This window comes from Nostoc sp. CHAB 5836, from assembly GCF_020829445.1.
In the GTDB taxonomy this organism is placed as follows: Bacteria; Cyanobacteriota; Cyanobacteriia; order Cyanobacteriales; family Nostocaceae; genus Nostoc.
On the sequence record NZ_JAIVFV010000048.1, the window covers coordinates 1 to 43,635 of the forward strand.

Below are 43,635 nucleotides of genomic sequence, written 5' to 3' on the forward strand. Positions count from 1 at the left end.
TGAAAATTCTTTGAATACACAGTTTAGTGGTTGGGATATAACAATTGAATCCCTCAAGATAAAAGTAGAGGATTACCGGAGACATTCTGAATTTGCTAAAATTAAGGTTGCAAATGTAAAAAAGTCTGTAGAACAGCAAAAAGAGATACTAATAAAGGGTTTTGTCCAGGGAGTTAGTATATTTGCTTGCGAAGCAAAAGATAAAATTCAAAATGAAATTGATCACATTGCTCGCTCTAGGGTAGGCAAATCCACAGAACACAATATTAAACAGTTTGATAACTTACAAAGTCGCGTACATCAATATGTTGACTGGTTTGCTATTGCTGGAGAAATAGGTGGAACAGTATTAGAGTTTATTCCTGGGATAGGCAAAGTTTTAGGAAAAGGACTTAAAACAGTACTGAAAACAAGCAACTCTTTGCTAGACAGTATGAAGAAATCTGTTCCCGACTCATTGAATATTCCTGATTCTGAGTATCAAGATTCCTTCAACATATCAGACTCATATATCATTAGAGTAAAAACTAGAGATGAAGCTCAAATGATTGGCACTACTATCAATGAATTTTGCGCTCCTCATATTCAAAGTTGGTGGTTAGACACTCAAGATAAACTAGTTAGGGATGGCACCAAAATAAGAGAAGCTTTAGTTGAGAAAATACAAGAAGATATTCAACAGATATCAAATGAACTTTCTCTATATCTTGGGAAATCTTTGAACGTTCAGATAAATATAAATGATATTCAGTTTCCTAGCTTTGATTTTCGAGGAATAGATGCAGAAATTCAATACCAGCAAGAGGTGTTTACTCGCACACGAAAAGAAGCAAAAAAAGACAGTAGTTGCTGCAACTCGAATGAAGTCTATTATGTGATGTTTCATACCAAGAACAGCAAGATTTTTACGAAATTGACTTACGCGAAACAACAAAACAAATTAAGCAGAAGATAGATGAGCAGGTCTTAAAAAATCAACAACTTTTACAACGAGTCATTGAAAAACAAATTGAGGAAGATTTTAGAAGTGCAGAACAGCAAATCAATGACTTTATTAAAATGTTTGAAGATGATTTTGACCGCTTACTGAAAGAACGGAATACGAAAGAAGCGGAGGCTGAACAAATTCGTGAAATCCTTAATCTTCAGAAAGAAAAACTTACTAAGTATCTGTTTGAATTAACCGCTATTCGAGCATCTTTGGATAGTTGGAAGCCATCGCAAAGAATTAGATAGGCGATTAGACCACTTCCTCAACCCAGACAGGCTGAAAAAGCGATCGCCTTACCTCATTAACCCACGCAGGTGGGTTTCGTTTGTATAGCCCCAGAATTCTATTCTGAGGGCATTTTATTTGTTACTATTCTGGCAATTTAGCAAAAGCCTCCTCAACTAACTCCTTTGCCTTAGCATCCAAACGCAACCAATCCACTTCACCTAATTCATCAATTAAACTAGTATCAATATCAGCAGCTTCCCTCTCTGGGGTGTATTCAATAAAACACACTTGATAACACAGTTCCCACAAATCGATACTCGCTTCTTGCTGTTGACGCTGCAAACGTAGATGATATCCTGGATGGGGCATCGGCAGACGAGCCAGAGTTCCTCTGATTTCATCGGCTTCTTCGGGCGTTGCAGTTTCCATTGCTTGCAATAGCTCAGTCACCAATGCTTTGATTTCATCAGTAGTGCTAGGCGGCCAAATCAAGACATCGTGGTAAGTTCCCGTCCAGGAAGATTCATCAAGCTGCTTGCGGATATTGTCGATAACACGAATGAAAGCTGGTTGCATGAGGATTTCAGCTTGCTGCCATGCAACTGAGTTGGTTATTTTAGGTGGCATTGGTAATAAACAGGGGCACTAAAAGAAAAATAAACAGTCTGCGTTTATTAAAAAGCTGCGTTTTTAATCTAAATCTTTTCTCAAGATAGCGGATTTCATTGAAGAAAATTTGGAGATATTTATTACCAGCTGGAAAATTAGGTAATAACTCTGGGGAGGCAATATGATCGGCAAGCTACTAGACCATCGTTACCAAGTAATTCGAGTCCTCGCAATGGGAGGATTTGGTCAAACCTACATTGCCCAAGATACTAGGCGACCAGGAAATCCCATCTGCGTTGTCAAGCACCTCAAACCCGGAACTGACCCCAGAGTTTTTGATACTGCTAAACGCCTGTTCAACAGCGAAGCCGAAACCTTAGAAAAACTGGGCAACCATGACCAAATACCCAGGCTGCTAGCGTACTTTGATGAAAACCAAGAATTTTATCTAGTACAAGAATATATTGAAGGACGTACTCTAACTGAGGAACTTATACCTGGTAAGCGCTGGAGTGAAAGCCAAGTAATTCAACTGTTGCAAGAAGTTCTGGAAATTCTCGATTTTGTGCATCGTCAAGGCGTGATTCACCGCGATATCAAACCGGATAATATCATTCGTCGCACCTCAGATAATAAGCTAGTTTTAGTAGATTTTGGGGCAGTAAAGCAACTGCGTACACAAATGGTGGCAGTGGGCGGACAAGCCTCTGCCACGGTAGTTATTGGCACTCCTGGCTATATGCCCACAGAACAAGGGCAAGGTAAACCCCGTCCCAACAGCGATATCTATTCCCTTGGCATCATTGCCATTCAAGCATTAACAGGATTACAGCCAACAGAATTGCAAGAAGACCCAGCAACGGGGGAAATCATCTGGCGTCATTCAGTAACCGTGAATCATCAATTGGCGGCAGTATTGTCTAAGATGGTGCGTTATCACTTCAAAGACCGCTACCAAAACGCCACGGAAGCACTGCAAGCGTGTAAAGACGCGATTAATCCTGTACCAGCAGTTTCCACATCTCAAGAATTCACCAAATCCCGACCTCAAGTATCTCGGTTGCAAACAGTTGCAGTTGCACCAGCAAATCCTGTCCCCGCTAGACCTGCGCCTAAAGACTCTAGCAAATCCGACCCCTGGCCGATATTAATTGGCATATTATTGGCGGGTGGTACGGCTGCCTTGGTAGCAAATGTATATCCAAATGTGAAAAATTTAGCTTTTAATATTACAGGTAACGATACCGCCTTAGCAAACAAATGCTCGGCTATTGTTGTCGGCAATTCTAATATACGTTCTGAACCTAGTTCAATAAATTCTGATAATATTTTGCAAACAGTTGCAGATAACACCAATTTTGAAGTTACTGGCAAGGGAACAAAACGAGGTTGGATAGAAGTTAAACTTAAATCTGGTAAATTGGCTTGGGCACACTCAGATGTGATAACCAATAATCAAGAATGGGGTTCTTGCCTACGTGAAAAGGGCATTGCAACTAAGATTGTAGATGATGATACCCTGATTGCAACTCGACCAATTCCTAAGTTAAAACCAAAATCTAGGAATGTAGCAACTCCATTACCAGAAAAGTCTGAGGGGTCAACTTCCGATGCCGATAAATTAGCTCAATTACAGCCTAGTGATAACAGTGCCAACATTATAGAACAAGCAAAACAGAAGTATGAATCAGGAGATATAATTGGAGCGATCGCGCTTTTGAAGTCGATTCCGGAAAGTGCTGCTTCTGGTATCCAAGAGACGGGCAAAATGATTGCCCAGTGGCAGGAAGATTGGGCTAAGGCGGAGGCGTTATCTAATGAGATCAATAAAGCAATAGATGATGGGAAATGGGATAAAGTTTTAGATTATAGAAACCATCCAGAAAAATTGCCTAATACTAAATACTGGCGAAATAAAATAGAACCATTATTTAAACAAGCAGCCGAAAATCTCGCAAAACAGGCACTAACTAAAATAGAAAATCAAGGTAATCAGAAAAATACTCAACAAAAATTTCCCGATACTAACCAACCTGCCACTACAAAAAGTCCTAATGCTACAGAAACTCCGAAATCAGGTTTGTAGTATCAAGGTTGATTAACCATGCTGTTTAAGCATCTATTGATAATGAATAATAGATAATTTTATTACCTTTATTTATTACCAATAGACACGAAGAGAAAGAAACAAGTCAATTTTGTTAACGAACCGCAATCGCGTAGCGTCTCCCCCTGGGAGAAGACCGCAAACGCGAGTGCGTCTGGTAAGAGTTGGACGCAAAGGAAGAGAAGAGAGAAGGAAGAAATGCTTAACTGAACTGTATTGCATTATGCAAAGTATTAAAATTTCCCAAAAAACTCATCCCAGCTTCAAGATTGACAATTCTCCTAATCCCTCTGAACTTCAAACGACTGTTTTTGAATGATTAATAATTTATGTAAAAGCAAAGCATCTAGGTGAGAATTTAACAGTGCTACCCTGTATACTTTTCACCTAAATGCTTTTGTCCAACATTTTTTACTTACACTTACTCGCATTTGTAGTAATTGCTATTTTTACTAACAAATATTTGCGATTAAGCAAGTCGGTGAAAATAAATCAAACTATGTGACAAAACGTAAATAGGCTTGAAACCCTTACCAATGACGAATGACTAAGGACAAATGACAGCCATCACCAGTTATCTTTAATTGCGCCGACCTACTTACTGCATTTCGTCGTATTCTTGGGCTTCAACTCGTCTTGCTTCCATCCGCGAAGCAGGCAAAAACTCAGCGCGACGGACTGGAACCAAGGGCGGTGTATTTCCTTGGTAGGGGTGAATCACTTGTACAGTACGGGCTGGACGCTGCCGTGGTGAGAATAAAGCCAATACCCCAGCGACGACAACACCACCACCAATAGTGAGAGTTGCGCCTCCCACAGCCCAAACTACAGGTGAAGACCACCAAGGATTTTGCGGCTGAAGTGCTGCCACTTTTTGTTGGTTATTCTGCTGGGCTAATTGCCACTGCTGCTGAGTGTTGAAATTTTGGACTTGGCCTTGAAGTTGTTGATTTTGCAACTTCAGTTGTTCATTGTCGTTTTTTAAACGCTCCAGCTGCATCTGGGTATTCAGCTTCTCCATCTCCAGACGCTGGTCAGTATTGGGAGCAGTGGGCGGCTGAACCTGACCGGGATACATTGGTTGCCCATAGGGGCCGTAAGGGTACATTGGTGGCTGTATTCCCGGCGCTACTACTGTCCCTGGCATTTGCGGAGCAACAGCGAAGTTAGGTTGTAGGGGGGTATTTGTTCCTTTGAGCAATACGAGAGCTGCCAGCCCAGCTACGGCGACTCCGCCGATAAACGCCATACTCTCACTCATCGCCTTTGCTCCTCAATTGCGACGTAACTATAATCATTTCTGACTGACTCACTCTCACACTCATAAATTATGCCTACTTGATTTCACATAATACTCAAACTATAAGCGACTATATCAGCTAGTTTTTTTACATGATCAGATCTAATGTTAATATTCAAGACCATAATGGTCAAATTGTCTAGCAAGGAAGAATTAAAAACCTGCGTTGTTAAACTTTTTTAATCTACTTTATCGGTGGAATCAAGAGAAGTATTTGTGCTGGTGTTGGTGGTCTTGATGGCTGCTTTGAGACTTTGGCAAAATTGAGCGATCGCCAAAAGTCCCTGGTCTGGTGTACCTTGAGCTAACTGTTTCACAAAAGCGCTGCCCACAATCACTCCATCTGCGCCCCACTCCCTTACCTGATGGGCTTGTGCAGCTTCAGAGATCCCAAAGCCTACAGCGATGGGTTTATCAGTAACACCACGAATTTGTTTGAGTAAATCAGACACTCGGATTTCGAGTTGCGATCGCACCCCTGTCACCCCAGTGACGCTGACTAAATAAATAAATCCTTGAGAAGAACGAGCGATCGCTTCTATTCGTTCTGCCGAACTGGTGGGAGCAACCAGCAAAATTACATCAATTCCCATCTTACTAGCTGCTTGGAGCAAGTCTGCTGCTTCCTCTAAGGGGAAGTCAGGGATTACCAATCCTGCGACCCCAGCCGCAGCAATTTGCCGAAGAAATTTTTCAATCCCCCGGTGCAAAATTGAGTTGTAATAGATTAACAGAACTAGTCGAAGTATTGGTCATTAGTCTTAGGCAAGTTACAAAGGACAAATGACAAAGGACTACTGACCAATGATCACTTTACACCTGGGATTGCTCTTCTTGTTCTATTTGGGCTTGAATTCGTGCTAGTTCTTCGGGAGTAAGCTCATCTAACCGCTTTTGCAGAAAGTCTTGCTCATACTGTTCCCGTTGTTGGTGGTAGGTCATTTTTTGTCCCACCGCCCGGAAAAAATAGGTGGCTAACCAGCCAACTAACCCACTGATTAGTAAGACTTGGCTCCATATCCCAGCTTGCTGATTATCCAAACCGACTAGCTGCAATCCTACATATGCCAAGCCGCCGGCAATAAAAACACCCAAGCCAATTCCAATAGCGTCAATCCGTCGCATGAGAGTTATGACCTACCAATCTCTGTGAACTACCCCGCCCTAAGCTGACTTTTCACGTCATGTGGAAAAGCTAACGATTAACCACCTTCCCCTAGTCGGGAAGGGGGAAAATTCAAAGTGTCTCTCCTTAAAGGAAGAGAGAAATAGAAGACAGGTTTTCCAGATACCGTGAAAAGTCAGGCCCTAAGACGGACGTAGCTCTCCCAATTCATCGGGAATAGCCAAGAGAACTTTGTAGTACTAGAAAGTCTGACATTCCCTCCTCTTGTCAGGAGTCCTGGTTGCCAAGACCCAAATTTTATTCTTGCAACATATACCTATTAGCTTGGTTTTCGCTTATGGCATTGATGGTCAAGACTTCAGTATCCTACCAGAAAAACAAGCGGGATTCGTCATACATCTGGAACTGATTTTTTACTTATGTTTTAAATCAATTCCAGATGTAATCCTCAACAAGAGCTATTCATCCCCAAGAGTATGAGTACATTGAGGGTGGGGACTCCCGCGACACGTTAAACTTCAATTTGTCGCCGTTGGGGTCGAAAATTTAGAAACGGCGACAGAACCAATAAACCCGGAAAGAAGAAAAACACCAAAAAGTACATAAAAGTACGCTCGATGGAGGTAGCTACATACCAACGCTGTTTCAGGTAAAGCAAGACAGCGATCGGGATTACCAAAAGGTAAGCTCCAGCCAAAATCACATACAGCAGGGCGACGATCATAAACTTTCAAGTCTTAAGCATCTGTTTTCCATCATAGGCTGAAGAGCCAAACTGAGGAAAGTAAGTCATGACGCTTTCAAAATAACTACGCCAGAATTCCTCCTTTATGTCCAAATTGATTGATAAAAGGAGATATTATGCTACGATAATAAATCCACTAGCAAACAAAGCTCTAGTCAGACAAGATCGAAAACTCAGCCAAATTGATTACGAGAAAACCAAGAAAATTTTCAACGATGGAAAACAATCGGACAATTTGGAAAAAATATTTTCGATCTAGTTGGACAAAAGACACAATTAATGGTGGAATAGATGAGGAGGTATTTGCTGCCTCCAAAAAACAACTAGTTATACTAGTTGCCAAAGACCAATGGGGGTGTGGCGGAATGGTAGACGCTACGGACTTAGATAACTGAGCCTTGAAGGAGAAATCCCTCAAGTGGAAGCTCTCAAACTCAGGGAAACCTAAATCTGGTGACAGACATGGCAATCCTGAGCCAAGCCCAAAAATTTGAGATTTGCGATTTGAGATTTACGATTAGTCTTCAATTCAAAATCCCAAATTAAGGGAAGGTGCAGAGACCCGACGGGAGCTACCCTAACGTTAAGTCGAGGGTAAAGGGAGAGTCCAATTCTCAAAATCTGATCTGGCTATTGTCATCAGGTAGCAGTGAAAACTGCGGGAGAATGAAAATCCGTTGACCGTAAAAGGTCGTGTGGGTTCAAGTCCCTCCACCCCCACTAAACATCTAAAATGCCGAAAGGCTTCCATAGAAACTATGGGCGAGTTCTATATAGCTCGTAAGAATATGTAGCGGTTCTCAATTCAGTAAAGTACAAGAACCCCACCCCCAACCCCCTCCCCGCAAGCAAAGAGGGGGGTTTCGATGTACCTCATGTGATTAGGAAACGCTATACGGGATGGGGGAAACTCCAGGGCTATTTCATTCTCATCTAGCCCGCCTCAGAATGAATTCTGAGTCTAACAGCGAAAGTCGTCTCAAGACGACTGAGAAAAGGTTATAAGTAGAGCGACGCAAATAAAGCTAACTGGCTAAGGCTGTCATTTGTCATTTGTCCTTCGTCATTTATAAGGGTTTAAGGCAATACGGTTGGGTTAAGGCTAAAACTCTGAGTAAAAGTCAGTTTTTTTAACGTAGACGCAACTCTTAGAGACGCTACGCGAACGGCTTGCCGCAGGCTACCGCAAACGCGAGTGCGTCTCCCCCTGGGAGAAGGACGCTTTCGCGCAGCGTCTCGTAAGAGTTGGACGCAAAGAGAAGAAAGAAATGCTTAACTGAACTGTATTGGGGTTTAAGGTGTGTTTACGTTTCGTAATATAGTTTGGTTTATTCTTGCCGACTTACTTAGTTCGTTAAAACGTACTTTAGCTATGAGCCTGGAACTTCAGTTTTGGGTGGTTTATGTCTAGAATGAAATAGCCCTGGGGGAAACTCAGTCACAAAGCGTGCTGAGAGAGAAGCAACTCGTGGGATTTTAAGAGGCTTGCAGGCTAGCTAACGCGGTCAATCGTGGTAAAATTTGGTTGTGAGTGCCAACAACAAACATCTACGTGTTAGCGCCATTGCAAGATGCTATGACTATTCTTAACATTGGTTCACCCCTAATTGCGATCGCAGGACAAACGCGCCAAGCTGCAAGGAAGCTAGCGATTCTCTCCACGGAGGCAAAAAATCAAGCCCTTGTTGCGATCGCCCAAGCTTTAGAATCGGCTAGAGATGAAATTTTACAAGCAAACGTCGCTGATTGTGAAGCAGCAACTTCGGTGGGAATTTCTCAACCGCTTTATAAGCGCTTGCAGTTGGATGAACATAAATTAAGAGATGCGATCGCTGGGGTGCAAGATGTCGGTAAGCTAGCTGATCCGATCGGGAGAGTACAGATTCACCGCGAACTTGACACTGGCTTAATTCTCAAGCGGATTACTTGTCCTTTAGGTGTTTTGGGGATTATTTTTGAAGCCCGTCCAGAGGCGGCGATTCAAATTGTTTCTTTGGCGATCAAATCGGGTAACGGTGTAATCCTCAAAGGCGGGAAAGAAGCGGTGCGTTCTTGCGAAGCGATCGTTAAGGCAATTAAGCAAGGATTATCTCAAACTGCTGTTAACCCCGATGCGGTACAGTTGCTGACAACTAGAGAAGAAACTCTAGAGCTTTTGAAGTTAGATAAATATGTAGATTTAATTATTCCTAGAGGTTCTAATTCCTTTGTGCGCTTTGTGCAAGAAAATACACGGATCCCTGTATTAGGTCACGCTGATGGGATTTGTCATCTTTATATAGATAAAGCGGCAGATATTTCTAAAGCAGTTCCGATTACAGTAGATGCAAAAGCCCAATATCCTGCTGTTTGTAATGCAATTGAAACTTTGCTAGTTCACGCCTCTATTGCTACAGAGTTTTTACCAAAAGTTGCTGAGGCTTTGCAAGAACGCCATGTAGAATTAAGAGGTGATAAACGCACCTGGGAAATTTTACCGAATATCAAAACTGCAACAGAAATAGACTGGGAAACAGAATACAGCGATTTGATTTTGTCGATCAAGATTGTAGATTCTATAGAAGATGCGATCGCACATATTAACGAATATGGTTCTCGTCATACTGACGCTATTATTACTGAAGATTTAGCATCTGTCGAAACTTTTTTTGGATTGGTAAATTCAGCCAATATATTCCACAATTGTTCTACCAGATTTGCTGATGGTTTCCGCTATGGTTTCGGTGCAGAAGTAGGAATTAGTACACAACAAATGCCTCCTCGTGGCCCTGTAGGTTTAGAGGGGTTAGTGACGTACAAATATCAAATGACTGGTGATGGTCATATAGTTGCTACTTATACTGGGGCTAATGCTAAAGCTTTGACTCATCGAGATTTTATATAAACAGCCTTATATTTGAAAAATCTACCTCAATACTGCGCAGGTTTTGGCAAAAAAATAAAAAATCTGTAGGTTGGGTTGAGGAACGAAACCCAACCGAAGAGCGGGGTTTGTTGGGTTTCGCAAAGGCTCAACCCAACCTACAAATATTAAAAACCTACGCAGTATTGAAATCTACCTTATATACCAATACACTTGGGTTAAGCATTTCTTCCCTCTCTTTCTCTCTTCTCTCTGTGTTCTCTGCGCCTCTGTGGTTCGTTAAAGAAAAAGAGTTTTAGCCTTAAGTGAACCGTATTGCCTTATATACTAAGGTTTACTATAGGAATCCGATTTGATTTTGGAACAAAATATAGATATCAGCCAAATTAGTTTTCTTTGAACTTTCATGCAGTTTGAATGGGATGACGCAAAGAATCTCGAAAACATCTGCAAACATAAAATTGACTTTGCCGATGTTCCTAAAATGTTTGATAGTACGATGCTAATTGAGCTAGATAACCGTTTTGATTATGGTGAAGAACGCTCGCGAGGTATCGGTTTTCTCGGTAACGGCGTAGCGGTGGTCATCTGGATAGAACGGCAAAATGATATCATCCGAATTATTTCAGCACGAAGGGCAAATCGATATGAGCGCCAACGATTTGAACAATATCTCACATACTAATTGGGAAGCATTAGAATCGATGTCAGATGACGACATTGATTATTCTGATATTCCGCCGTTAAACGATGAGTTTTTCGAGAAAGCAATGTTGAGATTACCAGCAACTCAAGCACGGAACTTAATTCAGATTGATCCAGATGTGATAGCTTGGTTTCAATCCCAAAGTGTCGAATACAAAACACTGATCAATTCTGTCTTGCGTCAACACATCCAAAATAGTGGTAACAAATGAGTAAAATCATTTTTAATTTAGCGAGTTTCAAAGATTCTTTATCTGACCAATAATACCAGGGCTATTTCATTCTCATCTAGCCCGCCTCAGAATTAATTCTGAGTCTAATAGCGAAAGTCGTCTCAAGACGACTGAGAAAAGGTTATAGTCCAATACCCTTGGGTTAAGGCTAAAACTCTCAGTAAAAGTCAGTGTTTTTAACGTAGACGCATTCCAATACGGTTCAGTTAAGCCCAAAAAATAAAAATGTGTAGGTTGGGTTGAGGAACGAAACCCAACCTACAACGGGCGTTTGTTGGGTAACACTAAAGTTCAACCCAACCTACAATTATCCTTAACTGAACCGTATTGAGACGCATTCGCGCAGCGTCTCGTAGAGAAGCGGCTTGCCGCAGGCTACCACAAACGCGAGTGCGTCTCGTAAGAGTTGGACGCAAAGAGAAGAAAGAAATACTTAACCCAACTGTATTGGGTTGTAGTCCGTTAAAACGGACTTTAGCTATGAGCCAGGAACTTCAGTTCCGGGTGGTTTATGTCTAAAATGAAATAGCCCTGCCAATAATACAGCCCTTTTGTTCAAGACTTAAATTGCTCATTTTCTCTAATGAAGGGTTGGGAAGAGGTTTATTTTCTAGCACGAACAAAGAAGGTTGTGGTATCTTCCCAAACTCCTTCAACAGTTGCTAGCTTCTCAATTTCGGCGTGGTATGCAACTTGTAACTGATCTAATTGTTCCTGTGATAGTTTTGGTAACAGGGGATTGCCTTTAAAACTTAAATTAATTGTCTTCTGGGATAATTTTTCATTACTAAAATTGCGATATCGTCCACGCGGTTCAATTTTGATATCGATATCCTGAAAACCTGCCTGTTGTAACAAACCCTCGCACCTTTCTGTAGTACCAAGGGATGCAAGAATATGTGGTGGCGATATGCCTAAGACTCCAGCGCATATATTAACATAAACAGATGCCATATAAGCAGTTTCGGGAGGGCAAGTAAACGCTACGAATCCCCCTGGTTTGAGAAAACGATACCACTTTTGTAAGCTGCCAAGGATATCGGTAAGCAGTACAATTGCTGAACAGCAAAAAATGACATCAAAATTACCATCACTAAAGTTTATATATTCTGCATCACCCTCAATTAATTCGATGTTTTGTAATTTTGTTGCTGCAACTTTTTGTCTGGCTTGATATAGCATTCCAGGAGTCATATCTATACCAATAACATAGCCTGTTGAACCAACTTTTAAAGCGGCGGGAATCGCAACTAAACCCGTTCCAGTTGCAATATCAAGGATTTTTTGTCCTGGCTGGAGTGGTACGGATTCAAGTAGGAGACTTGCTTCTAGGGGATGTTGAGTACCTTCTTCATGATCATAGGCAGTTCTAGCATCGTAAAATTGAATTACTTGCTGTTTGTAAGCATTCATAAATCCTCTCTTTAAACTAACGCTTTCAATAACGCCTGAAGTTTCAGCTGCACCTCTGCAAACTCCTTATCAGGATCAGATCCAGCCACGATACCAGCACCAGCATACAATCTCGCGCGATCGCCATCAATCAATGCTGAACGAATTCCGACAATAAACTCGCAGTTCCCCTGAGAATCTATCCAACCCAGAGGCGCAGCATACAAACCTCTCTCAAAGCTTTCGTAACGCCGAATTTCGGCACAGGCTACATCTCTTGCTGCACCAGCAACGGCTGGTGTAGGATGCAATTGGGCGACAATCTTTAATGGATGTATGTTAGCTGGAACTATAGCACTGATTGGTGTCCATAAATGTTGGATATTCGATAATTGTCGCAGCCGTGGTGCTAATATTTGGGGTAATAAACCTAGCTGGCATAGGCGTTGTGTAATGAAATCAAGCACCAGTGAATGTTCGTGCTTTTCTTTTTCACTATTAAGCAAGCGATTGGCATTAGCTGCATCTTCAGCAGGGGTTTTACCTCGTGGTGCAGAACCAGCTAAAGCATCAGTGATTAACTGTTGATTATTAATACTAATTAATCTTTCTGGACTGGCACCAATAAAGTTTTGTCCTTTGCCATTACTTGTTGAAAAAATATAACAATTAGGATGTATCCGTCTAAGATTATTTAAGGATTTAACTAAATCAAAGTGGTTGCTTGATTTGACATCTAATATATCTGCTAGGACAATCTTGCTTAAATGACTAGACCTAATTTTTTCCAAAACAGATACTACTGAACGTTTAAACCCAGTAGCATTCGTGACAGATTTATTGTATAACTTTGCTGGAAAACAATCAATATTAGCAGAGTAATATTTTAAAGATTGGATAAATTCAATTTTATTTTGCACATTCTCCAACAACCTTTGAACACTTACACTTTCATTGATAATTATATTTGTTACTAATATGCAACGCTGATTTTTAACAGCTACTTGCCAACGGGGAAGAAAGATGGTAGCAGACGGAAATGGATAATCTACTTGGGCATTTTTATCAAAAAAGCTGAAATAACAAAAAAAGTGAGGCCCAGAAAAACCTTGGCTAGTGTTACCAAAATTAATTATATTTTTTAGACAAGATTTGATAAAATGTTCGCCTTGAGTAAAACGATCTACACCATCAATTTGTAACTTTGCCACAGCATCAATTGCCGCGATCGCTTCTCCTTTGCCTTTGTCCTCAAAGTAAAAATTTATTTCATTTGCTTGTGTAAGTTGATCTAATACAAGTAAAGGGTCAACTAAATCGATCTCCTGAGAGATACTGACAATTTGCCTGCAATTATTTTTGACGCACTTTTCTTGCACTGCTACCAAAAATTGATATAAATCTTTGTGTACAAAGAGGTTGCTACGACATGGTGAAACTGTCATGGATCTATAGTAAATTTTTTTTAAGTTAACTTCCTAAAGTGTAATTAATCGTGGTCGTATTTCTACAGGTAACATATTAAGTTGTCATTTCACCAGCGTAGGATTTGCCTTGTTCGTGGTGTTCCTAGACCCTGACAAGACAGTTGCAGCCGGAGGCTGCAACGTCAGGGTAGAGTATTAACAACACAAGGTGAACAATCCACAGTCAAACTAGTAGTTGTTTTTAGCTGATGAATATCTAGCGTCTCTTTCAATCAAAAAATCTCAAGTGAGAGTAATATTCCGGCAATTTAATTAATCACGACTGATGACAACCAAGCAGATTTTATATCCCAACACTAAGTTATGGATGGCAGCGATTAAACCGCCAATGTACAGCGTTGCCATTATGCCCATTTGGGTAGGAACAGCAGTAGCATTTGCCGAAACTAAAATTTTTAATGGTGCAGTATTTTCTACTTTTGTCGCTGCGGCAATCTTAATTCTCGCCTGGGAAAATATCAGTAATGATGTCTTTGATTCCGAAACAGGTATTGATCAAAATAAGCACCATTCTCTGGTGAACTTAACAGACAATAAGCCATTAATATTTTGGATAGGAAATTTGTGTTTAGGTTTGGGGTTGCTGGGCATACTAGCGATCGCTTTTTGGCAACAAGACCTAACTGTGATCGCCATAATTCTGCTGTGCTGTGGTTTGGGCTATATGTACCAAGGGCCTCCCTTTCGCTTAGGATATCAGGGTTTAGGCGAGATTCTTTGCTTTTTTGCCTTTGGCCCCTTAGCAGTGGAGGCAGCCTACTACAGCCAAACCCAAACTTGGTCAATGACAAGTTTAGCAGCCTCAGTCATTGTTGGGATTGCCACAACCTTAATTTTGTTTTGCTCACACTTTCACCAAGTTAAGGATGACATAGCCGCAGGCAAGCGATCGCCTATCGTCCGTCTAGGAACAGCAAAAAGTGCCCAACTCCTAGGTTGGTTTACTGGTAGCATTTATACCCTCACCTTGCTGTTTGTGCTATGGGGAATTTCTCCACCTTGGACATTACTGAGTTGGGTGAGTTTACCCTTTGCCTTCAAATTATGTCGCCACGTCCAAGAAAACCACAATCAGCCAGACAAAGTTAGTAACTGTAAATTCATCGCCGTAGCGGTGCATTTCTGGGCTTGCTTGTTGTTTGGACTGGGATTTATGATTTAGTTGGGCATTGGCCATTAGGCATGACAGCAGAGGGAGAGTGACTAATGACTAATGACTACAGATTAGAATTTCGTCCTTATCAGCGAAGATTTGTGCGTAGATACGCAGTGGCTTGTCGTCAGACACCGCTTACAACCAGTCACGGTAATTGGGATATTCGTGAAGGTATTATCCTCCGTCTCACCGACGAAAATCTTAAAGTCGGCTGGGGAGAAATCGCCCCCATTAGCTGGTTTGGTTCCGAAACCCTAGAACAAGCCTTAGATTTTTGTCGCCAACTTCCAGAAAAAATCACAGAGGAGATAATTTTCTCCATCCCAGATGAGTTACCTGCTTGTCAATTTGGCTTTGAGTCAGCGTGGGAGTGGGGAATGGGGAGTGGGGGAGGTGGGGGAGATGAGGGAGATGAGGGAGATGAGGGAGATGAGGGAGATGAGGGAGATGAGGGAGATAATTTTATAACTCCAAACTCCTCACTCCTCACTCCAAACTCCTCACTCCTCACTCCTGACTCCTCACTCCTGACTCCAAACTCCTCACTCCTGACTCCAAACTCCTCACTCCTGACTCCTGACTCCTCACTCCTGACTCCTCACTCCTCACTCCTGACTCCAAACTCCTCACTCCCAACTCCAAACTCCTCACTCCCAACTCCTAACTCCTCACTCCAAACTCCAAACTCCTCACTCCCAACTCCTAACTCACTCTTCTACAGTGCCTTATTATCAGCTGGGGAAGCGGCTTTAAATCAATGGGAAACGCTGTGGGAGCAGGGATATCACACGTTTAAGTGGAAAATAGGTGTGTATGCGATCGCTGATGAACTAGAAATTTTTGAGTCACTGATACACACTTTACCAGCTTTTACCAAACTTCGATTAGATGCCAACTGTGGACTTAACTATGAAGAAGCTAACTTATGGCTGCGAACTTGCGACAATTTCAAGGCAAATAAAGAACTAGATATAGAAATTGAATTTATCGAACAACCGCTACCCGTAGAGCAATTTCAGGAGATGTTGGAATTGAGTCGGAGTTACGAAACTGCGATCGCTTTAGATGAATCTGTCGCCACACTTGCGCAACTCGCCGCCTGTCATCAACAAGGTTGGCGAGGGATTTTTGTCATTAAACCTGCGATCGTTGGTTCACCATCTCGTCTGAGAAAGTTTTGCCACCAGCATAAAATTGATACTGTATTTTCATCCGTATTTGAAACTGCGATCGGAAGACTTGCAGCACTCCAACTAGCAGCCGAATTATCCCAAAACAACAGAGCAATTGGTTTTGGCATCGACCATTTTTTTGAACAAGAAGAAACCTGGCTTCAAAGTTTATGGAACGACCTTTAGATTGTCTTAATAACCTAACTCAGGATGATTGGCTTATCGGTTATAATAGACATCAATTTAATCAAATATTTGAAGAATTATATTTAGAACTAACACAATTATCAGCGTGTAAAACACCACCAAAAATCATCTTAGCCGAACGCGAACCATTACGATTTATAGCAAGTTTTATTGCCGCTTGTGCAGCCAATAGTCAAGTTTTTCTGTGTAACCCCGACTGGGGAACACAAGAACGGCAACAAGTCTTTAATTTAGTGCAGCCAGATATTATTTGGGGAATGGGCAATAGAGAATGGCGAATGGAAAGTGGGGATTCGGAAGAAAACACTACCCTTTCTCCCTCATCCCCCTCATCCCCCTCATCCCCCTCATCCCCACTCATAATGATTCCCACAGGTGGTTCATCGGGACAGATCAAGTTTGCCATCCACACTTGGGAAACTCTCACAGCATCCGTACAAGGATTTACAGAATACTTTCAACTCAAACAAGTCAATTCATTTTGTGTATTACCGCTATATCACGTTAGCGGTTTAATGCAATTTATCCGCTCTTTCACCACCGGAGGTAAACTGGCTATTCAACCATTTAAAGCCGTAGAATCTAGTCAAATCTTAAATATTAAACAATCAGAATTTTTTATATCTTTAGTACCAACGCAGTTACAACGCCTCTTGCAAAATCCAGAATTAACTGAATGGCTATCCCAATTTAATACTGTACTTTTGGGAGGTGCGCCAGCATGGAATGAACTACTAGAAAAAGCCAGATTTTATCGCATCCGGTTAGCACCTACCTATGGCATGACAGAAACCGCCTCTCAAATTGCTACCCTCAAACCAGATGATTTTCTCTGCGGGAAAATTAGCAGTGGTCAAATTCTTCCCCATGCAAAAGTAACTATTCGCAATCAGCAAGGCGAAATTTTAAATTCCAATCAAATCGGAAATATCACCATTTATGCTCAATCTCTAGCCCTTGGTTACTATCCTTACTTTTCACGGGATCTGGAAAACCTCTCTCCAAACCTCTCCCCTACAAAGGGAGAGGCTTTGATTTTCCCCCCTTCCCTGGTAGGGAAGGGGGCTAGGGGGTTAGGTTTAGCGTTGGTTTTTCCAGATGACGCGAAAAGTGAGGGCTACTATCCGATAGCCAGAGAAAATCAAGCTGATTTCCAAGTAGATGATTTAGGTTTTTTAGACGATCAAGGTCATTTAAATATAGTCGGACGTAACAGCGACAAAATTATTACAGGTGGAGAAAATATTTACCCAGCAGAGATTGAATCAGCTATCCTATCAACTCAAATGGTTGCCGATATTTGTGTCATCGGCATCCCAGATAAACACTGGGGACAAGCCTTAACAGCGATTTACATTCCCAAAAAATCAGATACCTCTGCCTTAAAAATCCAAACCCTTCTCAAAGACAAACTCAGCAAATTTAAAATCCCTAAATATTGGATTCCCCAGCAAAACTTACCCCGCAACTTCCAAGGCAAAATTAACCGCCAACAACTACAGCAAATAGCCACAGAATTCCTCCAAAATCCCATCACATAATCTCCCTCGACCTTCTTCTCTCTGCGCCCTCTGCGTCTCTGTGGTTCGTCTCCAACCACTGAATAATCTCATCAGGTAATTCCTGCTTACTTCTACTACTCACATCAATACAAACGTGCCTAGTAATAGCCTTAGCAACTACCACCTCAGCCACCGTAATTCCATAAGTAATTTCAAACTTATCAACACCTATTTTTTGGGGAATTAAACTAATCAGCAACTTATCCCCAACAAACATAGGGCGCAAAAAATCCACACTAGCATGAACAATGGGAAACCCCACAGACGGATGAGTAAAAAAAACTTTGAGATTAATACTTGATGCTTCTAAAGATTCTTCATAAGCTTCATGGCAAATACCCAAAACATTAGCAAAATAAACTACCCCAGCAGCATCAGTATCATGAAAACGAACTGTGCGGTTATAAGTAAAAGGCATTTTTGATAATTGAATATTATATTGACTCCAACGGCGGAACCTCAAAGTCATTAAACAAGGAAACATTGTAAGACGAAGCGTTTAAAGCCCTTACCAGCTTCCCGTCGAGAGTCAGCAAAGTAGCACCTACCTGCTGTGAAAGTGCAACATAACAGCCATCGTAGGCAGAGATTTCATAATTTAAGGCGATCGCAACTGCATCAGCCATCAAATCTGCTGTCGAGACAACACGCAAGGGGAAAGCTTTGAGACTAGCTAAATTCCCTTGAATCAAAGAAACATCGTAACGACCTGCACGAGCATACTTCCACAAAACGTTTGCACACTCAATATAAAATAAGTCAGGTACAAAGATTTCTGTTTGGGGATAGGCAAGGTGAGCAAATAGTTGATTAACCTTGGCTGTTAGCGGATCGGGAATAAATTGCTTAACGGACACACTCGCATCGACGACGCATCTAAGAGGAATTGTCATCTGTCCCGATCTTCTCTAATCATGGCAGTGCTATCAGGCCATTCGATATCAGTTGGTAGCTGTTCACGGCGAAGACGGATTTCCTCTAAAAGTTTTGGCACATTTTTTCGTTTCTCTTCTTCTGTTTGCTGTGCTTCAGTTTTTAAAGCTTGTTCTAACAGAGTTATAACTTGAGCGTTAATGGAACGGTGTTCAGATGCCGCTAACTCTTGCAGCTTTGCATACAAATCATCGGGTAAATTTCTTACATAAAGGGTAGCCATCGCCTTACCTCGAAGCAGGATTTATTTTTATGCTAGCACGATGCAAGCAAAAGGGGGAGTGGGGCGATCGCTCTTAAGTGAACCGTATTGATTTATATTAGACGTCTGGTGAAAAAGAATTGTTTTGACGTAGCACTGCTACGTCAAGACAAGGGTTCTGGGTAACGCATATTTAATTTCTACCAGATGTCTATTAGTTTCCTGTTGCTTCTAAGCTAGAGGAATTTGTCTGGTTTTGAGCTAAAGGTGTCCAATAACTGGCAACTAAGGCAACTATCAGCCACCAGAGGGTATTGACTTCCGGACGATACCAGACAGTATCTACTGTGCCGTGAGCTACCATGCCCAACAAAATAGCGATCGCTCCAATTAACCAAAATCCCTCTACACTTCTGAGTTGTCGCAATCGTCGCATTTGCAAAAATGCCGTATTGAATGTGACGATTATTAGCCACAGAAAGCAGGCTAAACCAACAAAGCCAGTTTCTACAGTCACTTCCAACAAAATCGAATAGGCACTCAAAGCTGTGTAACGAGGGCGTTGATAGAGGGGATAAACTTGATTAAAAGAGTTATGACCAGGGCCAATGCCAATAATCGGGCGATCGCGAATCATCTCAAAAACAGCATCCCACACATTTCGGCGAAAATTATTACTGCTATCTTTACGGTCGGCAAAAATACTTAACACTCGCTCGCGGAATGTGGGTATCAATATCACTGCTAGTACCAGTATCCCGATCAAGCCTCCCAAGACAATGGGCAGTGACCAAGTACGCCAAAAAGGAGGCATTTCCAAGCTTTTCCAATAAACTAGTAATGCCATCACAGCCAAAACTGCCACCACTAGTCCAATCCAGCCGCCACGACTAAAAGTCAGAATTAGACAAGAAGTATTGACAATTAGCATAGTTAATGCTAACGCTTTTTTAGGCCAGCTTTGCCATGCAAAAATTGCCACTAAGCTAAAAATTACTGCTGGTAAGAGATATCCAGCCAATAAGTTGGGATTTCCTAAATAACTATAGACCCTTGTAGTCTTAGACAAAGGAGATTCTGGATCAACCCAAGTTGCTAGTGCTGTGGCTCCAAAAAACCATTGCTGCAACCCATACACACTAACAATTAACGATACGTGCAAATAAAGGACGATAATCCACGAACGGAGGCGAGACGACCTTAATACCCTGGCACAAAGAGCAAATAGCAGCAAATACAAGGTCAACGTTCCCAAGTCGTTAAGCGCCGCCCTTTTGACTGGTGATAATACGGTTGCAACTGCGGCAATTACCCAGTAAAGCAATACCAGTAGGTGAATAGGAGTGACTGAGGAGACATCTGCTGGTGTTGCTTCATCAGATAAAGTCAACAACAGCCAGAATCCGACACAAGCCACCAGCAACAAACCTACCAACGTACTCGAAACAAAAGGTGCAAGAGCATATATTAAGCTGAGTAAAGCAGCTGCTGTTGCATTTCCCCACTGGAGTAAGACGCTGGTTTGCCGCCAAGAACTTAATAGTCCGACCAGAGAACGGTGTACGTAACTGGTAGCAAGATATTCTTTGAGCGGTAAAGATGATAAAGTAAATCGTTGCCAGACTAAATTCATAAAAAACATTGCGATCAATTAGCCTGCCGACGCAGAACTTGGAATTGATCATAATGCCTATGGCTATAAAAAGGTAATAACCGAGATAGATAGAAAATACGTCTTCCGTAATCCCCAGTCACCAATCCCGATGATTAGACTTCGTTAATTGCTTGTGAGGGAGTCGCCAGTTGTAGTGGCAAAGAAAGCACATAACGATATCCTGATTCTGGTGAACCTTGAATCAGGATTTGTCCACCATGCAACTCTGCGAGTTGACAACTTAGCAATAAACCTAAGCTTTCACGAGAAAGACTTCCATGTGATTTAGCTAAATTTATACCTGAACCACTAGCAAAGAAATTTAAGTGGGAATCACCCAAGTTTTTGGAATTATCAACTGCTATTGATGAAATATTTGGTTGCTCCTGGTTTTCTGCACGAGTATTATAACTTGCTACCTCACCTGTCAAATCCAGCAGCGATAAAGAATTGAGACGGAAGTAGGGATCAACCTCAGTTATGCCGTCCCCCAACCAGGGATGAGAAACCCAAATGGTAATGTTGAGTGTATCTTCCTTGTAAGAGACATGAATGCGAACAATGCTACCTGTAGCCGAAAGTTGAATCACACTGAAAACTAGGTGATAAAGGATTTGCCGCACCTTGTCTTTATCTAAAGGCCAAATGCGATTGCGTCCCGGTTCTATAGAGAGGCGAATATCTTGCTCGCGGCGATTAGCCACTTCTTCTAGGGTATTGATAGCTTGTTGACACAGCATTTCAATATCCACAGGAGCCAGATTCAGCACAGTAGAGTTTTCATCCATAGCTCCTAGTTCGGTAATTTCGTTTACTAGAGAAAGTAAGTACCGACCACTGTGTTGGATAATTTCCAAATATTCTCTCTGCTTAGTCGTCAAAGGCCCATAAATCTCACGTCCTAAAACACTAGCCATACCCAGTACAGATGTTAAGGGCGTGCGTAACTCATGAGTTAGCTGACCCAAAAGTTCTAGTTTCAGTTGCTTGGTTGAAACAGGGTCACCATCTTTAGTGGGCGGGGTAATTTTAATCTCAGTGTTATGTTCGTCATTGAGTGAAAATATCGGAGCGATCGCGGGAGTGCTTGATTCGAGTCTCCGTTGCAGGAGTCGGTTACGTTCAAATTCACTCATGCTCCAACGAGCGATGATTTGTAAAAACTCAATATCTCGGGTTGTAAAATTGCGCGGTGCTAAATCCATCACCGCCAATGCACCCAAACAATTTCCCTCAGCATCAATAAGTGGCGCTCCTAAGTAAGCACGAATACCATAATCCTGCACCAACTTGCTGCTAGCAAGTACTGGATCTGTTAGTTTGTGTGTATCATTAATTACAAATAGTTGAAAACTCTCTACTACTTGAGTGCAAAAGGATTCCCGGCGTAACAGTTGGCGGCTTTGTGCCAAATGATTCATTAGTCCCAACCTAGATAAGCCCACTGCCGATTTAAACCAGTGGCGTTCTTGATCCACAAATCCCAACATGGAAATTGGTGCTTCCAAAAAGCGGGCAGCAGTTTGAGTGGCTTCTTCAAAAACTGGAATCGTTTCTGGTTGGCGCAAACCTAAATCTGACAAAGCTTTGAGGCGTTGTTGTTCTCTTGTTTCGTCAGAATCCCAACCATCTTTTAAGGCAAATAATTTGTTTTCAGGCTCTACCATTGCCACTGCTACCTTAATAATTTCTCAATACTGTAATTGATACAAGTCCTATTTCTAGGTTACCAATTGCTATTTTAAGCATTCCCTAATTTTGCCTCTGACAAACAAATTTGGGGCAAAATTTTTTTACCCCTTGCATTAAGTCGGTAATGCGGTCTTTACCAGTTAGTAGTTACTGGTGCTGAATGTTCTCTGTTTAGCACTGCTATAGTCTCTATTGCTTGAGATTTTGCAATCAGACTGCGTTAGATTTGGATACAGTCAGGGTAATCTAATGCTAAGGATACAATACCAAAGCTCTGTCATTGTTTATGTAAAGAAGGGAAAATTCCTATGGCAATATTCAACGTAAATTTACTTATAAATAATTTTATACGTATTTGAAGTAACAATAAATACGGATAACAATAGTCAAGGGCCCTCGTGTCGCCCACCCCACAAGATGGGATAATTTATTTCCTGGTAATCCCTAATAAGAGTTTCAGGGAGTTATTGCGTAAGTCCTAAGTCAAATATAGGAATCCGGTTTGATTTTTGAACAACATTAAGTATTTGTAGGGTGCGTTAGCGACAGCGTAACGCACCATTCTTAGGGATTCGGTGCGTTACGCGAAACGCTAACGCACCCTACGTATCTGTTCAGAAATCAAATAGTAGTCCTATAGTAGTCCGATATATAAGTTGAACCCATAACAATTTCACACTGAAAATTTGCAAGCTTTTCTATTTTTTCCCTACGAGGAAATATTTTTTGAGGACAACTCCTAATGAATAAAATGACTATTAGAGTTCCTTTCGTAGACTTGAAGTTACAACATGAACCAATTCAAACGAAATTACAAGATGCAATCCAATCTGTATTAGAACAGGGAGATTTTATTTTAGGGCAAGCACTCTCAGATTTTGAAGCAGCATTTGCGGCATTATCTGGGACAGGATATGGAGTTGGTGTTGCATCAGGGACAGATGCGATCGCTCTGGGATTGCAAGGGTGTAATATTGGTGCTGGCGATGAAGTGATTTTACCAGCAAACACATTTGTCGCAACCTTAATTGGGGTGCTACGCGCTGGCGCCAAGCCAATTTTAGTAGATTGCGATCGCCAAACAGCTTTAATTGATTTAGAGTCGGCAGCAAAGGCAATTACGCCTCAAACTAAAGCAATTATCCCTGTGCATCTCTATGGTCAAATGGTATCACCACACCAGTTATTGAACTTTGCTGATACCTACAAACTACTAATTTTTGAAGATGCAGCCCAAGCACACCTCGCCCAAAGAGACGGATATCACGCTGGTTCAGTAGGAATAGCAGCAGCTTTTAGTTTCTATCCCAGCAAAAATTTGGGAGCATTTGGGGATGGAGGAATGGTATTGACACGAGATTCAGATGTAGCCCAGAAGATGAGGCGCTTGCGAAATTATGGTGCATCGCAAAAGTATTTTCATACTGAACCAGGTACAAATAGCCGCTTGGATACCTTACAAGCAGCAGTTCTGCACCAGAAATTACCATATTTGCCACAGTGGAATCGCGATCGCTTGACTATTGCGCAGCAATATGATGTAGAACTAGCACCATTGGCAACTGCTGGGATTATTCCTATGGAAAACCAAAGTGATACAGGACACGTTTATCATCTCTATGTCATTAAAGTAGATGATTCTTGCCCAATAGAACGACACCAACTCCAGGAACAACTAACAGCAGCAGGAATTCAAACTGGTATTCACTACCCAATTCCTTGCCATCTCCAGCCGGCATTCACCAACTTAGGCTATCAGCCGGGAGATTTTCCCCAAGCAGAAAAATTGTCCAAGCAAATACTATCATTACCGATGTATCCTGGTTTAAGCAGTAGCCAAGTCAAAGAAGTTGTCGCAGCGATCGCCAATGCAGTCTCAACTAATTCTCAACTAGATAAATCCTGTTTTGCTGACCTTGGCAGCGTGGTAGCCTGATGTTAATTCAATAGACATAAGTAGAGCGACGCAAATAAAGCTAACTGGCTAAGGCTGTCATTTGTCATTTGTCCTTCGTCATTTATAAAGGTTTAAGGTGTGTTTACGTTTCGTAATATAGTTTGGTTTATTCTTGCCAACTTACTTAGGAGTGAAAAAGAATTGTTTTGACGTAGCAGTGCTACGTCTCTACAAGGGTTCTGGGTAACGTATATTTAATTTATGGAGATGTCTAATGCCCAATCCCCTTGAAAACCGAGAGTTTTTGAATTATTAAAAATCATGGCACTCCAGCAACAGATTAAAAACAGAAACGCATCAAACTTGTTAAATCTAGGTATTTTAGGCGTTTTACTGCTGCTTTATGCTCCTATATTGCTACACTGGTTAGATGGTTGGCTGCACAAAAATATCAGTACAGAACACGAATATTTCAGCCACGGGATTATTGGCTTACCATTTGCTGCTTATCTGGCCTGGACGAACCGGAAAAAGTGGAAACGTTTGCCAGATACCATCCATCCTTTGGGCGCTGTTTTCTTATTATTAGGGGCAGTATTTTATCTTAGCGGTGTTACAGAGTGGGTTAACCTTTCCTTGCCCGTTATATTGGTAGGATTATGCTTGTGGTTTAAGGGAATATCAGGTTTGCGATCGCAAGGATTCCCTCTACTACTAGTATTTTTAGCAACTCCAACGGCAGTACCCTATCTCATAGCTCCCTATACCTTGCCTCTCCAAAGCTTCATCGCTGGCACAGCAGGCTTCATACTGAATCAATTTGGTATGGAAGTAACCGTAGATGAGATCAATCTCTACGTGGGAGGACGGATTGTAGAAGTTGCGCCCTACTGTGCAGGGCTGAAAATGTTGTTCACGACTCTCTACGTCGGCTTGATGCTGCTTTATTGGACAGATGCTTTGTCTTCACGCCGTACAACTACAGCGTTTTTATCTCTGGCTGCGATCGTTAGTATTATTGCCAATATCATTCGTAATACTTTACTAACTTTCTTTCATGGCACAGGTCAAGAAGCGGCTTTTAAATGGCTTCATGACGGTTGGGGTGGTGATCTATACTCTGCTTGTATGCTAGTGTCATTAGTACCTTTACTGAATTCGATTAATAGCTATTTCTCAGCATCTCCAGAAACTGAGCAAGCAAGAGAAAGTTAGTACAACATTTCATTAATTCGTAGCGAATTCTCTTTGCCCGGATTTCTCACCAAGATCAAAAAAAGAGGGGTCAAAAACTGCCAAAATGTATATTACACAAGAATCCCAGCAGTTTAAAGCATGACCCCAGATCAAAATCATTCTATACCGGAACAGTTCGTATTTGGACAAGACAAGTCATGTCCAGTTGTAGTTAATTTCAAGGGTGAGCCTGTAACATCGGATGCAGGATTAACATTAATTGCTGAACTAGATAGAAAAAGAAAAATAACATCACGATTTGCAGAATGTTTCAAAGATTACCGAAACTCAAATAAAGTTGTATATCCAGTTCATAACTTAATAGCACAAAGAATATATGGCTTAATCATGGGTTATGAGGATATAAATGACCATGAAACTCTACGTCACGACCCAATATTTGCACTGGCAGTGGGAAACGTTATTAACTCAGAACAAGAATTAACCACTTTGGCTGGGAAAAGCACATTAAATCGTCTTGAACATTGTCCAGACGACGTAGATTCAAGAGAAAACAGTCGGTATCACCGGATCGAATATGATGCTTTGGCGATAGAAACACTTTTAGTTGAGCTATTTTTAGAATCTTATCAAAAACCACCACGACAGATAATAATAGATTTAGATGTTACGGATGATTTAGTACATGGTCATCAAGAAGAGACATTCTTTAATCCTTATTACAAAGGATATTGTTATGCGCCACTTTATATTTTCTGTGGACAACATTTACTTGCCGCAAAATTGCGTGCATCAAACTTAGACCCAGCAGCATGGGGGTTAGAAGAATTACAAAGAATCATAAAAATCATCCGCTCTCGATGGAAAAAAGTGAAAATTATTATTCGTGGGGATAGCGCTTATTCCAGAGAAGAGATAATGGCTTGGTGTGAACAAGAAACTGATATTGATCATGTGTTTGGACTTCCGGAAAATCCTCGTTTACTCCAGTTATCGCAATCAATTAAGTATCGTGCATCCCAAGAATATTCCCGAAAAATACTGTCCGCGAGGCAACATGGAAAATTCCCTCAAAGAACAAAAGTTAGATTTACAAAGTGATAGAACAAGTACCCACACGTTTGCAGGAAATCAATTACGTTTATGGTTTACAGCTATTGCCTACATTTTAATGAACGACCTGCGAGAGAAATGTTTGGTCAATACAGAATACAAAAATGCAACGATTGGAACTATACGCACAAAATTATTAAAGCTAGGGGCTGTGATTACAATTTATAAACGACGAGTTTTGATTGCAATTAGCAGTACTTGCCCTGACAAGGAAGTTTTTGCAATGATTTATGAGCGTTTATCTCGACTACCCTGCCCTGGATAATTAAATGATTAGATTTATAAGTAATAGCTAATTTGATTTTAAATAACTGTCTTGCTGGGTTATTTTACTTGATTTAGCCCAACAAGTGGGTATGTCAATTTTTCTTACTATTTTGTTTCTTCTTCAGCATTTTACATTTTTTATGTGTTTTATATATCTTGTTTGTATTCGGTTTTTACTGGGTTAGCCTTGTGTTCTACGGGAAATTTGACAATGTATCAATTAAGTTACTCTAAATCTGACTCATCCAAGTGTTTTTTTGTCACTTGTGAGAAATCCGGGTTTACTGGTCAAAAGGGAGCCACTGCGGTCTTGGGCTTTCCCCAAGTGGAGCAAGTGGCGTTACTCTACCGGGGTTAGGAACTAGCCTCGCAGACGCAGAGTCGTCTGGCTCTACTTCACGCACCCGCAAAACAGCAGGAAGCATGAAGCAACTAGGGGCAATGAAGCGTCAAAAATCTGTAGAAGTCTCCGCGAAAAACGAACTGAGGGATGTAGAAACCCTTGAGAACGGCGGAGCCAACTGTGGGTAGTTCATAAAAGTAATGTTTTTAAACGCAAAGGGACGTAAAGGAAGACAGAGGTTTAATGGAAGGCAATTTTTCGTCGCCGATCCGTAAGTCCTAAAGATTACTGAACTCACGGTGTTCTTTTATAAAGTAAAATTTTGACTAAGTATTGCAAATTTTACTGATGACTTCCTTCTCCAAATTTTTCAAGGAAAACCAATTGAGTCAGCTAGCAGCACTTTTGTTATTGCTACTGCTGCTGGTAATGGCAGGGGTTCCCGGATACCTGACAGGACGCTGGCAATGGAAACAGCCGCCACCTGTTACTACCCTCAATGAATTAAGACAAATCCGCAAGACTGGGTTAGCCCTTCCTGGTTGGCAAATCATTGAACAAGCAGAACAGCAAATTGGCGAACATAAATGGTCTTTGCAGGTAATGAAAAAAGAAGGTTCCCAATCCCAGGCGATCCTGCTTTTGCTACCCCAAAATGGGCCTATGGATCAACCAGAGGTAGAGTGGACAGACGTTAACGGCTGGGGAAGATCACGCTGGGGAAAGTGGGATATAGCTCAATATCGCTCTGCGGAATTTACTGTAAAATCGCCTGGAAAGTTGACTTCTAATGTGGAAACTAAAGTAGAAGCTAGGTTCTTTCGCGCCTCCACACCACAGCAAACCTTTGCTGTCTTGCAATGGTACGCGATGCCAGACGGCGGAAATCCATCTCCTTTACACTGGTTCTTAGCAGATCAATTAGCACAGTGGCGCAAGCAACGCACTCCTTGGGTGGGTGTGAGCATTCTAATTCCAATGGAACCTTTGGGACAGGTTGAAACATCTTGGTTGTTAGCCCAGTCTATCGGCGAAACAGTGCAAGCTCGATTGATGGCAGGCCCTTTGTAAAGTCTGTTATGAATGCCTTTGTGCAGAGATTCATCAACAGTATTTCTAGAAATTGCGGTCAAGCTAAAACTCAGCTAAAAGATGTTAACAATATTTCTTGTGAAGTTAGAAATAGACGTCTCCGAAAAAGAATGTAGAGACGTAGCAGTGCTACGTCTCTACAAGGGTTCGGGGTAACGCATATTTAATTTCACCAGATGTCTAATTAAATTTAGCAAAATTCTTCTCTTTATTCTTGGTAAATACTTGCAGAGAAAAGAGACGTCTAGGACATTTTTATAGTAAAATAACCACTCGGCGCGACTAATTCCTAATCAGTATTTTCTACACCGATGTCCATAGATCCCAGTTCTTATATGCGTGGATTCAGCGCCCTGTGTTTTGTCAGTCTTCAAGTAGGAGTTTTCTTAACAACACCTATTCAACTTGTTCTTGCCCAGCCTTTTCCATTTCAAGGACAACCCCCCTCGCCTGTACCAGGTACTGAGGCTGTACCTCCAGGTGCAAATGACGAAATTTCCCCCCAACTCACCCGCTACCTCTTGGGCCCAGGAGATGCAATTGGTGTTGTGCTTCAGCGTCCTCCTGGCCCATACCGCTTAGGAATAGGAGATGGAATTAGTGTTTCGGTTCAGCGCTTTCCAGATTTGAGCTTTCAAGCTTTAATCAATCCAGAAGGTAACATTGTAGTGCCGTTACTGGGAACAGTGTCATTACAAGGTTTAACTTTGGCAGAAGCTCAAGAAAAAATTCGCTTGGGTTTAAATCGTTATGTGGTTGATCCAGTAATAGTTTTAGCCTTAGCAACACAGGGTCAAGACTTCAGTTTTCAAGCTGTAATTAGTCCAGAAGGCAACATCGTAGTGCCGCAAGTGGGAACGGTGTCATTACAAGGTTTAACTTTGGAAGAAGCTCAAGAAAAAATTCGCTTGGGTTTAAGTCGCATTTTCCCAGATCCAATGGTAGTCGTATCCTTGGTAGGCACGCGACCAGTTCAAGTTACCATTAGCGGGGAAATATTTAGACCAGGAATTTATCCGATTAATTCAACAACACCCCGCGTTGCTGATGCCTTGTTAATATCTGGTGGTTCCACATTGAATGCAGACCTGCGACAAGTGCAAGTACGCCGGAAGTTAATCGATGGTTCTGTGATTTCACAAACCATTGACTTATATGCCGCACTGCAAAATGGCGGTTCAATCCCTAATTTACGCTTACAAGATGGAGATGCGATACTCATACCCCGTCGTGAAGTTGGTAATGATGACGGTTATGACCGTAATTTGGTAGCACGTTCATCTTTGGCTACACCACAGATTAGAGTCCGGGTTTTAAATTACGCTGCGGGAGGTCTTTCCATTCAAGCACTGCCTAATGGCAGTACATTTGTAGATGCTTTGGGAGGAGTAAATCTCGATACTGCTAACCTCCGGGATATCGCTCTGGTTCGCTTTGATCCTGAACGAGGTAAAGCTGTTACTCAAAAACTTGATGCTAAAAAAGCTTTAGGCGGTGATGCTTCTCAAAATGTGGCACTTCAAGATAATGATGTTATTGTTGTTGGTCGAAACCTCATTGGTAGAATTACTAATTTCCTCACTACTATTACCCAACCTTTTTTCAATGTTCAATCCTTTCTCCGGTTTTTTGACAACTTCGGTGGCAATTGATCAAATTAGGAACTTTAAAAGAACGATAGAGGCTGGAAAGAGTTGGGAGTGGAGGAAGCCACATCTGCTACTTGTACCAATTCTGTATGAATCATAAGTACAAAAAAGAAAAACGAACCGCAGAGGACGCAAAGGACACAAAGAAAGAAGTTAAAAGAGTTTGGGGCAACCTCACAAATAAATGGTATTACATTTAAATTCATGAATCGAAAAATATTAAAGATATCAACCAATATATAAAACTTTTATTTGATTGTTGAAAACCTAAGTCGGCTAAAATTCTGCTCTATAAAAGTTTAGTTTTCAGTAGAATTAGCAAGATTCAAGTAGGATTACTATATACAGTAGGAAGTCAATACGGTTCGGTTAAGACTAAAAATAAAAATGTGTAGAAAGAAAATGTTGGGTTTCGTTCCTCAACCCAACCTACGAATATTCTTAACCGAACAGTATTGAGTAGGAAGTTGATAGCGTCCTTATATCAAAGCCACTATCTTTAGTTTGGTGCTTCCTAATTTTGAATTTTGTTAGCGCAGCCTCTTCTCTTCTTAGGCTACGCCAACGAGTCTGCGAGTGTCATTTGGAATTTTGAATTGGAGCGAAGCGACCATGACCCCACCAATTGTTAAGCGCTATCTGATTGCTTTCGATAAGTACAAGTGGATTGGACTAGCTAGTTTTGCTTTAGTTGTCGCCGGATCAACTGTGGTGGCTATGCAACCAGATCCACCTGCTAGCTATATAGGATCTGGCGCACTTACCTATAGTGGCCCACCAGTTTCTTTCTCTACCACTGGTACTGAAATCCAACAGCAAGGAAAGGAACTAAATGAGGAAGTTTTATTATCAAACCAGATAATTACCACAGTGGCAGAGAAAGTCGATGTCAAACCGAAAAATCTCGGTGCTAATGTCGTCCTTTCTTTACCTAAAAAAAACCCCAGGACTGGAGAATTGGAATCCACTATTTTGGAATTGAAATATGTAGATAGTGATCCGAAACGAGCTACAGAGGTCTTGACGGAATTGATGCAAGCAATGATCAAGTTGAGCAGTGATATCAATACTGGGCGATTACAAGCAATTATTCAAAAAATTAACGATCGCACACCACAAGCTAAACGCGAACTACAAGTTGCTGAAAAGAAGCTGGAACAGTACGATCGCATTGAGCGAACGGCAATATTGGCAGCAGAGAATGGCAGTTTGTTAAGCGCCATTACTAGCAGCCAAAATCTACAACGGCAAATTCAATTAACTATTTCTGGGGTTGAGGGCCAAGTTCGCAGTTTACAAAATAAGTTAGGCTTAACAGTCGGACAGGCTTATATTTCTTCCGCTTTGAGTGCTGATCCAATTATTGGTAACTTGCGAGCGCAAATTTATCAAAGTGAGTCGCAAATCGCCGTACTCAGAAAAGATTTGCGACCGGAACATCCAACGATGGTTCAGTTGCTGCGCCAGAAACAAGCTGCTGAGGAATTGCTACAACAGCGTGCTGCGGAGGTGTTAGGTGGTGATGGGACGGCGGCTCCGCTTCAGGGTAGCGTTGCTGGTATTCGCACCCAAAGTAGCTTAGATCCAGCACGCCAGCAATTGGCAAACCAAATGGTGTCTTTGCAAACCCAACGGGAGACACTGGAACAACAACTAACCCAAGAGATCCAACAAGAAGCGCGACTACGGCGAGAGTATTCTCTGATACCCAATAAGCAATTAGAGCGATCGCGTTTAGAACAGGAGGTTGGACTTAAAAAAGCCATCTATGACCAAATGCAGGCGAAGCTAACCGATGCTAAAACCGCAGAGGCAGAAACTACCAGCAGCCTCAGCATTGCCAGACGACCCACGGTCACTGTCGATGCCAAACCTCCCAAGAGTGTGCCTATTACCCTTGCTGTGGGTAGTTTATTAGGTTTGGTGATTGGTGGCGGGGTGATATTCTTGTTGGGAGCGCTGGAAGGAACTTTCAAAACCAGGGAGGATATTCGCCAGAGTCTTAAGCAACGGGAAGTGGCTTTGTTGGGAGAATTGCCTTTAATGCCAGTTGCTGATTTGGAGCAAGAAGGCGTACCTGTGGTACTTTCCGCCGATTCTCCTTATTTAGAATTTTATGAGAAATTCCGTAGTAATCTGCGTCGGATTGGTGGTAAAAACTTAAAGGTGGTGTTGATTACTAGCACCAGCAGCCTAGAGGGCAAAACGGCAAGTGCTTATAACTTGGGTATCGCTTCTGCACGTGCTGGTAAAAGAACCTTGATTATCGAAACAGATTTGCGATCGCCTTCCCGTTGTGCATCCCTGAAAGTAATTCCTGACTCCGATGCGACTATTGAACCCCTGCGTTATTACGCTAACTTGAGTGAATGTATCCGTTTAGTCCCTGATGTGGAAAATTTATACATTCTTCCCAGCCCTGGCCCTGTGCGGCAATCTGCTGCTATTCTGGAATCCAGCGAAATACGGCGGCTTATGGAAGATGTCCGCCAACGTTTTGATTTAGTCATTTTAGATACTAGTCCTCTGAGCATATCCAATGACCCTTTGTTAATCCAACCCTACAGCGATGGCATCGTACTAGTGACGCGACCACACTATACACAAGAGAATATGCTAGGTGAAACTATTGATCAATTGGTTGAATCTGAACTGGGGTTATTAGGAGCAATTATCAATGGTGCTGATATCACCGTTTATGCACCTGAAGAAGTTGCACAATCATCAGGATTTACATCTGAGGTAGAAGAATCTGAAGAAGTTTCAACGGCTGCTAACAATAACTAATAAGTAGATCGGCGCAATTAAAGCTAACTGGCTAAAGCTGTCATTTGTCCTTTGTCATTGGTCATTAGTAAGGGTTTTAAGCCTATTTACGTTTAGTAACATACTTGAGTGTTTTCGCACAAACTTACTTAGTTTCCAAATTAGTGAATTGCCAAACTGGAATTGCTGGAGCAAATTGACGGTGGATATTTTAACGCATAGGCGCAACTCTTGGAGACGCACTCGCGTTCGCCTTCCCGTAGGGTAGGGGCGCAAAGGGAAGCGCATAGGCGCAACTCTTGGAGACGCACTCGCGTTCGCCTTCCCGTAGGGTAGGAACGCAAAGAGAATTCGCTACGAATTTATGAAATATTGTACTTAGCAAATGGTGTACTTAGTCGCGCCTAAACAAGCCAAATAGGGGAGCGAGAATTACTCCAAAAACAAAACCACCGATATGCGCCCAATAGGCAACTCCACCAGTTTCTACAGTCATCTTAGCGGCTGTTTGCAGAGTAGCAAGACCCGATATCACATTTTGCACAATGAAAAGTCCAATTATTACTAGTGCTGGAATTCTGATTGTGGTGATAAAAATCCCCAAAAATATTAAGGTCATGACTTTAGAGTGGGGAAAGCGGATAATGTATGCACCCAGAACTCCAGAAATTGCACCACTTGCCCCTAAAGAAGGAATCTCAGAATTCATGCCAATAAACCATTGGCACAAGGCTGCTAAAGCACCACACGCTAAATAAAAAATCAGATATTTGGCATGACCCAATCGATCTTCAATATTGTTGCCGAAAATCCAGAGAAACACCATATTCGAGATTAAGTGCCACCAACCGCCGTGTAAGAATTGCGACGTAAATAACGTTATCCACTCTCCATTCACGTTGGTGGTTAACTCTTGAGGCACTACCGCATACTGACTTAAAAACTGACTCAATTGTGCATTTGACAGGCTCACCTCGTGAATAAAAACTAAAATATTCATGCCAATTAACCCGTAGGTGAAATACGGGGTGGTTCGCGTCGGATTTTCGTCGTAGAGGGGAAACACAGGTGTTTTTCCTAAATTATTGGCTAATTGCAATATAGCTTGTCAGGCTAGCGGTTGCGAAGGTTAAGGAATTTGACTGGTGAAATCAATCAGTATAATTGATGGTGCAGTAGCATGAAGAATTACTTATACCAAGATTCTTCCTGGGATTTATCGCTGAATAAACCCAACAGTGGGCCGAGAATTGCCCCAAAGATAAACCCACCTGCATGGGCCCAGTAGGCAATACCGCCGCTTTCCATACCGATGTTGGTACGTGTTTCCAGACTAGCAAGTCCATAGAAAGCTTGTTCGAGAAACCAGAATCCCAAAAAGAAATATGCCGGGACGCGGAAAGTCGGGAAGAAAAACCCTAAAGGCACTATACCGAGAACTTCAGCGTTGGGAAAGCGAAGAATGTATGCACCGAGAATACCTGCGATCGCACCACTTGCGCCCAAAGAAGGAATGCTAGAATCTTGAGCGAAGAACCACTGGGTTAAGGATGCCAAAACACCGCAAGATAAATAAAACAGCAAATATTTGGCATGGCCCAACTTATCTTCAACATTGTTACCAAAAATCCAGAGAAACAACATATTACCGGCTAAATGCAAGAAACCACCGTGTAAAAATTGTGAGGTAATTAAAGTTGCCCATTCTGGTACTGGTTGATGTACAGAGATACCAGCAAAGCTTAAGGTGAGTTCTCGTGGAACTACAGCCGCAAGGTGTAAAAACCCATTTAATGCTTGTGGGGGAAGAGTTGCTTCATAAAGAAAAGCGAGGACGTTAGCAGCAATCAGTCCATAAGTCACATAAGGCGTGATTTTTGTCGGATTATTATCTCTAATGGGAACCACGAGCGTTTTTTCCTGATTTTAAGACACAAACTCTACAATACTGAATACTCGAAGTAGTTTCTTCTACCTCATGGATGGATCTCACTTTGGCACTTATAAGACTTACGCATTAAGTAAGAAATATGGGATAGGACTCAATACTGCGTAGGTTTTGGCAAAAAAATAAAAAATGTCTAGGTTGGGGAGCCACTGCGCCCTTGCGGTTAAGAGACTTGTTCGCTTTTAGCGTTCCCGCAGGGTAGCACGTGGCGTTTGAGGAACGAAACCCAACCGAAGAGCGAGGTTTGTTGGGTTTCGCATTGCGCTCAACCCAACCTACAAATATTAAAAACCTACGCAGTATTGGATCGCCTTTTGTCGTAATGTAGATCATCGCAATCCCTAAACCATTCACCGCATCTGATTCCAATTCAATAGCTGACCAAACCCACTGACAAACTCATGTTTTTTTCAAATTCTCTGGAAAATCAACTCCAGCGCTGGAACGAAACCATCCGCAATCAGCCGAAAAATTCCACTGCTTACATTCGTCGAGGTATGGTTAACTTTCAGCTAGCCAAAATCGATGAATCTATTCAAGATTTTGACATGGCAGAGGAATTGGATGCCCGTATTAAACCTTACCTCTGGCAACGTGGATTATCGTACTATTATGCAGAAAGATTTGCTGAAGGCGCTCAACAATTTCAAATAGATTTGACAGTGAATGCTCAAGATGTAGAAGAAACAGTATGGCGATATCTCTGCATAGCTCCTTCTTTAGGTGTTAAAGAGGCGCGTAATTCTTTGCTCCCTGTGAAAAATGACCCTCGACGTGTTATGCAGTGTGTATATGATTTGTATGCAGGAGACTGTACACCAGATGATGTTTTAAGTATTGGTCAATCAGAAGGAGAGAGTGGCGAATTTTACAGTCATCTTTACTTGGGATTATATTACGAAGCTGAAAATAATCTTGATTTAGCTCAGGAATCTATAGTTAAAGCTGCTGATAATTACAAAATCGATGATTATATGTGGTATCTAGCGCAGGTACATAAAAAATTACGAGGGTGGATATAGTTTACTGTTCTAGCTTGGTGAGACTAAGTAAGTCGGCAAGAATAAACCAAACTATATTACGAAACGTAAATACAGTTGAAACCCTTATAAATGACGAAGGACAAATACTTCGACTTCGCGGTTCCTGAGCGTAGTCGAAGGGCAGTACAAATGACAAATGACAGCCTTAGCCAGTTAGCTTTATTTGCGTCGCTCTACTTACCTCTAATTTGTAATAAGTTTTTTCCATAAATTTAGGGACGTAATAAATTACGTCCCTACAAGATTTCAAGCAATAAAGCTAGCCCTTTGACTTTCCATGCTCGCTAAGAGAACAAAAAAGGGGTACAGTATTGAATCTTGAATATTTCATACTGTTTTGCAAAAATGGAATCCACCCCGTTTATATCCCTAGAGTTTCTGCAAAAGATTTGAATTATTAGTCAATCTTTTTCTTGACATTATCTTTTACGTCTTCAATACCGTGACGGACTTCGCTCTCAGCTTGCTTTGCTTTGCCTTCAGCTTTATCTTTCGGATCTCCAGTAACTTCTGCTGCTGCTTCTTGGACTTTACCTTCAACATTTTTAGCAGTTGCTTTAGCGCGTTCTTCTAAGCTCATTTTGGACTCCTGATTTGATCAAAAGTTAATTTCAAAGCTAATCTAAAACTTTGAAAGACTTTTTTATTACATTTACACAGTAGCTTAAAGTTTTTGCTAAAGCCTTCCACCACAAGACATATTCAATAATTCGTAATGACGCTCCTGCGTCGCTACCGCTACGCTAACGTAATTCGTAATTCGTAATTCAGAAAGTTAGTCTTAGTAAGCATCCTGGCTGTTATTTTCGTGTAAGTTTAACTAAAAATAGTTGAGTTATCTATGCTAAAAGACATAGAAGGAGTCCAAATATTGTCATCTCTACTTTTAACTTTATGGCTAAAAAAAACCAGTTCCTCTACGGAACTGGGTTAATAAAGTTATGGGGATATTTTATTTGTCTAATCTAGAAAACCCATCAGGCTTTCAGAATTGTCAATCTCATTTGATGCTATTGGACGATTACCGAATGTTGAATAGCTTTCAGAAATTATCAATGCACTTGAGGCAATTGGACGAATCCCAGAGAGATTTATACTTTCAACAACTTGGAATGTATTAGCTCCAATAGGACGAATACCCATTGAGTTATAGGTTTCAACTACTTCTAACGTACTGGTGCTAACGGGACGCACCCCAGCAATTGAAAGTTTTTCAGCAACCTCTAAGTCGCTAGGGCCTATAGGGCGAACTCCAGCAATAGCTAGTGGCCCAGAAGAACCCGACACTGGCTGTTCAGTAACTTCCTCGACTTTATCAGCATTCAAGCTCTGGTCTTGTTGATTTTCAACTTGCTCTGTTGTTTCCCCTGGAGACTTAGTATACTTTTGCCGAGAACTGATTGCTTTGCCAGCGCTGCTAATAGTCATAAACGAAGACCTCTGGTTTGTTAATTGAATTTTACAATAATTAAGGAAAGATGAAATTTTTTTCCATATACTTTAGAGTTTAACCTTAAAAAACCTCATATAGATATAAGAATCTTTAAAACTGATACATAAGTAAATTAAAATTATTAATTTTTGTGAACAATTATTACTAATAATTTAGCCTAATAAGCCAGCTAGAATGGATACAGGGCGGAATCGTCACCATGAGATAGGGTATTTCTAAGCAAAACTGTATGACAGAATTTTGTCTTCAAGCTCCCTTTAGTCCCACAGGCGATCAACCACAAGCGATCGCACAATTGACTGCTAGTATCCAATCAGGCAATCGTTACCAAACTTTACTAGGAGCCACTGGAACTGGTAAGACATTTTCGGTAGCAGCAGTGATTGAGAAAATTGGCAAGCCGACTTTAGTTCTGGCGCATAACAAAACCTTGGCTGCACAGCTTTGTAACGAGTTGCGAGATTTCTTTCCCAACAATGCAGTTGAGTATTTTGTCAGCTACTACGATTATTATCAGCCAGAGGCGTATATTCCTGTTACCGATACCTATATTGAAAAAACGGCAGCAATTAATGATGAAATAGATATGTTGCGGCATTCAGCGACGCGATCGCTTTTTGAACGCCGTGATGTTATTGTTGTTGCTTCCATCAGTTGCATCTACGGTTTAGGAATGCCAGCAGAATATCTGAAAGCTGCCATCCCTCTACAGATAGGTATGGAAGTAAATCAACGCCAAATTTTACGGGATTTGGCAAATGTTCAATATAGCCGCAATGACATAGAAATGGGCCGAGGAAAATTTCGCGTCCGAGGTGATGTCTTAGAAATAGGCCCAGCTTATGAAGACCGAATTATTCGCGTCGAATTCTTTGGTGATGAAATTGACGCGATTCGTTATATCGATCCGGTGACAGGGGAAATTCTCAAAAGTTTAGAAGCTGTAAATGTCTACCCTGCACGTCACTTTGTCACCCCAGAAGAACGGTTAGAAGTAGCTTGTCATGACATCGCCGCCGAATTAAAACAGCAAAAACTAGACTTAGAACAAGCTGGGAAATTATTAGAAGCGCAACGTATAGATCAGCGTACACGCTATGACCTAGAAATGCTAGGTGAAGTAGGTTACTGTAACGGCGTTGAGAATTATTCCCGTCACTTAGCAGGGAGACAAGCCGGAGATCCACCAGAATGTTTAATTGATTATTTTCCTAAAGATTGGCTATTAATTATCGATGAATCTCACGTTACAGTACCCCAAATTCGCGGGATGTATAACGGTGACCAAGCGAGAAAAAAAGTTTTAATTGAACATGGATTTCGGCTTCCTAGCGCTGCTGATAACCGTCCTTTGAAAGCCGAGGAATTTTGGCAAAAAGTAAATCAGTGTATTTTTGTTTCCGCAACTCCGGGAAATTGGGAATTAGAAATTTCTGAAGATCATGTAGTTGAGCAAGTGATTAGACCAACTGGGGTGGTTGATCCAGAAATTTCTGTGCGTCCCACAGAAGGACAAATTGATGATTTATTGGGAGAAATTAAAGATAGAGCCGATCGCCATGAACGCGTGTTAATTACCACACTAACCAAGCGGATGGCAGAAGATTTAACTGAATATTTGCAAGACCGCAGTATCAGGGTACGGTATTTACATTCCGAAATTACTTCTATTGAGCGCATTGAGATTTTGCAGAACTTGCGCGAGGGGAAATTTGATGTATTAGTTGGTGTAAACTTGCTGCGGGAAGGTTTAGATTTACCTGAAGATTCTTTAGTGGCAATTATGGATGCAGATAAGGAAGGTTTTCTGCGAACCGAGCGTTCCTTAATTCAAACTATTGGTAGGGCCGCGCGTCACGTTCAGGGACAAGCGATTTTGTATGCCGATAATCTGACAGGTAGTATGATTAAAGCCATTGATGAAACAGACAGACGGCGCGGGATTCAAACAGCGCATAATCGACTGCATGGCATTACACCGCAACCAATTGTGAAAAAATCAAGTAATGCGATTTTGGCTTTTTTAGATGTATCTCGGCGGTTAAATGCAACTGATTTGAAAGTTGTAGATGAACATTTAGATGAACTGCCATTAGAACAGATTCCCCAATTGATTACTCTGTTAGAAGCACAGATGAAAGAGGCGGCGAAGAAATTGGAATTTGAAGAGGCGGGGAAATTGCGCGATCGCATTAAACATCTGCGGGATAAAATGCTGGGACGTTAACGTGATTCTTATGCTCTGAGTTCTTCGATGGTCATATCTTTGACTTGCATAGGGGATGATGGTTAGTGAGAACTACTCCTACTGTTTTACCCCACCTTCCGCACCTCCAAGAGTCATAGCAAGTGTCTATGTAGAAACTCTTGATTAAATTAACTCTAAACTTACTATATTTTGACTATAATTAGCGACTAATATAAATAATTTCAGCCATAGAGAACCTAGTAAAATTTCCTGGATTTCATCTCCAGCAAATACAGGAATTTCCCACTCTTGAGCATCTATTATTACCCTACCAATATAAACATCAAATTCAGTTTCTCCTTGAGCAGTTCTTAATTTATTTTGACGGAAAAAAGACCAATCAAGACTTTGTACATCTTGTTTGTTCATAGCTAAAAATTCAGTAAATCCTGTATCTAACATTGTTTCTACAGTCAAACTGAAGTCATCCCCTCCAATTAAATCAATTTCAAAGTAAACTTGAGCTTTATCTCCAAATCTCCCCTCAATCATATTCTGCCACTAACTCCGGTTTCATTAATGCCAAAAATATGATGAATCACATTAGGATATTTTTCTCGGGCCATTTTACTTGCTACCTCTTGATCCCGATCAATAAAATAATCACCACTATTAGGTTCAATGGCAATATACCAACCATAGTATTTATCTAGTATTTCTGGTTTTAAACGCTCAAAAATCACCCAACAACGCTCATAAAATGCCTGTCTTCTGGCTTTTTCCTGAGCTTTTTGTGCTTGGTTCCATTGAATTTCCGGAAACACTCTCCCACGTCTGACAATTCTTTCTGGTGAAGAGTGTGTCATATTTTTGACCTCATGAAAATTTATTGTCCATATTTCATTATAAAATGCCAAAGGGGATCAAGATATGTGCAACTTCACATTAAATTGGTATAACAACGGCATTTCAAGAGCGTGTTCGGACTGCGCTCAACTTGCCACTAAGAAGCGATAAGGTCATGTCCTAATTTTCTTTGGTGCGATCGCCAGTCATATCAAATCCGGTTAAATGCACACAGTTAAATTGTTGTTTGTTTCTGGCCACCAGTGGTAATAAGTTAGACCACGAATTAAATCACGCTCGTTAGATAGTAGCTTGCAACGTTGAAATAAAACGGACTCTAGCTCATGTGACATACTCCTACACTGACTGAGTACAGTACAGTGTAGGCTTCTCACCCAATCCGGCTATTGCTTAGGAGGCGATGAGCTTTATTAGAGAGACGGAATGCCCTGCCGCCCCTATTTATTAATTTTAACTTAGATTTGTTCGTTTCCTCCATGTTTCCCGACCGCGCTGTCCCATGGGTCGCGAAACTGTCGTCAACTCACTCGCAACTCATCCCACGCTCCTAAAAGTGAGACGTGGGGCTTCTTGCTGTTTCAGCTAAGGAATCAAACGACTGATTAGCGATCGCCTGATTCGTGACAGGTCATAACCGCACACACGGTTTCTAGAAAATGGTGATCAAACTACTGGAAATAAAGCTCAAACCAGAAACTATCGCAATCTGAGTGTCTTCAACGAACAGTGCGCCTGTTCTGCTGTTGATCGTAATCGCATCGAGAGCGTCTATATCTATTCCGAAACCTTCGGCGGAAATCCAAATCTGATCATCACTGAAGATACTGAAGTCAGTGATGGTATCAATTCCTTCATCTGGGGAATTAAAGTAAAATCTATCGGCACCGTCTCCACCTGTAAGTATGTCCCTGCCCAAGCCTCCAACTAGGGCGTCATCACTGACATTACCTTGTAACACGTCATTGCCATCATTGCCAATCAGGCTATCATTGCCAGCGCCACCGAAAAGGTTGTCAGCACCCGCCCCACCTTCTAAGGTGTCATTGCGGGTGCCGCCAGTCAGCACGTCGTTGCCATCATTGCCAATCAGGCTATCATTGCCAGCACTACCCGTCAGGCTGTCATTACCAGTACCACCATTTAAGATATCGTCACCAAAGCTGCCATTCAGGGTGTCATTACCAGACGGGCTATCAGTATTGCCACCCCTAGCCCATCCATATAATATGTCATTTTCCGAAGTTCCATTTCTTGTGTCAGAATCTGTGGTACCGTAGATAGTTGCCATTTTTGTTTTTTCCTAACTTTCCTAATTGATGTTTAGGGTAAAAGTCAGTTTATCAGATTACTAGTAGGCGATCGCAAGTCCCCCAACTCTAGAAAATTCGTTGATATTGTGAGTGACAAGAGTCGCAGCTACGCCCGTCGTAGACATCGCAATTCGGTAATTATTGTGAAAAGTCTAAATAATTCGTAATTTATGCTGATCTTGTAAATTAGATTGACCCAAGAAAACCCAACGTCTTTTTCTACTTACAATCTTAACTACTTCCACCAATCCAGTGCGATGGCTTCTCTTCGAGACGCTACGCGAACCCCCGCCGCAGGCATCGCAAGTTAATCATCTTTGAGTAAACGTTTCAGCAAACTTGGTGCAACCCAGAAGCCAACATCTTGCAACTGTTCAAATGTTGCGTCTAAATCCAGCAAGCCATATCTGGTAGTGTCTTTCAAAATGCCCAGAAGCCCAATTATTTTTAATCCACGTTCCACAGCAATTTGCCTTGCTGCTTTGTCATCCAAGATCACTAAATCGGCTTCCAGTTGTTCTGCAAGTAAAATTGCTTCTCGTTCACCAGGGTCAAGCTTTTCTAGTTCAAGGTCTTGAGGAAGTTCGATTGGTTGTATTTGAAGCCAATTAGGAGGTTGAGCAATCCAGTTTTTCACAAGAGGGGGTGATTCAGATGCTCTTAGTTCATCTGCAACGGCTTGAGGAATGATCACACATCCATATAGACGCTGTAATACGAGAATCTGATTGATTAACAGCAGGTAACAAACTGGAGAGGTATCAGAGACAACAATCATTGTACTCTGAATTCCTTAAGAGTCTGAAGATCCTGTTCTAATTCAGTTTCGTCATAGTTTAGATAAATACCCATCTGCTTCAGAAAGATATGAGCTGAAAGACGGGTTGGTAGCTGGAGAATTTGACGTACTTCAGCAGTGTTAATCTTGCCACAACCGTAAGCATCGGCAACAATTAGTTCTAGGAAGCGACGAGAGAGGTTCCCTTGCGTTTGGTCTAGTCGCTGGGCAATTTCATCGGGAATTTCAACGGTAATTTGCATACTTCAAGTTACATATAATCTAATCATTAGCTCTATGGTAAGCGATCGCCGCACAAGAACCCCTTTGCACCAGACGGTTGTAAATCGCTGGTGCTGAGTTGGAGATTGCTTGCCGCCGCTGATTTGAGCCATTAATGACGAAGCTCTCGGCGATCGCATTAAACATCTGCGAGATAAAATATTGGCACGTTAACGTGAATCTTATGCTTACCAATATTCGCCTAATTAGTGTTAAAGAATATCACCAAATGGCGGAAACGGGAATTTTTCATCCTGAAGAACGCTTATAATTAATCGCGGGACAAATCATCAAAATGTCAGCGAAAGGTATGGCTACTGAGCGGAGTCGAAGTACTGCTCACGAATCGGCAATTACCCGCACAGAAAGATTATTACGTCAACGTTTGGGTGACAAAGTTTTGTTAAGAATCCAGTCACCAGTGCAACTTGATGATTATTCGGAACCAGAACCAGATATTTCAGTGATAAAGCTGAATCCATTAGATTATGAGGATCACCATCCCAATGCTTCCGAAAGCAATGAAAAGTAGTTTGTGGGCTATTACGTTGATCCAAACTTCTGAAGAGAACCTTGAGGAAAGGGTTGCTTTAATTGCTGATTACCTTACAAAGACCTACAAAGATGCTCAGTGGCAGATTTCAGATTTAGATGCAACAGGGAAACAAGGCTTTATGTTAACCTTGCAGCTAAATGATGAAGAGCAACTGTATTTATCATCCTCTGAATTTCTAGCTATTTTGAAGGAAGATGGTCAGGTGATCGATTTAGATGCAGCAATGCTTCTAAGCAGACAGCCTCTATTCAAAATCATCATTCAGGACGGTTCTTCAGTCGATATATTAGGTAAAGGAAAACTCTTACCAAGTGATATTTTGGGGGCATATGAGACATCTGATCCTAAACTTTTTCTATGGAAATAAATCGATGGATCTGGGCGTTAAGCTTGTCTTTAAGCTTCCTCGGTCTGAAGACGCGGGGATTTCTGAAGAGTCCACAAGTAGACTTTCTTAGGCATACTTAAAATGCCTCTACCTACTCCACTTAAGTCAAACTTAAATATCGCAGCTACTTTTCT

Annotated in this window: 42 protein-coding genes and 2 pseudogenes; 22 read left to right on the forward strand and 22 right to left on the reverse strand. The window is 41.5% G+C overall.

The window, feature by feature from the left end; genetic code table 11:
* Positions 1-955, forward strand: a pseudogene (locus LC605_RS12060) (dynamin family protein); the annotation flags it as partial.
* Between the two features lie 104 nt (positions 956-1,059).
* The gene (locus tag LC605_RS12065) at positions 1,060-1,236 is read left to right on the forward strand and encodes a hypothetical protein (protein ID WP_229547777.1); all 177 of its coding nucleotides are present in this window, start codon (positions 1,060-1,062) and stop codon (positions 1,234-1,236) included.
* 124 nt (positions 1,237-1,360) lie between these two features.
* Here the strand turns inward: LC605_RS12065 and LC605_RS12070 are convergent, their stop codons facing one another.
* Complete coding sequence (locus LC605_RS12070) at positions 1,361-1,846, reverse strand: hypothetical protein (RefSeq protein ID WP_229547778.1); 486 nt, start codon at positions 1,844-1,846, stop codon at positions 1,361-1,363.
* Between the two features lie 163 nt (positions 1,847-2,009).
* On the opposite strand from LC605_RS12070, the gene LC605_RS12075 reads away from it, so the two are divergent.
* Positions 2,010-3,914 (forward strand): serine/threonine protein kinase, encoded by a 1,905-nt coding sequence (locus LC605_RS12075; protein ID WP_229547779.1) that lies wholly within the window; start codon positions 2,010-2,012, stop codon positions 3,912-3,914.
* Between the two features lie 619 nt (positions 3,915-4,533).
* Here the strand turns inward: LC605_RS12075 and LC605_RS12080 are convergent.
* From LC605_RS12080 to ndhL, 4 genes and pseudogenes are all read right to left on the reverse strand, one after another.
* Positions 4,534-5,196: a heterocyst differentiation related protein gene (locus LC605_RS12080; RefSeq protein ID WP_229547780.1), complete on the reverse strand. Its 663-nt coding sequence runs from the start codon at positions 5,194-5,196 to the stop codon at positions 4,534-4,536.
* Positions 5,197-5,414: 218 nt separating this feature from the next.
* Positions 5,415-5,987, reverse strand: a pseudogene (trpA, locus tag LC605_RS12085) (tryptophan synthase subunit alpha); the annotation flags it as partial.
* Positions 5,988-6,048: 61 nt separating this feature from the next.
* A complete protein-coding gene (locus LC605_RS12090; RefSeq protein ID WP_190891582.1) occupies positions 6,049-6,360 on the reverse strand; it encodes a DUF3007 family protein in 312 nt (103 codons plus the stop codon).
* 512 nt (positions 6,361-6,872) lie between these two features.
* Positions 6,873-7,085: an NAD(P)H-quinone oxidoreductase subunit L gene (gene ndhL, locus LC605_RS12095; protein WP_229547781.1), complete on the reverse strand. Its 213-nt coding sequence runs from the start codon at positions 7,083-7,085 to the stop codon at positions 6,873-6,875.
* 236 nt (positions 7,086-7,321) lie between these two features.
* Here ndhL and LC605_RS12100 point away from each other — a divergent pair, with 236 nt between their 5' ends.
* The 4 genes from LC605_RS12100 to LC605_RS12115 all read left to right on the forward strand — a co-directional run bounded on the left by LC605_RS12100 (position 7,322) and on the right by LC605_RS12115 (position 10,886).
* Complete coding sequence (locus tag LC605_RS12100) at positions 7,322-7,501, forward strand: hypothetical protein (RefSeq protein ID WP_229547782.1); 180 nt, start codon at positions 7,322-7,324, stop codon at positions 7,499-7,501.
* A gap of 1,181 nt (positions 7,502-8,682) precedes the next feature.
* On the forward strand, positions 8,683-9,990 hold the full coding sequence (locus LC605_RS12105; RefSeq protein ID WP_229547783.1) for a glutamate-5-semialdehyde dehydrogenase: 1,308 nt from the start codon (positions 8,683-8,685) through the stop codon (positions 9,988-9,990).
* A 385-nt stretch (positions 9,991-10,375) separates the two neighbouring features.
* Positions 10,376-10,654, forward strand: coding sequence for a BrnT family toxin (locus LC605_RS12110; protein WP_229547784.1), 279 nt, complete (start codon positions 10,376-10,378; stop codon positions 10,652-10,654).
* Positions 10,617-10,886 carry a BrnA antitoxin family protein gene (locus tag LC605_RS12115; protein WP_229547785.1) on the forward strand — a complete coding sequence of 90 codons (270 nt, stop codon included), beginning with the start codon at positions 10,617-10,619 and terminating at the stop codon, positions 10,884-10,886. Before LC605_RS12110 ends, LC605_RS12115 begins: the two co-directional genes overlap by 38 nt.
* A 624-nt stretch (positions 10,887-11,510) precedes the next feature.
* Here the strand turns inward: LC605_RS12115 and LC605_RS12120 are convergent.
* Positions 11,511-12,320: a class I SAM-dependent methyltransferase gene (locus tag LC605_RS12120; RefSeq protein ID WP_229547786.1), complete on the reverse strand. Its 810-nt coding sequence runs from the start codon at positions 12,318-12,320 to the stop codon at positions 11,511-11,513.
* A gap of 11 nt (positions 12,321-12,331) precedes the next feature.
* Positions 12,332-13,744, reverse strand: a complete 1,413-nt coding sequence (locus LC605_RS12125) for an isochorismate synthase MenF (protein ID WP_229547787.1) — start codon at positions 13,742-13,744, stop codon at positions 12,332-12,334.
* A gap of 307 nt (positions 13,745-14,051) precedes the next feature.
* On the opposite strand from LC605_RS12125, the gene menA reads away from it, so the two are divergent.
* Genes menA through LC605_RS12140 form a run of 3 tightly spaced genes read left to right on the forward strand, consistent with a single transcriptional unit; the run spans position 14,052 to position 17,862 of the window.
* Positions 14,052-14,948, forward strand: a complete 897-nt coding sequence (gene menA / locus LC605_RS12130) for a 2-carboxy-1,4-naphthoquinone phytyltransferase (RefSeq protein ID WP_229547788.1) — start codon at positions 14,052-14,054, stop codon at positions 14,946-14,948.
* A 44-nt stretch (positions 14,949-14,992) separates the two neighbouring features.
* Complete coding sequence (locus tag LC605_RS12135; RefSeq protein WP_229547789.1) at positions 14,993-16,300, forward strand: o-succinylbenzoate synthase; 1,308 nt, start codon at positions 14,993-14,995, stop codon at positions 16,298-16,300.
* Positions 16,285-17,862: a 2-succinylbenzoate--CoA ligase gene (locus LC605_RS12140; protein ID WP_229547790.1), complete on the forward strand. Its 1,578-nt coding sequence runs from the start codon at positions 16,285-16,287 to the stop codon at positions 17,860-17,862. Before LC605_RS12135 ends, LC605_RS12140 begins: the two co-directional genes overlap by 16 nt.
* Here LC605_RS12140 and LC605_RS12145 read toward each other — a convergent pair.
* From LC605_RS12145 to LC605_RS12165, 5 genes are all read right to left on the reverse strand, one after another.
* Positions 17,855-18,301: a thioesterase family protein gene (locus LC605_RS12145; protein WP_229547791.1), complete on the reverse strand. Its 447-nt coding sequence runs from the start codon at positions 18,299-18,301 to the stop codon at positions 17,855-17,857. The two genes, LC605_RS12140 and LC605_RS12145, sit on opposite strands and share 8 nt — an antisense overlap.
* Positions 18,302-18,317: 16 nt before the next feature.
* Positions 18,318-18,776 carry a type II toxin-antitoxin system VapC family toxin gene (locus tag LC605_RS12150; RefSeq protein WP_229547792.1) on the reverse strand — a complete coding sequence of 153 codons (459 nt, stop codon included), beginning with the start codon at positions 18,774-18,776 and terminating at the stop codon, positions 18,318-18,320.
* Positions 18,773-19,039 (reverse strand): Arc family DNA-binding protein, encoded by a 267-nt coding sequence (locus tag LC605_RS12155; protein ID WP_229547793.1) that lies wholly within the window; start codon positions 19,037-19,039, stop codon positions 18,773-18,775. The genes LC605_RS12150 and LC605_RS12155 overlap by 4 nt, the downstream gene beginning before the upstream one ends.
* Before the next feature lie 193 nt (positions 19,040-19,232).
* Positions 19,233-20,651, reverse strand: coding sequence for an IctB family putative bicarbonate transporter (locus tag LC605_RS12160; RefSeq protein WP_229547794.1), 1,419 nt, complete (start codon positions 20,649-20,651; stop codon positions 19,233-19,235).
* 134 nt (positions 20,652-20,785) lie between these two features.
* Positions 20,786-22,339, reverse strand: a complete 1,554-nt coding sequence (locus LC605_RS12165; RefSeq protein WP_229547795.1) for a GAF domain-containing sensor histidine kinase — start codon at positions 22,337-22,339, stop codon at positions 20,786-20,788.
* Between the two features lie 776 nt (positions 22,340-23,115).
* Here LC605_RS12165 and LC605_RS12170 point away from each other — a divergent pair.
* From LC605_RS12170 to LC605_RS12200, 7 genes are all read left to right on the forward strand, one after another.
* Positions 23,116-24,300, forward strand: coding sequence for a DegT/DnrJ/EryC1/StrS aminotransferase family protein (locus LC605_RS12170; protein WP_229547814.1), 1,185 nt, complete (start codon positions 23,116-23,118; stop codon positions 24,298-24,300).
* A 282-nt stretch (positions 24,301-24,582) separates the two neighbouring features.
* Positions 24,583-25,476: a cyanoexosortase B gene (gene crtB, locus LC605_RS12175; protein WP_229547796.1), complete on the forward strand. Its 894-nt coding sequence runs from the start codon at positions 24,583-24,585 to the stop codon at positions 25,474-25,476.
* A 120-nt stretch (positions 25,477-25,596) separates the two neighbouring features.
* Positions 25,597-26,559 (forward strand): IS1380 family transposase, encoded by a 963-nt coding sequence (locus tag LC605_RS12180; RefSeq protein ID WP_229547797.1) that lies wholly within the window; start codon positions 25,597-25,599, stop codon positions 26,557-26,559.
* Positions 26,516-26,836 (forward strand): transposase, encoded by a 321-nt coding sequence (locus tag LC605_RS12185; protein ID WP_229547798.1) that lies wholly within the window; start codon positions 26,516-26,518, stop codon positions 26,834-26,836. Before LC605_RS12180 ends, LC605_RS12185 begins: the two co-directional genes overlap by 44 nt.
* A gap of 693 nt (positions 26,837-27,529) precedes the next feature.
* Positions 27,530-28,252, forward strand: coding sequence for a cyanoexosortase B system-associated protein (locus LC605_RS12190; RefSeq protein WP_229547799.1), 723 nt, complete (start codon positions 27,530-27,532; stop codon positions 28,250-28,252).
* A 332-nt stretch (positions 28,253-28,584) separates the two neighbouring features.
* Positions 28,585-29,925, forward strand: a complete 1,341-nt coding sequence (locus tag LC605_RS12195) for a polysaccharide biosynthesis/export family protein (RefSeq protein ID WP_229547800.1) — start codon at positions 28,585-28,587, stop codon at positions 29,923-29,925.
* Positions 29,926-30,534: 609 nt separating this feature from the next.
* Positions 30,535-32,709, forward strand: coding sequence for a polysaccharide biosynthesis tyrosine autokinase (locus LC605_RS12200; RefSeq protein WP_229547801.1), 2,175 nt, complete (start codon positions 30,535-30,537; stop codon positions 32,707-32,709).
* Between the two features lie 373 nt (positions 32,710-33,082).
* Here LC605_RS12200 and LC605_RS12205 read toward each other — a convergent pair whose 3' ends face one another.
* Both LC605_RS12205 and LC605_RS12210 read right to left on the reverse strand, forming a co-directional pair.
* The gene (locus LC605_RS12205; RefSeq protein WP_229547815.1) at positions 33,083-33,754 is read right to left on the reverse strand and encodes a rhomboid family intramembrane serine protease; all 672 of its coding nucleotides are present in this window, start codon (positions 33,752-33,754) and stop codon (positions 33,083-33,085) included.
* A 122-nt stretch (positions 33,755-33,876) separates the two neighbouring features.
* Entirely contained in the window at positions 33,877-34,596 is a 720-nt protein-coding gene (locus LC605_RS12210; RefSeq protein ID WP_229547802.1) for a rhomboid family intramembrane serine protease, read from the reverse strand.
* A gap of 441 nt (positions 34,597-35,037) precedes the next feature.
* Here LC605_RS12210 and LC605_RS12215 point away from each other — a divergent pair, with 441 nt between their 5' ends.
* The gene (locus LC605_RS12215; RefSeq protein WP_229547803.1) at positions 35,038-35,658 is read left to right on the forward strand and encodes a hypothetical protein; all 621 of its coding nucleotides are present in this window, start codon (positions 35,038-35,040) and stop codon (positions 35,656-35,658) included.
* Positions 35,659-36,076: 418 nt separating this feature from the next.
* Here the strand turns inward: LC605_RS12215 and LC605_RS12220 are convergent, their stop codons facing one another.
* Both LC605_RS12220 and LC605_RS12225 read right to left on the reverse strand, forming a co-directional pair.
* Positions 36,077-36,259: a CsbD family protein gene (locus LC605_RS12220; protein WP_229547804.1), complete on the reverse strand. Its 183-nt coding sequence runs from the start codon at positions 36,257-36,259 to the stop codon at positions 36,077-36,079.
* 380 nt (positions 36,260-36,639) lie between these two features.
* On the reverse strand, positions 36,640-37,107 hold the full coding sequence (locus LC605_RS12225; RefSeq protein ID WP_229547805.1) for a hypothetical protein: 468 nt from the start codon (positions 37,105-37,107) through the stop codon (positions 36,640-36,642).
* Positions 37,108-37,361: 254 nt separating this feature from the next.
* On the opposite strand from LC605_RS12225, the gene uvrB reads away from it, so the two are divergent.
* Positions 37,362-39,359: an excinuclease ABC subunit UvrB gene (gene uvrB / locus LC605_RS12230; protein WP_229547806.1), complete on the forward strand. Its 1,998-nt coding sequence runs from the start codon at positions 37,362-37,364 to the stop codon at positions 39,357-39,359.
* Positions 39,360-39,503: 144 nt separating this feature from the next.
* On the opposite strand, the gene LC605_RS12235 is transcribed toward uvrB, so the two are convergent.
* From LC605_RS12235 to LC605_RS32935, 6 genes are all read right to left on the reverse strand, one after another.
* Entirely contained in the window at positions 39,504-39,872 is a 369-nt protein-coding gene (locus LC605_RS12235; RefSeq protein ID WP_229547807.1) for an aspartyl protease, read from the reverse strand.
* Complete coding sequence (locus tag LC605_RS12240; protein ID WP_229547808.1) at positions 39,869-40,186, reverse strand: hypothetical protein; 318 nt, start codon at positions 40,184-40,186, stop codon at positions 39,869-39,871. Before LC605_RS12240 ends, LC605_RS12235 begins: the two co-directional genes overlap by 4 nt.
* A 650-nt stretch (positions 40,187-40,836) precedes the next feature.
* Positions 40,837-41,475: a calcium-binding protein gene (locus LC605_RS32930; protein ID WP_306426859.1), complete on the reverse strand. Its 639-nt coding sequence runs from the start codon at positions 41,473-41,475 to the stop codon at positions 40,837-40,839.
* Positions 41,476-41,804: 329 nt separating this feature from the next.
* Complete coding sequence (locus LC605_RS12255) at positions 41,805-42,275, reverse strand: DUF3368 domain-containing protein (RefSeq protein ID WP_229547809.1); 471 nt, start codon at positions 42,273-42,275, stop codon at positions 41,805-41,807.
* A complete protein-coding gene (locus tag LC605_RS12260) occupies positions 42,272-42,538 on the reverse strand; it encodes a UPF0175 family protein (protein WP_229547810.1) in 267 nt (88 codons plus the stop codon). The genes LC605_RS12255 and LC605_RS12260 overlap by 4 nt, the downstream gene beginning before the upstream one ends.
* Before the next feature lie 3 nt (positions 42,539-42,541).
* On the reverse strand, positions 42,542-42,670 hold the full coding sequence (locus LC605_RS32935) for a hypothetical protein (protein ID WP_267868510.1): 129 nt from the start codon (positions 42,668-42,670) through the stop codon (positions 42,542-42,544).
* Between the two features lie 2 nt (positions 42,671-42,672).
* On the opposite strand from LC605_RS32935, the gene LC605_RS12265 reads away from it, so the two are divergent.
* The 3 genes from LC605_RS12265 to LC605_RS12275 are packed head-to-tail and all read left to right on the forward strand — an operon-like array spanning position 42,673 to position 43,480.
* Positions 42,673-42,828 (forward strand): hypothetical protein, encoded by a 156-nt coding sequence (locus LC605_RS12265; RefSeq protein ID WP_229547811.1) that lies wholly within the window; start codon positions 42,673-42,675, stop codon positions 42,826-42,828.
* A gap of 24 nt (positions 42,829-42,852) precedes the next feature.
* A complete protein-coding gene (locus tag LC605_RS12270; RefSeq protein ID WP_229547812.1) occupies positions 42,853-43,089 on the forward strand; it encodes a Uma2 family endonuclease in 237 nt (78 codons plus the stop codon).
* Positions 43,064-43,480 carry a hypothetical protein gene (locus tag LC605_RS12275; protein ID WP_229547813.1) on the forward strand — a complete coding sequence of 139 codons (417 nt, stop codon included), beginning with the start codon at positions 43,064-43,066 and terminating at the stop codon, positions 43,478-43,480. Before LC605_RS12270 ends, LC605_RS12275 begins: the two co-directional genes overlap by 26 nt.
* The last annotated feature ends 155 nt before the right edge of the window (positions 43,481-43,635 follow it).

Coding starts and splice junctions, on each gene's coding strand:
- LC605_RS12065 (WP_229547777.1), top strand. CDS start 1,060: ATGTTTGAAGATGATTTTGACCGCTTACTGAAAGAACGGAATACGAAA.
- LC605_RS12070 (WP_229547778.1), bottom strand. CDS start 1,846: ATGCCACCTAAAATAACCAACTCAGTTGCATGGCAGCAAGCTGAAATC.
- LC605_RS12075 (WP_229547779.1), top strand. CDS start 2,010: ATGATCGGCAAGCTACTAGACCATCGTTACCAAGTAATTCGAGTCCTC.
- LC605_RS12080 (WP_229547780.1), bottom strand. CDS start 5,196: ATGAGTGAGAGTATGGCGTTTATCGGCGGAGTCGCCGTAGCTGGGCTG.
- LC605_RS12090 (WP_190891582.1), bottom strand. CDS start 6,360: ATGCGACGGATTGACGCTATTGGAATTGGCTTGGGTGTTTTTATTGCC.
- ndhL (WP_229547781.1), bottom strand. CDS start 7,085: ATGATCGTCGCCCTGCTGTATGTGATTTTGGCTGGAGCTTACCTTTTG.
- LC605_RS12100 (WP_229547782.1), top strand. CDS start 7,322: ATGGAAAACAATCGGACAATTTGGAAAAAATATTTTCGATCTAGTTGG.
- LC605_RS12105 (WP_229547783.1), top strand. CDS start 8,683: ATGACTATTCTTAACATTGGTTCACCCCTAATTGCGATCGCAGGACAA.
- LC605_RS12110 (WP_229547784.1), top strand. CDS start 10,376: ATGCAGTTTGAATGGGATGACGCAAAGAATCTCGAAAACATCTGCAAA.
- LC605_RS12115 (WP_229547785.1), top strand. CDS start 10,617: ATGAGCGCCAACGATTTGAACAATATCTCACATACTAATTGGGAAGCA.
- LC605_RS12120 (WP_229547786.1), bottom strand. CDS start 12,320: ATGAATGCTTACAAACAGCAAGTAATTCAATTTTACGATGCTAGAACT.
- LC605_RS12125 (WP_229547787.1), bottom strand. CDS start 13,744: ATGACAGTTTCACCATGTCGTAGCAACCTCTTTGTACACAAAGATTTA.
- menA (WP_229547788.1), top strand. CDS start 14,052: ATGACAACCAAGCAGATTTTATATCCCAACACTAAGTTATGGATGGCA.
- LC605_RS12135 (WP_229547789.1), top strand. CDS start 14,993: ATGACTAATGACTACAGATTAGAATTTCGTCCTTATCAGCGAAGATTT.
- LC605_RS12140 (WP_229547790.1), top strand. CDS start 16,285: ATGGAACGACCTTTAGATTGTCTTAATAACCTAACTCAGGATGATTGG.
- LC605_RS12145 (WP_229547791.1), bottom strand. CDS start 18,301: ATGCCTTTTACTTATAACCGCACAGTTCGTTTTCATGATACTGATGCT.
- LC605_RS12150 (WP_229547792.1), bottom strand. CDS start 18,776: ATGACAATTCCTCTTAGATGCGTCGTCGATGCGAGTGTGTCCGTTAAG.
- LC605_RS12155 (WP_229547793.1), bottom strand. CDS start 19,039: ATGGCTACCCTTTATGTAAGAAATTTACCCGATGATTTGTATGCAAAG.
- LC605_RS12160 (WP_229547794.1), bottom strand. CDS start 20,651: ATGAATTTAGTCTGGCAACGATTTACTTTATCATCTTTACCGCTCAAA.
- LC605_RS12165 (WP_229547795.1), bottom strand. CDS start 22,339: ATGGTAGAGCCTGAAAACAAATTATTTGCCTTAAAAGATGGTTGGGAT.
- LC605_RS12170 (WP_229547814.1), top strand. CDS start 23,116: ATGACTATTAGAGTTCCTTTCGTAGACTTGAAGTTACAACATGAACCA.
- crtB (WP_229547796.1), top strand. CDS start 24,583: ATGGCACTCCAGCAACAGATTAAAAACAGAAACGCATCAAACTTGTTA.
- LC605_RS12180 (WP_229547797.1), top strand. CDS start 25,597: ATGACCCCAGATCAAAATCATTCTATACCGGAACAGTTCGTATTTGGA.
- LC605_RS12185 (WP_229547798.1), top strand. CDS start 26,516: ATGGAAAATTCCCTCAAAGAACAAAAGTTAGATTTACAAAGTGATAGA.
- LC605_RS12190 (WP_229547799.1), top strand. CDS start 27,530: ATGACTTCCTTCTCCAAATTTTTCAAGGAAAACCAATTGAGTCAGCTA.
- LC605_RS12195 (WP_229547800.1), top strand. CDS start 28,585: ATGTCCATAGATCCCAGTTCTTATATGCGTGGATTCAGCGCCCTGTGT.
- LC605_RS12200 (WP_229547801.1), top strand. CDS start 30,535: ATGACCCCACCAATTGTTAAGCGCTATCTGATTGCTTTCGATAAGTAC.
- LC605_RS12215 (WP_229547803.1), top strand. CDS start 35,038: ATGTTTTTTTCAAATTCTCTGGAAAATCAACTCCAGCGCTGGAACGAA.
- LC605_RS12220 (WP_229547804.1), bottom strand. CDS start 36,259: ATGAGCTTAGAAGAACGCGCTAAAGCAACTGCTAAAAATGTTGAAGGT.
- LC605_RS12225 (WP_229547805.1), bottom strand. CDS start 37,107: ATGACTATTAGCAGCGCTGGCAAAGCAATCAGTTCTCGGCAAAAGTAT.
- uvrB (WP_229547806.1), top strand. CDS start 37,362: ATGACAGAATTTTGTCTTCAAGCTCCCTTTAGTCCCACAGGCGATCAA.
- LC605_RS12235 (WP_229547807.1), bottom strand. CDS start 39,872: ATGATTGAGGGGAGATTTGGAGATAAAGCTCAAGTTTACTTTGAAATT.
- LC605_RS12240 (WP_229547808.1), bottom strand. CDS start 40,186: ATGACACACTCTTCACCAGAAAGAATTGTCAGACGTGGGAGAGTGTTT.
- LC605_RS32930 (WP_306426859.1), bottom strand. CDS start 41,475: ATGGCAACTATCTACGGTACCACAGATTCTGACACAAGAAATGGAACT.
- LC605_RS12255 (WP_229547809.1), bottom strand. CDS start 42,275: ATGATTGTTGTCTCTGATACCTCTCCAGTTTGTTACCTGCTGTTAATC.
- LC605_RS12260 (WP_229547810.1), bottom strand. CDS start 42,538: ATGCAAATTACCGTTGAAATTCCCGATGAAATTGCCCAGCGACTAGAC.
- LC605_RS32935 (WP_267868510.1), bottom strand. CDS start 42,670: ATGGCTCAAATCAGCGGCGGCAAGCAATCTCCAACTCAGCACCAGCGA.
- LC605_RS12265 (WP_229547811.1), top strand. CDS start 42,673: ATGACGAAGCTCTCGGCGATCGCATTAAACATCTGCGAGATAAAATAT.
- LC605_RS12270 (WP_229547812.1), top strand. CDS start 42,853: ATGTCAGCGAAAGGTATGGCTACTGAGCGGAGTCGAAGTACTGCTCAC.
- LC605_RS12275 (WP_229547813.1), top strand. CDS start 43,064: ATGCTTCCGAAAGCAATGAAAAGTAGTTTGTGGGCTATTACGTTGATC.